Genomic DNA, 51,057 nt, shown 5'->3' on the forward strand with positions numbered 1-51,057 from the left:
TTACGACACCACGCCAGGATTGACCGGATTTAAGCTTTTCCCACATTTCTTTAAAAGCAGCACTGGGCATATCGGGGTGACGCACTACATTGTGGGGGGAACCCATCAGTTCTTGGGCGCTATAGCCAGAAATGCTAACAAAGCGGTCATTCACATAGGTGATGATACCGCGGGTATCAGTGGTGGAAATCAGTTCGTCTTGTGCGGTTAAGCAGATTTCTTGTTCTGCTCGTCCCATATGTGAGGGGCGATTTTCGATGAAGTTACTCTGGCTCATTGTGCAGTCTGTCCATTCAGGGCCGATATGATGATTTTGGGTAAAATCGAATATGCTAAATATGCGCAGCCTCTCATAGGGGGCGGCTTGTTATGTGATAAGACTATCATTTTTGTGTGGGTATAGGAGAATGATTTTTTACCTTATATCTATGATTATCAATCGTTCGTTGTATTTATAACTCACTGCAAAATATGGGTTTTTGTTATTTTACGGCAATCTGTAACCCGTGTTTATCCTGTTTATTCGCTAATTCCAGTATTTTATATAGGGTTAATTGGATCTGGGTTTAATTAATGTGGGAGTCTGCTGTTGTTGGCAGAGCTTGATAGCTTAAATACCTATAAAGAGATAAGACTCGGGCCATTGTGGGGGACTGTGAGTGTCTATGGGATTGTTCTGCCACCCTATACTTATTCGGCTATCCTTTAATGGGTTTGAGTTCTTGTGTGCAGCCTAACCTGTTACTCATCTCTACTCATGGGAATATGCATGCTTCAACTCACTAGGTTACAACGGAAATACCATTGCAAAAGGACCTTCCCATGGCAATAGCTCTGCGAAGTGATGTAACCAGTTCAAATAATGCGGTATGTCTGCCACATTGGCGGCGAGTGATTTTTAAACATTTATTTGGTTTTCTCGCCATTCTGTGCGTGCCTGTCTATATCACTAGCGTGTATCTCTGTGCTATTACGCATTTATGGGGCATGGTGATATTTGATACGTTCGCGTATTTGTTTTTGCTGGCGTTACTCCTGCTTCCTCACTTTTCCGATAAGACCCGTTTTAGTTGTGGTTGTTTGCTTGCCTATGCCATCGGGGTGGGATTTTTGATCGCGATAGGTCCCTCTGGTGCGGGATTTTTCTGGTTATTTATCTTCCCGCCATTAGTGAGTATTTTTTTGGGGCGCCGTGCCAGTTTTTATGCACAGTTTTTAAATGCATTCAGTTTGATATTGATTGGTGTCGTCTACCATTTTCAAGGACTGAGCTGGCCAATAACCCAAGACTATAGCGTAGGGATTTGGGCCGTAGTGGCGGTAAACTTTTTAGTCACTAATGCGATGGTGACCTTAACTATGGGTTATCTATTAGAAAAACTCAGTGTCGCCTTAGATTCCACTTTAGCCTCTAGGCAAGCAACCGTATTGGGTTTAGCCAAGTTGGCCGAATATCGAGATAACGAGACGGGGGCGCATTTATTACGGATGCGGCAGTATTCTAAAATGCTCGCTGCCCAGCGCATGTTGGCCGATAATCCCCCCGCAGAATTGGACGATGATTTTATTCAAGATATTAGTTTATCGGCCATTTTACACGATATAGGTAAAGTCGGTATCGCCGATGCCATTTTGCTTAAACCGGGTAAATTAACCCCCGAAGAGTTTGAGCAGATTAAGGCCCATCCTGTGATTGGGGGGCAAGTGTTACGCAGTTTGTTGGAATATGCACCCCAATGTACCTTTATTAAAATGGGACGGGATATTGCCTCCGGTCACCATGAAAAATGGGATGGCAGTGGCTATCCCTATGGCTTAAAAGGGGAAGATATCCCTCTATCGGCCAGAATTGTCGCCCTTGTCGATGTTTATGATGCGCTCACATCGCCCCGTTGCTATAAGCGTCCCTTCAGCCATCAAGAGGCGATTGATTTGATCCTTGAGGGAAAAGGCAAGCATTTCGATCCTATTTTAGTCGAGTGTTTTATGGCAATTCACGGGGAGTTTGAAGCCCTATCTAAGGCATCTTTAGATAACGAGGTACTGCTAACCATGATGCAACCTAAGGTTGTTTAATGGCGCAGTCCCGATACAAAAACGCCCAGGAGGCATGGCCCCTTGGGCGTTTTATCTAAAACTCGGTGGGTTAAATGGCGCGGGTGGCCTGTGTTAACCACTGGAGTTCATCGCCCGACATCAAGGGGGCGAGGGTATTAAATACTTTACTATGGTATTGATTAAGCCAGTCGATTTCCCCTTGGGTTAACAGGCTCTTATCGATAAGGCGTGTGTCCATAGGGATCATAGTCAACGCATCGAACTCATACATCTCACGCTCAGCCCCGTTAAGTGCTTCACAGTGTTGCACTACCACTAAGTTCTCTAAGCGAATACCAAAACTTTCAGCGCGGTAGTACCCAGGCTCGTTGGAGAGCACCATGCCTGGCATCAGCGCGACACCATTAACATTTTTACCTATGCGCTGCGGGCCTTCGTGCACACTTAAAAAGTGGCCCACGCCATGGCCTGTGCCGTGGTCGTAATCAAAACCCTGCTGCCATAAATATTGGCGGGCGAATGCATCGAGCTGCTGGCCAGAAGTGCCTTTGGGGAAGCGAGCCTGATCCAGCGCGATATGGCCTTTTAGCACTAGGGTGACCATTTTTTTATGCTCAGCGGTCACATCACCAATCGCAATGGTGCGGGTCACATCTGTGGTGCCATCGATATATTGCGCGCCAGAATCCACTAGATAGATGCTGTCCATGGTCATCATGGCTGGGGTGCCATTATTGTGATTGTAATGGCACATGGCGGCATTGGGACCGGCGGCTGAAATGGTATCGAAACTTGGCTCGCGGTAACGCTCATCTTCTAGGCGAAAGCTTTCTAATTTATCGGCAAGGGTGCCTTCATCGTGCATGCGATTGGCTGCCACTTCGGCATCGAGCCATGCAAGGAATCGACTCACGGCGACACCATCGCGGATATGGCAGGCGCGCATGCCGGCAAGTTCTGCTGGGTTTTTCTGCGCCTTAGGTAAAGAGGCGGGATCGATTCCGGCAATTAATTTCGCCCCGGCTTCACGGGCGAGGTTTTGTGCCCAAGCGTTAGCCGAATTGGGATCTGCCAGCAGCTTAACACCTTGTAAACTCGATAAAGTATCGGAAAAAGATGCCTCGCTCTTAAAGCTTACGCCAACGCCAACATGCTCATCAATGCCCTCTGGTAACTTGCTTAAGTCGGTAAAAAGCTGCATATCGCCATTGGCGTGGAGCAGCGCACTGCCGAGCACAACCGGTAGGCGCGGCACATCGTTACCGCGAATATTGAGCAACCAGCAAAAGGAGTCTAAGGCGGCGATTAAAGCGATATCGGCGCCGGCTTTTTTCACTAAGGTGCCAATTTCAATGCGTTTTTGCAGGCTAGTTTTGCCGGCACTCTCGTTACTGAATAAAGTGATAGGCGCGCTGGACGGTGCGGGTCTATTCTGCCAATGCAAATCGATGGGGTTTTGTTCAATCGCCACTAATTCGATTTGGGCTTTACTTAAGGTCGCCTTAGCATTTTCATGCCAAGCTAAGGTATGCAATCTTGCATCGAAGCCGACACGGGAGCCCGCTGGCAATGTGTCACACAACCACTCGATTTGTGGGGTGTCGGTCAGACTCTCATAACTGAATAGGTTGGCATCGACTTGCAGGCGAACTTGCACAGTATAGCGGCCGTCGGTAAAGATAGCGGCCTTATCTTTCAATACGATAGCCATGCCCGCCGAGCCGGTAAAATCCGTTGCCCAATATAAACGCTCATTGTGTTCTGGCACATATTCGCCTAAGTACTCGTCGGCGCGGGGAATAATAAAAGCATCTAAATGGGCAGCGGCCATTTCGCTACGAATAGCATCGAGACGCTGGGCTATCTTGTGTGACATAGGGGCTCCAATGGGTCTGCTTTGGTCGTGGGGTAAATTCCCACTGAATCCTGCATCTTCAGGTTATTTGGTATATTGCTGGCGGCGATTATCGCAAGCACTATGACAAAGTTGCAAGGGGATGGAATAAAGGATTTTGTATACAATTTTGTGAGTGTTGCAAAAATGCCTGCGAGTAAGGGCTGTATTTTGGTGTGATCTCCTGCAAAAATTCATTACCACCCGTTGTCTACCTCACTTGTTTTTTGGCACTACACCTTAAAAATTAGCAACTTAAGCATTATTCAATCGCTAATATACACCCCCTGTGCTAACATTCGCCATCTCCGCTCGGGGTCAGAGGGGAGCACATGTATCAGTGGAGTTGGCGATGCAAACATTAACAATAGACGTGGGCGGTACCAAAGCCCTATTCGAACTTCAGCTCGCGGGGCATACAGAACAATATAAAATCCCCACAGGTGAAGGCTTTAAAATTGAAGAGTTAAATCATCAAATCGCAGCCCTAGAACGGGATTACGATTTACAAGATTACCAATTAGCGATAGCCGTACCCGGACTCGTACAACATAATCGTTTGGTCTCCTGTAAGTCGTTACCCGGTCTCAATGGGTTAAGTTTTGACACAGTAAAAACCCAGGGCGAGCTTAAGCTTATCTGCAACGATATCGATGCCGGTATGCAGGCAACCTGCGATGCAAAATATGCCTGTGAGTTATTGGTGATGTGCGGCACAGGGATAGGTATGTCTATTGCCTTCAATGGCAAGGTATTTACCGGCGCATCCGGTGTGGCGGGGGAGCTTGGTCATTGCCGCGTGATGACAGAATCCGGCGAGTTTAGCTTAGAACAACTCGCCAGTGGCGATTCAGTGCGCAGCCGTAAAATCACGACTCAGGATGAGTTGTATCGTGCGGGTAGTTACCTTGGTATGGGACTGGCGTGGGCGGTGAATTTATTTAATCCCAATCGCATCTGGTTAGCGGGCGGCATGATGAACAGTGCGCCTTACTACAAGGGTTGCCTCGAAAGCTTAAAGCAAATGGCATTGAGTGCGCCCCTAGCCGAGATGAAAATCCATCGGGTCGATGATATGGAAACCTTAGTTTGCCGAGGGTTATCCGTGATCCTTGCGAGGGATTTTCCTCGCGTATAAGGATCATAGATGCTGTTAGCTTATGGTCTTATCCATGGGAGTTCAGCGGCTCAGTTTTAGCAGCATAAAGGGTGAAATATAAAACAGGACAGGTAATGCCTTTGGCTTATCGTGTCCTGTTTTTTTATGTTTAAAATAGTCAGTAAACCATTAATTGTACAAGTAAATGTTAGTGATGACTGAACTACATTTAATTCCTTTCTTATTAGACTACTAACTTAGCTGATAATATTTTGTTGCATTTTTATTGAGCTTACGTCTATGCTGAATATCGCAATGACAACGTTGTCATTGCGTGTAAAAGGCAAACCAGTTGAAAAACTGGGACGCAAAGCCTCCGGTCTAAGGGTTCGTCCGTACCTATGATAGCGGGGATACCACAGGTTTTTCTTCGTGCAATGATCAGTCATGTTGCATGGTCTTAAGAGAGTGTTGTTTCCTGTCTACGCTTTGTTTGCCTTATTGATGCATATAAAAATTCAATAGGGATATCTCATGTTCAAGACTCAAATTTCAACATCAGCCTTGCTGGTGGCCTCGGCGCTGGCATCTACCGTGAGTGCCAGTGCATTTGCCGCAGCGCCCGGCAAACCGACTATAGGTTGGGGCGAAACTAAGTTCGCCATTATCGAAGTGGATCAAGCGGCCACGGCTTATAACCAGTTAGTGACTGTTAAAGACGCCGCCGATGTGTCCGTTAGCTGGAATCTTTGGAGTGGTGATGTAGGCAATAAAGCCCAAGTACTGCTCAACGGCAATGTCGCTTGGGAAGGCCCCTCGGGCGCTTCTGGCACCGCTAATTTTAAGGTGAACAAAGGCGGCCGTTATCAGATGCAAGTACAACTGTGTAATAGCGACGGTTGTACGGCGAGTGATGCCAAAGAAATCCTTGTGGCCGATACCGATGGCAGCCATTTAGTGCCGCTCAATGCGCCCCTACAGGAAAACAATCGTCCATACGCTAACAAGTCGGGCAAAGTCGTGGGTAGTTACTTTGTCGAATGGGGCGTATACGGCCGTAAGTTCCCGGTCGATAAGATCCCTGCACAAAACTTAACTCATATTTTATATGGCTTTACCCCTATTTGTGGCGGTGATGGCATTAACGATAGTTTGAAAGAAATCGACGGCAGTTTCCAAGCGTTGCAACGTGCCTGTAGCGGCCGTGCCGATTTTAAAGTCGCTATCCACGATCCTTGGGCGGCGATCCAAATGCCGCAGGCGGGCGTGAGTGACTACTCAGATCCCTACAAAGGTAACTTTGGCCAATTGATGGCGCTTAAGCAGGCGCATCCCGATTTGAAGATTTTGCCTTCGGTCGGTGGCTGGACGCTATCCGATCCCTTCTTTTTCTTTGGTGATAAAACTAAGCGCGACACTTTTGTCGCATCGGTGAAGGAATTCCTGCAGACGTGGAAGTTCTTCGATGGTGTGGATATCGACTGGGAATTCCCCGGCGGCAGTGGTGCTAACCCCAATTTAGGTAATGCCAACGACGGCGAAACCTATGTCGCTTTGATGCGTGAACTGCGCGTTATGCTTGACGAGTTAAGTGCTGAGACGGGGCGTACCTATGAACTCACATCGGCAATCAGTGCGGGTGATGACAAGATAGCTAAAGTCGACTACCAAGCTGCTCAGCAGTATATGGATTACATCTTCTTGATGAGTTACGACTTCAATGGCGGTTGGACTAATACTGAACTGGGTCATCAAACCAATCTCTATGAGGCGAGTTGGGATCCCGATACCCGCTACACCACAGATAAAGGCGTAAAAGCCCTGTTAGGCCAAGGCGTCACTCCTGGGAAAATTGTGGTCGGTGCTGCTATGTACGGCCGTGGTTGGACGGGTGTTAATGGCTACAGTGGCAATAATCCATTCACGGGCACCGCCACGGGCAAAGTGAAAGGCACATGGGAAGCTGGTGTGGTGGATTATCGCCAAATTGCAAAGGATTATATGGGCGCAGGTTGGAGTTACAGCTATGACGAAACCGCCGAAGCACCTTCGGTATTTAATGCATCAACGGGGGATTTAATCACCTTCGATGATGCTCGCTCCGTTAAAGCCAAGGGCCAATATGTGCTCTCTAATCAGCTAGGTGGTTTATTTGCATGGGAAATTGATGCCGATAACGGCGATATCCTCAATGCGATGCATGAAGGTTTAGGCCATGGTGAAGGAACAACGCCACCGGTGAATAAAGCGCCGATTGCCAATGCGGGCGCGGATATAAATGTCACAGGCCCAAGCGATGTGGCGCTCAATGGTAGCGGATCTCGGGATCCTGAAAATGAAGCGCTGACATATCTTTGGACGCAAGTGTCTGGCCCAACGATTGCTATTGCGAACGCCGATATGGTGAATGCGACGATTCAACTGGGAGCAACATCTACCGATACCACCTATGGTTTTAGCCTTAAAGTCACTGATCCAGAAGGATTATCTGCTACAGATTCAGTGGCTGTGACCAATAAGGCGGATACACCCAATCAAGCACCTGTGGTGAGTGTGGCTACCACTGCGACGGTGGAAGCGGGGAAAACTGTCAGCATAGTGGCGAGCGCCTCCGATGCCGACGGTGATGCCTTAACCTACGCTTGGACCGTGCCCGCTGGCGTGTCGGCAACGGGACAAAATAGCGCCACTTTAGTGGTCACTGGGCCTAATGTCACCGAAGCGACCAGTTATGGGTTGAGTGTGCTGGTTTCGGATGGTGCCTTAGATGCGAGCGCATCGACTAACCTTACCGTGACGCCAAGCGTTGTCGGGGGCTGCGATGCAACCGATCCCAATGCCGGTAACTATCCTGCTTGGCAAACCAGTGTGGTGTACAACACCGGCGATACCGTGAGCCATAGTGAGTTGGTGTGGAAAGCGAAGTACTGGACGCAGGGCAATACACCATCTCGCACCGCAGACCAATGGCAGCTACTCAGTCAAGTGGATCTCGGTTGGGATGCGGGTGTCGCCTATACCGGCGGTCAAACCACCAGCTATAACGGTCGTCAATGGAAGGCGAGTTACTGGACTAAGGGTGATGTCCCCGGCGTTGCGGCGGTATGGGTGGATATTGGCGCGGCAAGTTGTCCTTAATCATCCAACATACTAATATTCTTTGAGTTATAGAGACAAAAAGCCCTGCGATAGTGCAGGGCTTTTTATTAGGTTGATGTTTTTAGACTCGCCCATTGAAGGCTGATTTAATCAATCTTAAGCAGTTCCACATCAAAAATGAGCACTGAACCCCCGCCAATCTTGCCCGTGCTGCGGTTGCCGTAGGCGAGATCACTCGGGATAAAGAAACGCACTTTATCGCCAACGACCATCAGTTGCACACCCTCGGTCCAGCCTTTAATCACGCGATTAAGCGGAAATGCGATGGGTTCGCCGCGATCAACCGAACTATCAAACACAGTACCGTCGATCAAAGTGCCATGGTAATGCACTGTCACTGTATCGCTGGCTTTAGGGTGAACTGTGCCATCGCCTTGAGTTAACACTTGATATTGCAAACCCGAAGCTGTGGTGATCACACCTTCTTTGGTTTTGTTTTGCGCTAAAAATTCATTGCCTAGGCGGATATTCTCCTGGGCGGCTTTTTGGCCGTTCATCGAGGTAAAGAAGTAAAAAATCACCCCAGCTATCACCACAATGGCAAGTAACATTTTCATATAAAAAGCACCTTAGTTAATTTTCGCCATATTATCAGTTTTTTAGCGTGTGAGGCTACCCATGGCAACTCAGCCTTTAATTGGATGGCTCGCGTTACATTTTCCTACAGTTAAAAACAGCTGCAAGACTTTATCCGGCATTAGAGATCGCTTAATCTGTGGACTTAAGACTCAATAAAAATTCAATAAAAACAGATAAGAACTAGGGCGTGTTGACGTTTCAGTTCAGATAATAAACAAGGAAAGTCTATGTTAAACAAAGCGGCAAAACCTCTGGTCAAGCTCGTCGACCGCTATCTACCCGATCCCTATATTTTCGTGCTCTTACTCACCTTAGTAGTGTTAATTGCGGCCGTGGTCGCCGAACACAAAACTCCGCTGGAAGTCATCAATTATTGGGGCGATGGCTTTTGGACCCTGTTGAGTTTTTCAATGCAGATGCTGTTAGTGCTGGTGGCGGGATTTATGTTGGCAAGCTCGCCACCGATAAAAAAGTTGCTCGATATGATTGCGGGGTTCGCTAAGTCTGCGCCCCAAGCCATTATTTTAGTGACCTTAGTATCCCTAGTTGCCAGTTGGATTAATTGGGGATTTGGGCTAGTGATTGGGGCCTTATTTGCCAAAGCCTTAGCCCGTCGAGTGAAAGTGGATTATCGACTGCTGGTCGCCAGCGCCTATGCGGGCTTTGTGGTTTGGCATGGCGGCCTTGCGGGGTCTATCCCATTAACCATAGCGACGGCGGGACATTTCACCGAATCACAAATTGGTATCATCCCCACCAGTGAAACCATTTTCGCGAGCTTTAACTTACTGTTAGTGGCGATTCTGTTTGTGGTTATGCCCTTAGTGAATCGTTTTATGTTGCCAGAGGAAAAAGACAGCATTTATGTAGATCCTAAGGTGCTTAATGAGCCAGACGCCGAAAATGCTCCCTCTATGTTGGATGCGGACAGTGGTAAGGATAACTCGAATCGTCCCGCGGATAAGTTAGAAAATAGCCGTTTACTCGGTTGGAGTGTCGGTGGCGCTGGGCTGGTATATTTAGGTTATTACTTTTGGATTCAAGGCGGCAGCTTAAACCTAAACTTAGTGAACTTCTTATTTCTGTTCCTCGCCATCCTTCTACATCAAACGCCACGCAGTTTACTCACCAGCTTAAATGAGGCCATCAAGGGCGGCGCAGGCATAGTGATCCAATTTCCCTTTTATGCGGGCATTATGGCGGTGATGGTGCAATCGGGTTTAGCCCAGAGTATTTCTGAGGGTTTTGTGGCCATCGCCAGCGCCGATAGCCTGCCATTTTGGAGCTTTATCAGTGCGGGAATTGTGAATATTTTTGTGCCATCGGGAGGTGGCCAATGGGCCGTGCAGGCGCCGATTATGTTACCCGCAGCGCAGGCCTTAGGCGCCGATGTGGCTCGTGTTGCCATGGCCGTAGCTTGGGGCGATGCCTGGACTAACCTTATTCAACCTTTCTGGGCACTGCCAGTGCTGGCAATCGCGGGTTTAAAAGCGCGGGATATTATGGGTTTTTGCTTAATGCAACTGATGATCACTGGTGTGATTATCAGCATCGCGTTGAGCTGGTTTTAAAGGTAATAAATAGTGTAAAACTAAACAGGGTAATTCTATGATTACCCTGTTTAGTTAAGGTTTCAATGATATTAATCGCTTGAACCATTTACTTTTTTTGTTGCTTCATCAGCGGTGATTTGACCAAATAGAGCTGACATCATATAGCTAATACGATTCGCAGCATTACCAAACTTACTCGGGTTTGCAGTATAGGGTACTTGAAACTTAACACTGCCAACCCTTTGGCCATTCTGAAATGCGTTAATTTCAGCGCTTTTTAAATATAATGCCAAGTCCCAAGCCCAATTACCTTCATATTCTAATGTGAGTTTATTTAAATCATGTTTAGAACCATCAGGTTGCACAGTGTAGGTGTAATTATTTGCTTTTAGCCATGACTCCATTGTTTCTTGGAAGCCGTCACGTGTTTCTTTATCTTTAATAATGACTATTTCTACATTGTTAATATCTGTTTCTATTGGTTTTGCTGTATAGCGAGGTGCGGCACAACCCGATAGTATTGCCAGACTTACAACTGCAATTAAAAATTTTTTCATAATTTTACCTTTTATTTTTATATAGGGATAAATTAAAGCGTTTTAGTGACGAGCTTTAGATTGTTATAGAATCTTACTTGCTAGATAAACAGATCCATAGCGCCTGTTTGTATGCCGTAACCCAGTACGGCTAAGTTGACGACAACGGTCAGCCAGAAGACGTTTCTAAATGAGGCTTTAACGGACTTATGCCTTAACAGGTTTTGGGCAAATAGGGCACCGGGCCAACCGCCCATCAGGGCAAGCAGATGCAAAGTGCTTTCTTTTGTGCGCCATTTACCGCCTTTGGCGGCGGACTTATCGATGGCATAGGCGATAAAGGTCAGCAGGCTCAGCGTCAGGTATATGCCCGCGATGCCGACAGGCAACATATGTTGCTGCGCCGCGCCGATTAAGCCAGCAAGAAAAATCACCACTAGTAACAGCGGCATAAGGCTCGAGCCTGACGCTGTGGCATTGGATTTTTGACTGCGGCGGTTCTGAACGCGGCGGTTTTGAGTGTGATTGTTTTGCGGGCGACTCTTTTGAGAACGATTGGTTTGAGGTGAAGCCTTGTTGCCCGTTTTGGCTGACTTTATGTTTGTCATTGTCTTGTCTCTATCTTGTGACCGTGTTTTAAGCTTGCTTGTGTTCCTGTGATGCCGCCTGTTTTTTAAACGCGAGGTGGCGCCAAAGTTTTTCTAGCGGTCCTTGCTCGAAATAGCGTAAGTACAGGCTAGCTAACAACAGTTGCACCACAGAATAAACGAGCGCCATCACCATATATTCCCCCCTATCTAGACTCACGATCCACTCGGGGGCGAGGTGCCTAAACACGAGTACGCCAACGATGGATTGCAGAATATAGAAGCTGAACGCGAGTTTGCCGACATTTTGCAATGCTATCAGCTTTTTTGGATTGTTTTGGCATAGTTTTACCATTATATGAATATAAATCAGCGCCATAGGAATGGCACTCAGCATGATCAATACATCTGAAAACACCGCTAGGGTGGGATTTGGTGTTAAACCTAATATGGTAGCGAGTAGCGATAGGGTCACGCTGGCGAGTACTAACTTTAGCAGTTCTGACTTGCTGAACCCTCGCTCAAACGTTCCCTGCTGATATAGCGCCATGCCCAGTAACATCAAGCCTGCGGTAAACCACATCAAGGTAAAAGGGATCACCAGCGCCATATAACCCACTTGCATCAAGTGCAACAGTAGCTGATCTGCATAGCTTGAGGTCCATGCCGTGTATTGCTGGGCAAATAGGCTCGATTCTCGAGTGAAGGGGTCATCACTGCCCGTAAGGCTAATCAGCGTGATAATCACTAGGGCGATAAAGATAAAGATATTGGCCTTACGTTTAAGGGCTTCAATACTTAACTCTTTGTAACACAAGGCTAAAAATCCACTTACCCCATAGGTGAATAAGATATCACCCGGCCAAATAATAATGCCGTGGATAAGGCCGAATACTATCAGCCAGCTTAAGCGTGAGCGTAGTAGAGAATAGGCGCTCAAGCCTTGCGCGTTAAAACGTTGATATTGGATGAAAAGCCCGACGCCAAACAAGATGGAAAACAGGCTGATAAAGCGCGCCTCGATGAAAAAATTACTGAACACTTTGATTATGTGATCCGACAGCGGCGGCGTCTCGTGGGGGGCATAGCCAAAAAAAGTAATGCCCATAAAATAGATATTCATAAAGAATATCCCCAATACGGCTAAGCCGCGAATGGCATCGAGATTGGCATTACGCTGTGCGAGGATAGCTTGAGTGTCTACTGTTCTCGTTAACTCAGAGGGCGTCGTCCATGGATCCTGGGGGGAGTTTTTGCTTGGCACGTTAGCCGAGTTCCTTTCGCTATAAAACACGTTGGCTGTTAATTTGAGGGTTAGGCTAGCAGGGGTTAACCCTCAATGAAATAGAGGAAATCACACAGTAAAAGACATATTACTCGCCGATATCTTCGTTCCAGAGTGTGGGATGATTGGCGATAAAGTCCTGCATCAGTTGTTTGCACTCGGCATTATCGACCACAGTGACATCCACGCCGCGGGATTTGACATAGGCTTCGGGCCCTTGAAAGGTGGTGTTTTCACCGACAATCACTTTAGGTATGCCGTAGAGCAATACCGCGCCGCTGCACATGTCGCAGGGGGATAGGGTGGAATACAGGGTCGCTCTTTGGTACTCGGCGGCGGTGAATCGTCCGGCATTTTCGAGGCAGTCCATTTCGGCATGCAATACTGAACTGCCTTTTTGTACCCGTTTATTGTGGCCGCGCCCGACGATTTTGCCATCGATAACCAGCACAGAACCAATGGGGATGCCGCCCTCGGCGAATCCCTGTTTGGCTTCTTCAATGGCCGCAGCTAAAAATTCATCCATCTTGATATTTCCCCTAGGTTGTGTGATTTTTAGCATAGCAGCAAGTGATTATTTAGCAAGTGACTGTTTAGCAAGTGACTTTAGAGGATATTGCCAGCGATTATTGTTGCGGTTTTTCTGAGATCCACAACTTGATATGGCCTTTCACCACTATCACTCCTTGAGTGTCATAGGCGGTGACGGGAACCAGCATATCGCCGGGTATCCATTGCTCTGGCGTGACTTCGGCGACACATAAAATATCGCTGCCCGCTTTAGCCGTGTAATCCAAACTCATGCCCTTAGGGATCCAACGTAAATGTTTGGGAATTGAGGCTTCGGCCATCACCCCCATGGCCATTTCGAGGCCATTACAAATCGCAATCACATGGACGGTTTTGATATGGTTATGCACGGCATGGCGCTTTTTAATTAAACAGGCACAGCGATTGAGGCGTAATTCGGTGATCAGTGGCTTGATAGTGCCAAAGTACGGCGCCATACGTGACACTATGATTGAAAAGATTTTTTGGCCAAAGGGATAACGACGAGTCCTCTGGTAGAGCGCTAACACTTTATTGGTTTTTTTTTCAGCAGTGTTAAAAGTATCTGTCTGGCTCATAGTCATCCTTAATCGGGGAAATGCTGCGCATTATATTGGGTGAGTGTTAAATTAGGTTTGCACTCGCTCTGGTCGGATGAGTGTAACATTAGGATAACAACAAATACCAGCCTAGTTAATTAAGCAAACTTCACTTCGCGCTTTAAAGCGTAACGCCGTATAATTGCGGCTAATTTGTCGTTTAACGACTGGAATTGGATTGAATAACAAGGACTCAGAGTGAAATACTTGCTGACGTATTTGAAGGGAATGGCCATGGGCGCCGCAGACGTTGTACCGGGCGTTTCGGGCGGTACTATCGCTTTTATTACTGGGATCCTCGATACCTTGCTCGACAGCGTAAAACGCATCAATCCGTCGCTTTGGGGGGTGATTAAGTCGCAGGGGATAAAAGGTGCCTTTGCCCATATTAATGGTGGCTTTTTAGTGAGTTTATTGGCGGGGATCCTGACCAGTATTTTTACCTTCGCTAAGTTAATATCTTGGCTGTTGGTGACGCATCCTATCCCCATCTGGTCGTTCTTTTTCGGCTTAATTATCATTTCCGTAGTGCATATGCTTAAGCAAGTGAGTGGTTTCACGGTTGCGCGTTTAGGTTTATTCGCCCTAGGTGTACTGGTGGCTTGGGCGATTACAGTGCTTAATCCTGTGTCGGTCGAAGCCAGTTACATAAATATCTTCTTCGGCGGCGCGATTGCGATTTGCGCCATGGTATTACCCGGAATTTCAGGCAGTTTTATTTTATTGTTGTTAGGCCTATATCCAGTGGTACTGGCGGCGGCTAAAAATATTCAATTGGATATTTTGGCCTGTTTCGCGTTAGGTGCCGTGATGGGCCTATTAACGTTTAGTCATTTATTGTCGGCGTTGCTGCGCAGATACCACGATGCGACCATCGTCTTTTTAACCGGCTTGATGCTCGGTACCTTAGGTAAAATTTGGCCGTGGAAGGAAACCTTAACCTGGCGGACCAACTCCCACGGTGAGCAAGTGCCGTTATTGGAGCAAAATATTTCACCCCTTAATTTTGAACAAGTGACCGGCCAACCTTCGCAGCTCGTCTTTGCGATTGTATGTATGTTGGCGGCGATTGCACTGGTTTGGGGATTAGAGAAAGTAGGGCAAAGGGATTAATCCTTAGCCTTTGCAGCGGTGTGCCCTTGGTTGAAGGTACCTGTATAAACTCAGTATGAGTTTGTCGTTACGATAAGGATGTTTTGTGAATAAGAATTCCGTTTCATGGGCGGGCGCTGCGCTCGCTTTCTTCGCGTTAACTCATGTGATTACCAATAGTATCAATAAGCAAGATGTCGGGCTCTCCCCTGTGCAACGCACGCAGATGGAAAACACCTTGCAGCAGTATGGGCCCAAGGGCAATGCATCTCAGTATGGCCAATATGCTCAAGCCGATGATACGGATCTCACTGACAACAGCCTTGAGAATGTCCGCCATATTTACACTAATAAGGGCGCTTTTGCGGCACTTCGGCAGGATGGCAGCGTGGTGACATGGGGCGATCGTCAGTGTGGTGGTGACCATAGCACCGTGGCGACTGAATTAGTCAATGTAAAAACCATTTTTGCTGCGGCAAATCGGTGTGGTTTTGCTGCATTAACCCAAGACCATCGACTGGTGATTTGGGATATGGGGGATGCACCAGCATTACTTAAAGATAAGCTTACGCAGGTGGCGGATTTTGTGATGCGTGATGATCTGTTTGCCGCCATAAAGCAAGATGGCAGTGTGATCAGTTGGTCTATCGTGGATGGGTCTTTGGATGAGTTAACTCAGGGAATTTATTCTGCGCCAGAGATGAAAGATGTGCTGAGTGTAAGCATTAATGATGCCGCATTTGCAGCCCTAAAACAGGATGGCTCTGTGGTGACTTGGGGCTCGGCATATCACGGTGGCGAGAGTCAGTACCTTGCTGAAAAACTTAAGGATGTTAAAGCTATTTATGCGGGGCCTAGTGCCTTTACTGCCGTGACTCAAAATGGAGAGTTAATTTCTTGGGGGAGCGTTAATGATGGGCAAGAAAGCCAAAAACAACTGGCTAAACTCAGTGAGTTTACTTCAGCCATCAAAGTGGTTAATACCGCGTTTGGCTTTGCAGCATTAATGGCCGATGGCCGAGTCTATGGGTGGGGCGAAGGTTTTTTGCCTGAGAGCCGAGTGCTTTTTCCGTTAGCCTTAGCGAACTTGCCAGCCAATAGTCAAGAAAAAGTCATTGAAATCATTGCTAATGATGGTGCTTATGCTGCGTTAAAAGCGAATGGCGATGTCGTTGTTTGGGGCCATATTCGCCATGGCGGCAATGCTTCGGCCCTGCAAAAAAAATTGCAACATGTACGTGCGCTCTATGCTACTGAGATGGGGTTTGTTGCGCTGCGTGAGGATGGTACTGCAATAGGTTGGCAAGGCATGGACGATTTAAGCGGCGAACCTATGATGCAAGAGGTTACCGATGTGATTCAGATAGTCACGTTAAGCCAGGGGTATGCAGCGTTGAGAGCGGATGGCACTGTAGTGGAGGATAGCGCGGGACCTAAGGTTGGAGTCTCTGAGGTTGTTGAACTTATCCCGAGTGTTATGGGATTTACGGCTAAGCGACGTGATGGGAGCCTTTCTGTTTGGCAATTTGGCGGGCTGAGTTGGCATGCTAAAAAACAAAATATTGATCTAACCGATGTCATCGAGGTGAGTGGCAATACATCAAACATGATCGCACTCACGCCTGAGGGTAAAGTATTGAGCTGGGATCTGCTAGGTAATGGCGGTGAAGCCGACCCTGATCGTCTTTATTAAAGTGCTTGAATCTTGAGATTTATTGCATCTCAGCCCCGTTTTAGCGCATTAGGCGATGGTATTGAGCGATGGTATTAACGGATGACATTAAGCTTGATTAGGCGTGGTTGGCTTTAATTTCCCGTAGGTAACGGTAAATTGAATGTACTGAAATCCCTAAGCGCGTCGCGGCCACTTGGGCGCTGTCTTTGAGTTCAAAAATGCCTAACTCATGGAGCTGGTTGACAATTTCACGGCTCTTCTGCGAAGTGGAAATCGCCGGATTCGAGCGAACTTCATTATTTATGCTATCGATAGTGCTGTGGAGTGCTTCATCGATATTACGGGCAAAGACCTCGGGTGAACTCGTGAGTTCGCTGCTAAATAGATGATCTGGCATCATAGTGCGCAGCACGGATTGCAGCGGGGCATCCATATCGGTGTTAATGCATAACAGCCCAATAGGCAGATTTTTACTGTTGCGGATCACAGTCGTAATCGATCTTAGCGTCTTACCATTGGCGCATTTCGTAAGGTAAGAGTTAGAGATATCTTGCCCTGTCTTTAGCTTCAGCAGGGCAAGATTGGTGATCGGCGCACCTACTTCACGCCCAGTGACATGACCATTAGCAATTTTAACCACAGAGGGATGTTTGGCATCTAGGCTATGCAATACCACTTCCGTGTGCTCGCCGTACATGGCGGCAATGCCATCAACGATATTTTCGATGGATTTGAGCACACTTAGATCACTTTGCGTTAAATCTTGCAGCTTCACAATTTCAACCTTTCTTTATCAATCCGCCAATCGCAGCGGATTAAAGCCATTATGCCGACATGATATCGATTATGGTGACATCGGTGGATGACATGCCATTGAGGACCATTTTGCCTATGTTTTTAATGGTTTTTTCAACATCGGTGGCAATAATACCTTGGCCAGAAACATTGTGACTACTTAACGCCATCAGAAATGAGCGCACGGCCGCACTGGACGAAGTGCTGACCTTCATGGCACAGGAGGCTTTGGCGCCGTCACATACCATGCCTGAACTGTCGCTGATCACGTTTTGGATTGCGAAACAGGATTGCTCGAATGATCCCCCCGCCAAATACACCATGGCCATAGAGGCGGCAGCACTGGTCACCGTATTGCCACAAAATGCCGACAGTGGCGGGTAATGTGACTTGATATAAATTGCCCCTAGATGGCTCATGATCAAGGCGCGGGCCAGTTTTTCTTCGCTGGCGTTATAGCATTGTGCGGTTAATACCACGGGGATAGTGGCCGCAATGCCTTGGTTACCGCTACCAAGATTGCTCATGGCGGGCAGATTGGCGCCGCCCATACGGGCATCGGAGGCCGCGGCGGTGAGCATCACAATTTTATTCAGTAAGTCTTCACCAATGATCCCGGCTGCAATGCCGCTTTTCATGGTGCGACCCACTTCGAGTCCATAGGGGTTCGCCATGCCTTCATCGGACAATTTGCTATTCAATTCAGAGGCTTTAAGGATGAATTTAATCTCCTCAAAGGGGACTTCCTGGGCGAACTTATAGATAGATTCGATACTGATCTCAACCCCATCACAGATTGAGCCCGTGGCTACCGCTTGGGTGCTATCAGAGGTGTAAACTGGCTCGCCATTGAGACGCTTTTCGGCGATCAGGGTGTGACCGCCGCAGATTTTCACTTGGGCTTCTTGCTCGCCAGCCTTGAGAGTGACACAGCAATAGATAAATTCTGCCGTTTCGGTACGTTCTACTTTCACTTGGCCGGCATCGATGAGGCGTTGTGCCTGATCGACCTGTTCGGGAGTGATAGCGGCAAGTACTTCTAAGCCCGCATCTGCGTTACCCGCAATAGCCCCCGCCGCGGCTGCAATTGCAAGGCCGATTTTGCCTGTGCCTGGAACATACACACCCATGGAGTTTTTATAAAGATTATCAGATACCTGCACGGCAATTGAGTCGGGCTCTGCATTGAGCAGTGCACGCGCCACGGCCGATGCATAGGCCGCGGCTATGGGTTCGGTGCAACCTAATGCGGGTTTGACGACTTGGTTGATGATCTGAATATACTGCTGCCATTGGGGGATCATGGGGTTACAACCTTACAATGCTTAAATGTGAACGTGGGCTATGGCTTCAATTGCTATTTTTAGGCATCATTGCAATTATTTTTTAATCAAATTCCCGATTAATAGTGATTGTTACGCGATTTGTCGTGCGTTGAGCCGAGTTGCATGTATTGATGCTTTGCTCAACAAAAGTTGAGTATTTTGATGGTTGAGTTTATTGGTTTAATTCCCTTTGTACAAAAAGACTGATAAAACAAAGCTGAAGCAAATATAAATTTGTGCACTTACTGCGCTCTGGCGTCGGTTTTTGAATGTTTAGGCCGTCGCGTTATTGTGCTCGATGTAGGACGCCCTATAATGCCGAGCATTACTCTAGTTCTCTCTTCTTTTTCTAGCGCTAATCAATGGTAAGGAATGTACCCCATGCAAAGACGTGATTTTCTAAAAACGGCGGCGCTGTTGTCGACCGCTGCGGCTATCACTCCGGTATTAGCTTCGGCTAAATCGAGTGTCATTGAGCTTCCTTCTACAGGGGGGCGCCGTCGTTTTTCCCTGATTAACGCCTATCATTTACAAGCGCCCTTTGGCTCAGAGGGCGTCGTTAACTTGTGGATCCCGCTACCGGAAGACACCGCATTTCAGCAGGTTCGCAAACTTGATTTTAATGGCACATACCAAGATGCCTACATCAGCACCAATAATGCCTATGGGGCGAAAACCTTGTTTGCCACTTGGCCCGATGCCAAAGGCAAGATGACAATAACGGTCGAATTAGTGATAGAAACCCAAGATTGGGAGCCCGTAAAAGCAGGGGAATTGACCCACTACCGGACACCAACGAAACTCCACTATCCCGCCGATGTTGCACTCTACCTACAGCCGACTAAACATATGCCCATCGACGGTATTGTGAAACAAACCGCAGATAAAATTGTGGGCAAGGAGACGGAACCGCTCAAGCAAGCGCGACTCATTTATAACTGGGTCAGCGCCAATATGTTCCGCGATAACAATGTGATTGGTTGCGGCACTGGTGATGTGGCGACAATCCTTGAGAGTGGCAAACTTGGCGGGAAATGTACCGATATCAACTCGGTGTTTGTCGCACTGATGCGCGCTGTGGGGATCCCTGCCCGTGAGATGTTTGGTATTCGTTTAGGACAAGCCATTAAAATGGGCCAGTACTCTAAAAAAGCCTTTGGCAGCGCCGACGATAAAGGCATTGCCGATGTCACCGGCGGCCAACATTGCCGTGCCATGTTCTACCTTGCCGGTTATGGCTGGTTACCCGCCGATCCCGCCGACGTCACCAAAATGCGCCTTACCGAGAATAAGGAGCATAGCGATCCGGCTGTCCAAGCGGTAAATGACTACCTGTTTGGTAACTGGGAAATGAATTGGGTCGGCTTTAACTATGGCCGCGACTTTGACTTATTCCCCGTAGCGGAGCAGACTCCGCTGAATAATTTTGGCTATCCCTATGCTGAAGTGGATGGCGATCCTGTGAATTACTATGAGCCAAAAGTCTTTGCCTATGATTACAAGTCAAGCGAACAGCGCTAAGCAGCTGTTCGCCACCATGGTCGCCGCAGTCATTGCAGCGATTGCCTCCAGCCTTTGCTGTATCGCGCCCTTAATCTATTTAGTGTTTGGCGTATCTGCGGCTGGATTGTCGGGGTTATCGAGCTTAGCTTGGTTGCAAGTGCCCATGTTGCTACTGTCAACTGGACTGATTTTGCTTGGGTTTTGGCGTTTATACTTTGCCAAAAAACCACTTTGTACTGGCACCTTTAGCCGAGGGCAAATGCTGCTTATCTATTGGCTCACAGTGCCAATTGTGCTCGCTTTTCAGCTCTATCCCTTTGTTTTACCTTGGCTGCTTGAGGTGTTCGAATGAAGCCACTATCACGTATCACACGCTCCATCACGCGATTTACCCTATTAGTCATCACCTTAGTGAGCTTTACGCCATTCACTTGGGCAGAGAGTCTGTTGGTCACACTCGATGTGAAGGGCATGACCTGCCCACTGTGCGTCACAGTCGTTAATCAGGCGCTTCGCAAAACCGATGGCGTGATCAAAGCCAAGGCAAACCTGAAAACCGAGCAAGCCGTGGTCACAGTCGCAGAAGATGTTAACCTCGATAATCTGCTTAAAGCCGTCGATGCCACCGGATATAAAGGCAGCATTAACAAGGTCGAAAAGCAGAGTTGAGTAGGGATGGAGCAAACTGAGTCTTCACACACTCCGTAATGCTAAAGTGAGTGGGTTTAGACAGAGAACGTCGGCTTTATTCTGATGGGAAGTTCACAACCAACAGCAACCTATGAGAGTCACACTAAACTTTAAGATGAAGCCTGGGGGTGACTTCTTATCTGACTAAAATTAGCCTGACACAGAATTATGAACAGCCTCCATCATTGTTAGACAATCAGCAGCACAAGCCATTTACGCCACGAAAACCAGCGCGACAGAGAAACCACGACACGAAAACCGCACTCTTCCTCACCCTCCTGCGCGGTTTGTATGTTAATTTTTTTCAGTTTTGGTTTATTGCAGTTCATAGGCTCAGCCAGCGCCATTTCTAGGGGGTTTAAAGGATCGAAGATCTGAAATGATCGCGATTTATTTCACTGTTTTACAGTTAAATACAGCGCGTTTGGTGATGAGTAGAAACATCTAAGTATTGATTTAATTAGTTTTTACGTGGATTACGTGGGGTTTTTCTGAATGAGTGAAAAATATGGGAAAAGATCTAAGCATTAATAATCAACAACTTAAGACGATCATAAACTGAAATAATTTTTATAACTTAGTTGGTTGAATTTATCAGAGGGGAAAGGAGATAAAACAGCAAGTCTCGGTTTTCGCTGCCGCCATTTTGTCGCCACTGAAAAGAAAAAGGGCTTAACCTTGCGGTTAAGCCCTTCTGGTAAAATTGGTGGGGCGGCGTCACTTGAATCTGCGTTGTAAGTTTTTGTATTTAATTTATTTTCATTGGTTTGGTTTTTTATTGGAATACCTTTTGGAATACCAAAATATGATGTTTTTGACTCTTAACTGATTGGGTTGCCATCTAGCGAGTGTGTCATAGTAAATATTTGTCACATGAAGCAATGCTTGATCATGAATTTTGAGGAGTTTTGTCATAAAACGTTAAAATAGACTTGTTTGTTGCTCATTCTGTTTGCTAACTAAGCTATGTAGTTTTGAGATTCCGTCAGCAAGTTCTTTTTTTTGATTTAATTGCTCTGTAAGTACGTCACATGGGAATTGAAGGCTACATGTACAAGGAGACATCATTGTTTTTTTTGATTCTTGAACAGCGATTTGCTTTTTTAGACGCTCCTCCTTTTGTTCTGCTTTCTGTTTTGCTAATTCACGTTTTTCAGCTAAGTAACTTTGGTAGTTGTTAGATATGAGCTTAGATATGATGTCAGATTTGTTTTCGCCTTTGCTCATTTGCGCTAGCAGTTCAGCAATAGAGGGCTTGAGACTGATAGATATTGAAACCGTCTTTCCATTTTTACGGGAATTATGTGTGCGCCACGCATTTCTCATTCTTTGAGCAAGCTCTTTTGCTTTTTGCGTGTTATAGCCTTGGCGCACCAGTTCTGTTCCCAACCAAGCGATCAGGCTAAAGCTATCTTTAAATGGCTCTGCGACATTAAGCTTTATGTCATTTTTCCTTAGATATTTAATTTCCCACTCGAGGCTTCTTGGTGTTTTAGATTTCAAAAATGCAAATAGTTCAGTTGCAGCTCTTGCATGAAGGTCATTCACTGGTCATCCCTCTTGGTTAAAATCTATGTTTAAAGTTATAGATACTTTGTGTTTGATTTTGTGTTGTGTGCCGCTGCAGGTGTAACATTGTCCTTAAGCTATTTGCAATAGGTGTTGGAATTACATGTGACGCTACATGTGTATTATGGTGCTGGGGGGCTTGAAGATTTTGCTGTTTTATGAGCATAAATCGTATTTTTGATGGAGATTAAATTGGAATTACTGCACTCAATGACAGGAGCTACACCTGAAGAGCGGTTGTTATTGCTCCAGTGGGCACTTGTAATCGAAATGATGAAAAACACAAATGTCTTGGAACCTTTGCTCGTTCCCACAGAGCCTAAGCAACTCGCACGAACTTTCAAGTCCACTGAAAGGCGAGTTAGGCTCTCTCTGGAGTATCTAGTTCAGGAAGGATATGTGGATAAATACTCGAACACTTATTTGAGGCTAAAAGGAGTGAAAGGACCAAAATTTGAGTATTTTTTAGCTGCCACAACTTGGCGGCTGTGGGGACAGTTATACAGTCAATGCTTATTGAAAGAAGAGTTTTACCAAGCTCTTCTTGGCATGGATACTAATTTTCCGCGCCGTCAAATAAGATTGCTATGGGCTATTTTAGCTTGTTCTGCTGATAAATTTGGATACATCACTTCACAACGCATGAGTGAAATGAAACACCTTTTAGGTGGCATTTCAGATAATGAAATTAGGCTTAGTCTTCAAGTCTTAAAGCGTTTAGGTTGTGCTTCCATGCTTGCTAGAGAGGTTGGTTACACGGCGTTTCTGGGTTACTTACCAGCCATATTTCGACTTCATCCTAAGGCTGGCAATCTACAGTTAGTTCGGTTAGGCGTTTCGTTGCCTTCATATCTCTTCAGACAGACTGATCTGTTAATTCAGCTAGTTAGACATCGACCAAGGGCCAATATGAAGCGAAATTACACAGATAAGTTACTTGCTCAACGTTATCCCTTAACCGATGAGCAATACTATGCTCATTTATCCAAACATTTTTTTAATAAAAAACTTAGTTTATATATACATAACCTATGTATGTTGACCATTTTTTCATTATCTCAAGAGATTATCGAATCATCCAAAGAACGAGATTTATCTGATTTACTTAATTCTCATGAGTTGAAACAAAAGGCGATTACCAAGCTATGTGATGTCTTGATACCATCGTTATCTGGCTCAGTTCTACCATTAGAAACAACCCTACCAAGAGAGCAAAAATACAATGTTGAAGACTTTAACTCTTTGCTTAAGGAGTTTTTATTGACAAAGTTGGCTACAGAAGTTGCTTCAAAAGTTATCGAAGTTGTTCAACAAGTTGATATCTTTGCAAAAACGTATGAATTTTCTATACGGCAAATTAGCTATGCGCCTAAGGAGTCGATAATTCTTACAAAGTCTGAACTTGATTTGATTGCTAAGTCGGTAACTGCTCCGGAATCGTCTATTGAACAAAATGATTCATCTGAACAGCAAACGGTTGATATAAGTTTTTTAGTCTTAATGCTGAATCTGACCTGCTCACAAGATATTAAAGATAGTGTTGTATTTGGTAAAAAAGTGGTGACTACGGGGCCTAAACCCAGGGCTAAGGTTAAGGCTGAAGATGTTAATTCTCGTTTCGTTCAGATCAATACTATTCATGTTGTATCAATGGGAAAGCGTCCCAAGAATCAGTCGAAAGACAACAAGCAACATAATTTGTAATCATTTAATCTTCGAGTTGCATCGACCGCAAAATACTTGGAACTTACCGTAGTTGAGAACACATTTCCCTTAATGCGATCAAGTATTCCAGCGTGGTGCCATGTCTGTTTGTTATTACTATCTTATTCCATTCCTCTTAGACAGTTGTTAGTTGCACTATGTTGGGCTCAAGATTAGCTTTGATTCCAAGTATCTAAATCACAAAACCATTGTAGGACAAGTGCAACAGAAGCCAATTGACCTTGTATTACCCCAATTCATCCTTGGATATTGTTTAATGAGTACTAGGAGCATCAGATCATAAATGAGCATAAGTTTAAGATTACATTGACCATTTAGGTTATGAAAAATAACCAATATGGAATCGTAACATGTCAACTTCTAACACTTATCCCATAATCAGTAATGGCCAGTATCAAGACTTTAAGGTTATCTCTAGGCCTTTAAGTAGTGCGTACTTAGAAATAATATTGAAGACGATGCAGACAGCTATTATTGACCATCCAAGAACCTTCATGGTGAGGTTTGATTTACATTTACCACAGCTCAATTTTTGTGATTCACCAGTAGTTTATGATTCAACGGTGATAACCAAGTTCTTTAAGTCTCTTACTGCAAAAATTCGATATGATAGATTTATCAAAGGTCGCAAAGCTAAACGTGTTCATCCTTGCACTTTGCGCTATATATGGGCAAAGGAGCGAGCAGATGCAGACACAGATCACTACCACGTAGTGATCTTTCTTAATAAGGATGCCTATAGTCATCTCGGAAATTACAATCGAAATGGCCAAAACTTGAGTACTAAGATTGTTGAAGCCTGGGCTAGTGCTTTGGGGTTAGATGATTACAGTACAAGGCATTTAGTGCATTTTCCTGAGGATACGCCGGTTTATTACATCAATCGTAATGCTCAAAAGTATTCTCAGACCTTCGGTAAAGCCTTCTATCGTTTAAGCTATTTTGCTAAGTTAGAGACCAAACATTATGGCGATAGAACACGTTCATTTGGCTATAGCCGAGTGTAGGATTCTCATTAAATCTGCCTGCTGGTGGGATTAACTATTGAGTTTTTAAACGTTTTAATCTGATAGAGCAAAACGCCCAATTAAAACATTGGGCGTTTTTAATTCTAACATTGTTTATTTTTTTGAGTTTTGCATGACAGAGAGGTATTCATCAGCTTGCTAAGTTTTTTTCAGAGGGGTGTTGATATCGTTCGTTGGACCGGATAATAAATTACGTTTAGTGGTTGCCTTTATGTTTTTGTTTGGTTGCTAAGTTGTTTTGTTGTGTAACCATTTATTTGTTTGTTAATTGCTCACCCTGCATTTTATAAGGGTTTTATTTGTTATTAGGATTTGCTTAATTGTTAATCAGCGTTGCATTGGGTTTTCATAGGGGTTACAACGCGTTATTGCTGTTTCAAATGGAGCTTGATGATGTATACCAATCCCTTCAAAACCCTATTAGTCTTTTTCCTCACTTTCACCACGTCTTTCTCTGTTTTCGCAGATACCGAAACAGTGGCATTAACAGGTGCTTTTCGTGTTAATGAAATGGGGGCGGCAACCTATTCTTTGCCGATAGATGCGGCGCCAGGAAGAGGGGGCATGAAGCCTTCAGTAGCAATAGCGTATTCGTCGTCCGGTTCGGATGGTTATTTAGGTTTGGGTTGGGGTATACAGGCTGCGTCAGCGATAAATCGCTGTCCTAAGACCATTGAACAGGATGGTTTTTTACAAGGTGTCCAATTAACGGATACCGATAGTTTTTGTTTGGATGGCCAGCGATTGATCCTTGTGAGCGGTCAAAATGGTACTGATGGTGCGGAATATCGTAAAGAGATTGATGATGCGTCGTTGATTACCGTACTTGGACGAGCTAACGGCGGTGGTCCTGGGGCATTCAAAGTAGAAACTAAAGCGGGTGAAACTTTTTACTACGGTGATGTATATACCCAAGCGGGTAAAAATTTTGTAACAACATCAAACTCTAATAACCAAAGTGACTCGTATCAAACTGCATTGAAAAATGGCAATGAAGTTATTCATGCTTGGAGTTTAAAGGCGATAGAGGATGTGGTGGGTAACTACATTAGTTACCATTACTTTAAAACTAACGATGAACAGTATTTATCCAGCATTGATTACTCAGGACATAATAACGGCGCATTGCCCTATAAAAAAATTAGTTTTGATTACGGCGCTCGTCCATATCCTAAAAAGGGCATTGTTTATGGTTCAGCAGTATCACAGACAAAGTTACTCAATAAAATTGTTCTATCAACAGATAATCAAATTGAGCAAACGTATTACCTAACCTATAAACTAGCGACGTCATTGGCTGAGTTTAACTATCTCGATAGCATTCAGGCTTGTGTCGGGACGAATAACACGGATTGCACCAGTGCAATTCAGTTTGATTGGGAACGGAGCGGTGCGCCACAATCGCCGACCTATAGACCTTACACAGGCATTCTTCCTGCAAAAAATCTAAACATTCCTTCCGGTGAAAACCTCACCGCCAATATTTTTGATATGGACGGTGATGGGTTGGCGGATATCGTCTATGTTAGAAATGGCACTTGGTATAAGCGATCTATTGCGTCAGGTGTCGAAACGCAAATGACAAGCATAGGTGCATCTCAACATGCTTATGCTCAAACTATCGATTTTGACGGCGACGGGCAACGTGATTTGCTTATTGCTGCAAACAACACTTCTCCTTGGCAAGTGCTCTCTTTTAAACCATCACAAGAAAATACCCACGATTGTGAGCCTGATGGTAATGGCGGTCAACTTTGTACTGATAGCACTCGCACGGTGCAATACACCCAAACATCCTTAGGGCAGACAGCGGTTGGTTTGAACGGTAGTGCGATGGTCGCTGATGTGAATGGCGATGCTTTAGAGGACATAGTGTTTCTCGATGCAGGCCAGATTAAGTGGTACAAAAACTTAGGCGGAGGGAGTTTTGCTGCAGCGGCGAGTTTGTTTACGTTCCCTACGGGGAGTGATGCAAGCCCAGGCATTCCACGCATTAATCATTCGGCAAAAGGCTTTGAGTCGAGTGCGCTTTTGGATGTCAATGGTGATGGATTGACTGACTTATTGCTGAAAGTCAAAAAGACAGTTAACTATTGCTCTACGGGCTCGGGGATTATTTACGATATCACCCAGTCTGAATGTATTGGCGATTTTAATGGTCGCTGGGGACAAAATATCACTGACAACTGGATACTTTATGTATCAACCGGTAGTGGTTATAAAGAGCAGCAAATTATTACCATCGTATCGGGAATGGATACCTTACGGGCAGCTGATTTTAATGGTGATGGACTAACCGATATTGCCTATGTAAAAAGCAATCAATGGTACATCCAGTTATCAGACAGTAATGGTTTTTTAGCACCGATTGCGACAGGGATTGCGACAGACAACGATAAAAAGTTAAACACCTATTTTGTTGATATTTCGGGTAATGGACGTGCTGATATACTTGCTAAATCAGAGTCGCTTCAATCGACTATTTACATGTCAGAGCCAAGTTCAGTCAATGGCGCCTCATCTTGGAAAGCGTCCGGCATAATAGACCATGTCTCTAACCTGCGGCTGTTTTTTGCAGATATTGATGGTATTGGTAAATTGGACATTATCGCTAATGCCAGCGGCTGGTTTCGTTATGCCCCTCTTTCACCCAAATACAACAACACCATCAAAGCAATTACTGATGGTTTTGGTGTGACCACTATGATCAACTATGCCTACTTAACTGAGCAAGTTAATGGTCAAAGCCGGGTATATAAAACGCAAACCTCCAGTAATGTTGACCACTCAAAAAACTTCTCCATTATCGCGCCACTGCAAGTCGTTGCTGAAGTAAGCACACAGGCAAGTAGTACCGGTAGTGTCAGTGTTGCTTACGAATATGGTGGATTACTGGTTAACCGTTTAGGGCGAGGTGTTGCAGGTTTTGAATTACTGAGAACCATTGACAACCAATCTAAGGTTGTTACTGAAACCATGTATGACCAGATATTTCCACGTATTGGGTTACCGATTGCTTCCAAGCAAAGTTACCAATCACAAGCATTATCAGAGGCAAGAACCAGCGTGGATTTTGTCCGCGATAGCTATGGGGTGTATCGACAAACCAGCATGAGCAGTACCGATATTACTCGTCAGTACGGAACGGATAATGTGGTTCGGGAACTTACGCAAGTTGATACTCAAAATACTTATGATGATGCGGGGAATATTCTCAGTAGTGAGGTAGTGACTCGTGACTTACAAACTAACACTGTAGTCTCTACTGTTTCTATCATCAACGAATACAACGGTGCCGGAGGTGGCGCGAGTAAGGGGCGGCTAAGTCATTCTGTCGTGACAAAGTCTCGAGCAGGTCAACGAGACAATGTCCCTGATATCACCAATGAGAGCAGTTTTACTTACTTTGATAACGGCTTAATCAAAGACTCTATCGTATCGCCCAATGACAATCGTTACAAAGTCACTACCTCTGTCACCTATGATGTTTATGGCAATAAAACTTCAGAATCGATAACGGCAGGCACGAAGGCTGATGGTTCTGAACCCCAAACACGTAGCAATTACAGCACCTACGATGCGAGAGGACGCTATTTAAAAACCTCTATCAATCCCCTTGGTGATACGGCAACCTATGGTTATAACGGCACAACGGCCGATAGTGTTACGGGATTGATAACTAAAGTGACCTTAACGGATGCGAATGGCCGAAAGTTAACTAAAACCTCAGACCGCTGGGGGCGGCCAATTAGCGAGTTAACGCCTGATGGTGTTGCTACGCAATTAAGCTATCAACGCTGCAGTAGTGTGGGATGCCCGCAGTTTTACGACGGCTATTTGCTGACCACAAAATCAAAAACAGGAACACCAACAGAAAGTGTTGTCAGTGATAAATATGGCCGAACCGTGGGGAGTTTACTTATTGGTTTTGATGGGACTGTGATTGTTGGTGGGAGAAAAGAATATGATGGATGGGGCCGTCCAGTTAGAGACTACGAGCCACGTTATGGTTCTGTGTCCACCTATTTCACTGAGCTTAGGTATGACGGTTTTGGCCGAGTTGTTGCACAAGTTAATCCCAATAGAGGGGAGACATTAGTTGATTTTTTAGGTTTTGAGACACTCACCATTGACCCGTTAGGAAATCAAACATCCGTGGTCGTGGATGCGCTAGGGCTGCAGTCTGTGGTAACTGACGCTTTAAATAACCAGTTGCATTTTGTTTATGATGCATCGGGAAATTTACTCAAGTCTTATGTGTCGGGTAATGGCACTGAGATTGTCAGGACACAGTTGGTTTATGATGATTATGGTCGTAAAACCACCTCAATTGATGTTGATAAGGGAACGTGGCGATATACCTATAATGCGTTTGGGGAACTACTTTCTCAGACGAATGGCAATAATCAGTCCACCTTCTTCTACTACGACACGCTCGGGCGGCAAGTGCGCCAAACTGAGCCTGAAGGCGCCTCTTGCTGGGTGTATGGTACCAAAGCGGCTAAAAATGCGGGCTTATTGGTTGCTGAAAAACGTTATGACACCATCGTAAGTGATTGCAGCGCGGCAGGAGCTGTACATCAAAAGACCACGAACTATGATGAATTGGGGAGATTAAAATCCACCACTACCACGATAGGTGCGTCGAGTTATACCTCAATTGTCAACTACGATACCCTTGGACGAGTATCTGAACAAATCTACCCTGAAAATTTGCTGACGGTTGTTAACCACTACAATACATCTGGCTACTTGTATAAGCGTACCGACAAGGCGACGGGTAAAGCCTATCAAACCATCGAGAAAATGAACGCTAAAGGTGGCGTTGAAAAGGTTATCTATGGCAATGGTACAGAGGAGTTAACAGCTTATGATGAAGCGTTGGGGTGGGTGAGTAATATTCAGTTAAAAAATGCTGGGGGGATGTTGCATGATTTAGAATACGTCTTTGATGGTGTTGGTAATCTGACTTATCGCAAACATCAATTATCTTCAGCATCAACGACCTTTGCAGAAACCTATACTTATGACGACCTGTATCGACTGTACGACAGAACAATCAATATCACCTCTGGTGGCGTCTCTTTGCCGAACGGCTTTAAACTCACTCAAAGCACCCGTTATGATGATTTTGGGAATATCACCTCAAAAACAGGTGTAGGAACATATCGTTATGATGCGACGAATCCTTATCGATTATTAGATATTTGTGGTGAAGAAGGCTGCGGTACACTTGAAACAACACCTGCAAGTAAATCCTGCCCAACGGGTTATGCGCTCAATGCGGCTGGTACAACCTGCCAAAAAAGTGAAAGCCAGTCTGCATCACTAAGCTACAACTATAGCTGTCCAAGTGGTTATAGTCTTTCAGGTACCACTTGTTCTAAAACAGAAACCAAAGTTGCGCAGATTAAAACCGAACAAACTTGCCCTAAAGGCGGATACTTAAACGCATCAACGGGGACATGCTCTCGAGATTTCACAATCGTTTCAGCAACTAAACCTTCTGGGGCCGGAGTTGTATGCGGTGGTGGTGAACCAATGGGAGGCGGTCGCCGTCTGTGGGAGTGTACTGAAACCTATAAAGCAACATCCTCACAAGTCTATAGCTGTGATGCGGGCTGGACGGTAAGTGGTACTAACTGTACGCGGACATTATCGCAAGCGGCGACTCAGATACCTGTTTATTCTTGTCCCGCTGGTTGGTCTGTTTCAGGGGCCGCTTGCAATCGTACACTCACTGCCTCAATAACCTATAGCTGTCCAGTAGGTTGGACGCAAAATGGCGCTCAGTGCAGTCGTGCACGTCAAGCCAGTTACGCGATGGTTTATGATAAGAACGGCAATATTACCAATGATGGTACTAGAACGCTGACTTATAGTTCCTACGATTTGGTCACCAATATTGCCAAAGGCAACGAATCCAGCCGTTTTAAATACGATGCCTCAAGACAGCGTTATGAACGTTATGATGTCAAACTGGAAGACGGGGTTTTAGCCTACTACACCACCTACTATATCGATGGCGCCTATGAAAAAGTGGTGCGAACTGGCGGCGGTAAAGCAGCACTCACCGAGCAAAAACTGTATGTGGGTAATTTGGTCATTACTAAACGCAGTAACAATAGTACGGATAGTTTCTTGTATTTGCATAAAGACCATCAGGGCTCTACGACCACCATCACAGATGGAGATGGGAAGAGTCTTCAGCAGTTTGTTTATGACCCTTGGGGTAAACAAACCGCAGTATTTGATACTGGGTTATTGGCCAACTATACCACGCCAGCCACCACTAAAGGTTATACCGGTCATGAGCACATCAGCCATTTGGATTTAATCCATATGAATGGTCGTATCTATGACGCGACTATCGGGCGCTTTATGCAAGCAGACCCGTTTATTCAAGCGCCAAGCGATACGCAAAGTTATAACCGTTATAGCTATGTGAAAAATAACCCGATGAGCTATACCGACCCCAGTGGTTTTTTCTTAGATAAGCTCTGGAAAGGGATTAAGAAATATTGGCGTGTCGCAGTAGCAATTGTTGCCACTGTGTATTTAGGCCCATTAGCGGCCCAACTTTGGGGGCCTGTAATTGGGGGGGCAGCAACGGGATTTGTGGCCGGAGGCATTGCGACGGGTTCCTTAAAAGGAGCACTGGTTGGTGCCGCAACAGGAGCGATGTTCGGCGCCATTGGAGATTATTTTCAAAATACACAAGGATTTAGTGTTGGAAAAATCGCTTCGCATGGCGTTGCTGGGGGAATTTCTTCTGAGCTCAGTGGCGGTAAATTTGGTCATGGATTCGCCAGTGCTGGATTTACTCAGTTAGCTGGTCAGATGGGGGTTTTACCTGATATTGGTGCAAACAGTGCACAAAACCGCTTTGATAACGCCATTGCCGCGGCTGTTGTGGGAGGGACTGCCTCGGTATTAAGTGGTGGCAAATTTGCAAACGGCGCCGTGACTGGTATGTTTTCTCGAATGCTGAATGATAGTTTGCACGCAAAGCCTAACATCGGTCAAAAAAATAAGTTAAGTACTTGGTATCGTAGAGGGGAAAAATATGCGAGTGAAGGAGACATGGCTGATAGCTTGGGAGTTGAGGGCAAAACCGTGATTGTTTTTGGGAAAAGGGGATTGGATAATTTCTTTATGGGGGTGGAGGGGCCTGTTTCAGACTTCCTAAATCATGAAGCGATCCATGAACATGCTTTTGCCATTCAAGATAACAGGGTTACAAACTTAGGTTTCTCAAGAAATGGATTAGGTCCAGATAATAATATTAATTTTACAGGTTTTGGTTATAGTTCTTATGCTTTCACTGACTATTATATTTTACCTGGAAACGTTGATATCAGAGCCTTGTTAAATAACGTTCCAGGTAATTGGATGCCTTATGATTATGTAATTGCTGGCCCTACAGTGAATAACTGTCAAAGTTATGCCGATAGTTTAAGGCGACAGATTGAGGTGACCTATGGTCCTAAAAAATAGTCTTTTATCATTTTTATTATTGGGAGTAAGCTTTATGGCTTCAGCAATGCCTACACAGGTCATCATTTCTAATACGCTAGACCATGCTATTGGTAGAATCCATATTACTGATATAAAAACTCTCACCACCATAAAAGAATATCATGTGAATGCTGGTAACGGTCCTATTATGCGAGTTTATGGCGATAAGTTATCCATTTCCAATGGTGTTTTAAATCCTGGTGAGTATATTCTTAATCTTCAGGACTCTTCTGTCGAGTATTACCCTGAGCGCCGAGGTACTGTTTTTTTTACTGAAGACTCATATATGTATTTTTCAGAAAAAAATAATGCAGGAGAAATTGTTTTTGTTAAAAATGAGCAAATAATTACTGCGTTAAAGAGAACCGATGCAAGTTTTCGCCCCCCCAATGTTTATCAATATCTCTCTGGTTACGTAAGCTTTTATTTTTCAAATGGTGACTTCTACCTTGTCAATGGGAACGATTTATCCTTTAGTAAGTTTTCATTAAAAGGTTATGCAGATGTGATCTATTTAAATGAAGATAAGGGATTAGCTGTTCACGGTAGAACACTCTATTGGTTGCGACTTTCCGATGGGCAAGTGCTGAAAACTAAAAAATTATCCTTTTCGGGCAATTTTAATTTTGTAAGCAAAAGCGATGATGGCAGATTTATTACACTTGAAACCTTGAGCATGTCTTTGGTTCCTTGGTCAGATACTTTTATGCATGAACGTATCGATTTATATGTATTCGACCTGCAGAATGAGACGTTAGAAAAGCTAGCTAGCAGTGTGGCAGGGAATGGGGTGGGCCTTACCGTTAGGTAAAACGAAGTGAAGAGGTTAGTAGGGTGGCTGACGAGTTAATGTAAGTCTGCTTGCTGGTGGAATGAAGCTAAAAATTAAAGCAAGATGAGCTTAGGAACCGACCAATTATACTCTGTAAGGCTAAAAACGATAGCGGCGATAAGTGCCGCTTCGTTTGTCATAGTCAGCCTGGTGTTATGCGTAGCTTAGCGAGGGCTTAATACCGGCTAAATACACTATGACCTTAGCCAATGCCATGCATCGGCTATCAGCTCAGCGCCAGCTTTTACGCCATTGATGCCCACTTCTGCTGTAGTCAAAACCGTGTTTAAGCCGGTTTCTACACTGCCGGTGATGAGTTTGATCCCCGCATCGGCTATCTCACCTTGGCTTAAGCAAGCATAACTCTCACCTAGAGTTTGGGTGGTGCCTTTTAGTAGGCATTCGGCAGGCTTGGCAACAAGATCTCCTGGAGTGCCTAGCAGCGTGTTAACGTTATCGGGTAGCCCAAGGTATTCACCGGTCATTTTGATGGCGGTAGAGGCTAACACGACGTTTGCGACAGTCCCCGTGGCCAGCTTTGACGCAGTACTTCCCAGCAAGCCTGCTCTGGCTGAGCCTTGCAGCGCAATGTGGGTGAGATTACTCACTTGATTAGAGGTGCTGGTTCTTTCTAAGCATTCGTTGACGAACTGCTCACAATTGTTCGTAGCAACGCCGTATGAGGTATAACCCAGTTGACTGCGTGCAAGCTCAATAGCTTGATGGGGAAACAGGCTGGACTTTTTCACTCTGATCTTATGGCCACCAGCAAATTGCTGCAGATCGATTTCTTCGATGATGCCCTGTTTAGATAAGTGAATGACATTGCCATGGCCAACATACAGGCCATGGTGTTCGGTTAAGCCAAGCGGATCGATATTGGTGACGAGGTGATCACCAGGTTGTAGTACTTGCATGAATATTTTCCTTAGCCAAGGTTCTATCATTGCGACGTGCTATTTCGCCATGCAGCCTTGGTAAGTCTGTACGTGTTCGCGTTGATAGTCAGTTGGCTGTGTGAGGATTTAAAATGAGACGCTATCCAGTACTGATAAGCGCGGGTTAGATTTCTAACTCGACAAAGTCTTTATCGATATCGTCTTGCTCAATACCGATATACCGCAGAGTGGTTTCTTCGGCGCTGTGCCTGAGCATCTTCATTACTCGGCCAATGTCTTTGGTTTGTTGATATAGCAGATAGCCTCGCGTCTTACGCATTGAGTGGGTGCCTAAGGCGATTTTGAGCTCTTCACCAATCATCGCTAGGGCGCGGCAAATATAGCGGCGCGATAAAGGCGCGGGTTTAATGTGCTTTGCCCGTTGATTACGGTAGGACTGAAACAGGTAGATATGGTTAGGATGCTCGCGCGCAATACGCTGTATCCGTTCCAGTGTTTTTGAGTTGAGCTTGATATTGGCGATTTTGCCGGTTTTGGATTCCTTAATGATGAGTCTGTCGCCGTGGATATCACTGAACTTAATAGAGAGTAAGTCAGAGATCCTCAGGGCGAGATTAAGGCCGATATTCCACACATCGGCCAGTTGCTGGCTAAACTGTCTTTCCAGCAGATAGCTGATAAGCTTAACGGTATCTTGATCTTTAACGGCTTGAACTTCAGGCATGGCCATGTTCCTCTTTTTTGCTATAGCGTATTTTTGGGCACTTGCGTTGTTGAAAGCCTTACGGGGCAAGGGGTTGAGTGTTCCCGTTTTATGGTTACGGGAACTTGGCTCGAACAAGGCTTAACCCAGCTTGATATGGACGCGGTAAACATCCATCTCGTAGTAAGTTGCAAAGTTTTGGCTAAACAACGTAATCAAGGCTCTGGATTCATTTTCCCCAATCCAGCCACTAAACAAGCTATAGATCTGCTTGCTGTTAAAGCAGATATCGATGTCTTTAACCAGTTCGGGTTCGGGATAACCCCGAAAGGCAAACTCAGTGACATACACTAAGCGCCAATGCTTTTGTTGACGCTCCAATCGAACTTCTACAGTATGAAATCCGCCATTTTCAGCGCTGTAATCTGGATCGCGAAAATTAAGGGTTATCGAATTAGCATCTTTGAGTTCGACGTCAGCCAGTTCCTTTTCAATCACTTGGTAAAAACGATCGGGCATCGCTGGCTGTTGGTTACGCTTGATGGTTAATGTCATGGGATATTCCTTGTTTGATTTACGTGCATACGCAAGAGCCAAGGCGCAGTCACGCCTTGGCTCTTGTTGTTTATGCGGTTTGGTTTATGAATCGGGTGTAGGCAAAGCGCTGCTTGCTTGGGGACTTACTCGAGGCAAGATGCTTACGGTTAGGGGATAGGTGCAGGCTTACGAACTCGAACAAGTTATCGAGTGAGGGCTAGGTTGCTGGTGGTCAGTGGCTTAGCTTTGGTTTAGCTTCGGTTTGATAAATCGCAATATACAAATAGCCGTGGCTGCCTAAGGTATCGGCCTCACAGGTAAAGCCGGCGTATTCAATGCTCAAGCAGTGCTGCTCTGTAGCATCAATCTCGCCGGTGGCCACCAGCCGTTCAAGCTGTTTAACCATAGCGGGAAAGGCCTCGACAAATTGTTGTTTAATTGCTGGTGGAAATTCACCAACAAAGCTTGAACGGTCATGGAGATAATCCAAGTGCAGACCGCGTAAAATTAGCCTTGCACCAAAGCGGGGGGACACTTTACGGGGCAAGCCCCAGGCGTGCTCAATATCGAAAAGTTTTAGCGTTGTCATAGTGACCTCAATGGTTGAAGGATGAAACTAAGGGAGTGTTATGCTTGTTAGCGGACTAGCGGGAGCGGTGATAAATGTCTAGTCGAGTGCAAGTAGTGAATACAGCTGGCGAGCGAACTGGATATCGATCAGGTAAAGGTCTTTAAGTATGCACACTCCAATTGGGCTGTTCATTACTGCCATGGTTAAAGTACACGCCGTTGATCACCCGCTGCCATTCACCTATTGGCACACCATAGCTGTCACAGGGGCAAACATAGCGGCAAAAGGCAATTTCCTTGGGTAAGTGTTCAACCACATCACGGTGAAACACACTCAATACGGTTTTATGTAGCTTTGGATTCGGTGCCACAATCGGTTTGCCAATCACTTGGCCCATGGCATTAAGTGGCCGCACAAACATCGGCAAAATGAGTTCAACCGCTAAACGGTTACGCAGTTCAGGAAACGCGGCGCAGGCTTCGGCGACACAGGCCTGTGAAAAGCTATCAGTAAATTCAATCATGATGGACTCCTTGATTTGGCGTTATAGGTTTAAACACTGGCTAGAGTAAGCCGCGCTCAGCAAAGGACACTGGTGTGCGGCCAACCACGATATGGTCAAGTACGCGCACATCGATAAGCGCTAATGCATCGGTTAACCGTTGAGTGATGTGCTTATCTGCAGCCGAAGGTTCAGACTCACCTGAAGGATGGTTATGGGCAAAAATCACCGCCGCCGCATTGACGGCCAACACTGCCTTAACCACTTCCCGTGGATAAACACTGGCAGCATCTAAAGTGCCAAAGAACAACTCTTTAAACTCGAGTAATTGATGCTGATTATCGAGCAGCATCACCGCAAAAACCTCCCGCTCATAACCACCGAGTTTGTAAGTTAAAAAATCCTTTGTGGCCTTTGGATTGGTATAGGCGTCCTTCTTCACATAGCGCTCGGCAATGATATTGGCGGCAGAGGCGAGGATGACGTCATCCGAGGGCGGCCATAGCGTCACAGGTCGAATGGTTGTTCTGGTGTGCATAGGTTTTGTTGACATATCAGGCTCCTTGAAAGCGTTAATGGGCTTATGCACTGGAGTGATATATAGCTAAAAAATGTTCGAAACAGACATAAAAGCCAAGGTGCTTGTTGGCACCTTGGCTTGGTGAGGACATGAGTAAACTAGGCTACATACCTTTGTTTTTCGCCCAGTCGTAACCAGCAATCACGCCGAGAATAAATAACTCAGCCATTGGCCTATTAATGAGCAGGCTAAACATAGTCCTTCTCCTTTAAGCTGCGGTAAATTCCAACGCCAAGCATAAAGCCGGCGATAAATGCGATAGGCATAAAGCCTCCTTAGTTTAAATAGATAGATTGGCCACTGGTTGCAGTCGCTTCAGTGGCGGGATGTGTCAGTAATGGGTTACTGCATCTTAGTGATATAGATGTGAAAAAGGTTGGAGACTGCCAAATTTCACAGTTAAAGATAACCGCCACTCCTCATGGTTTGAACTAAACCAGAGGATTTAAAAAATGAGATTAATCAGACTAAAAGAAGTTATCGACTGCACAGGTCTTGCCCGCTCCACTATCTATAAATACATCGATGAAGGCATTTTCCCTAAGTCGGTCTCGCTAGGCGATAGAGCCGTTGCATGGGTTGAAAGTGAAGTACAGGAGTGGATATTAGAAAGGATCGCACAGAGGGATGGTGCGGTGACAGAATGCCTTTAATAAACGGCATAAAATGGTGAAGGCTTACACTAGCCTTCACCTCATCAAGTTAATTAAATTTATTTGTCAGATTTTGCTAGATAGCAAAGGCGGAAGCCCGTTTTCATGCCTTTATAGCGCATAGTTGAGGTCGCCAGACATAGATTTCTTTCTATTGCCCCCAATTTAATGAGGCCCTGTCAGGGCGTTTGTGGTTTCAATGAAATCCCGAAGTACAAAGACTGTGCTATCTCACTGGATTCGATGGATCTTTTCTGACACAATCCTAAAAATTATCTGCATCAATCTAAATGGTCTAATCGTTTAATAAATCTGCTTTAAACATGATATTTGAAAGCTTTTAGGTGATTACCGTTGCTGTTTTTGCCACAAGAATAATAAGAGGTGAGGCACAGGGATGGTCGATACAATTCCAAGCTATGAAGAGATGATGCCAGCGGTGCTAAGCTCACCTTTAAATATTAGGACTTCAAATGGACATTGACGGTTTAAAACCAGAAACCCAGGCTCGTTTATCAATTGATGAGCAGCTTAGGCTTGCTGGTTGGAAAGTACAAACCTGGCCAGCAGCTAATCTAGGTGAAGGCTTAGGTGTCGCAATCCGCGAATACCCTACCGATTCTGGCCCTGCCGACTATATTCTGTTTGTTAATCGCAAAGCCGTTGGCGTGATTGAAGCCAAAAAAGATGACAGCATATTATCGCAAGTTGAAGATCAAACCCTTCGTTATGCGAGTAGCAAAATTAAGTTTCAAAATAATCAAGAACCGCTGTCATTTTTGTTTGAAGCCACTAGCCAAGTTATTCAGTTTACCGACCTTCGAGATCCTACCCCTCGATCTCGGGAAATCTTCCATTTTTTTAAGCCTGAAACGCTGCAAGACTGGATAAAGCAAGAAAGTTCATTGCGTCACAACTTGAAAAACAACATGCCTGAGTTGCCCAAAGCGAATCTGCGGGAATGCCAAGTTGGCGCAATTACTGGGCTTGAGAAATCATTAGCAGCAAACCACCCACGCTCACTCATTCACATGGCTACGGGTGCTGGTAAAACCTTTACTGCGATTAATGCTGTTTACCGTTTGCTAAATCATGGCGGCGCAAAACGTATTTTATTTTTGGTTGATACCCGCAACTTAGGTAAACAGGCACAGCAAGAATTTCATGCCTTTAAACCGCAAGGCAAGCAAACGTTTTTCCATGAAAACCATATAGTTCAGCGTTTAACTAGCAGCACAATTGATAGTGCTGCCGAGGTATGCATTTGTACCATTCAGCGTATGTATTCGATTTTAAGCGGTAAGCCAATTGATGAAAGCGCCGAGGACATTTCACTACACGAAATCAAGCAAAATCAGCAGCAAGCCAAGTTGGTAAAATACAACCCAGCCGTGCCTGTTGAAACCTTTGATTTTATTATTGTGGATGAATGCCACCGCTCTATTTACAACTTGTGGAAGCAAGTGCTCGACTACTTTGATGCCTTCATCATTGGCTTAACCGCCACGCCTGATAAACGTACTTTCGGCTTTTTTAAGGAAAATATCGTTGCCGAATACAGCTATGAAGACTCAGTGCTTGATGGCGTCAACGTCGGTTACGACGTCTATGAAATTGAAACCGAAATCGGCAATAAAGGCGCAGAGTTAAAAGCCAAAGAATGGCTTGATCACCGCGACAAACTGACTCGCAAAAAACGTTGGGCACAGGCAGAAGAAGACAACAGCTACACTAGCAAAGATCTAGACCGTTCAGTCGTTAACGTCAGCCAAATTCGCCAAGTCATTAAGGCGATGAAAAAGGCTGTTGAAACCCAGATTTATCCAGATCGTAAAGAAGTGCCCAAAACACTGATTTTCGCTAAAACCGACAGCCACGCCGACGACATCATTCAAATTGTGCGTGAAGTGTACGGCCAAGGTAATGAGTTTTGTAAAAAAGTCACTTATAGCGCCAAAGATCCTGATGGCATTTTGAATGATTTTCGTAACGACTTTAATCCGCGCATTACCGTAACGGTGGATATGATTGCCACAGGTACAGACGTTAAACCGCTCGAAATATTGCTCTTTATGCGTGATGTGCGCAGTAAAGGCTATTACGAACAAATGAAAGGCCGTGGAGTTCGGAGTTTAAGTTATGAAGACCTACACAACGTCAGCAAAAGTGCTACCAGCGATAAAGATCGCTTTGTGCTCATTGATGCCGTTGGTGTAGAAAAGTCACTCAAAACCGAAAGCCGCCCATTGGAGCGTAATCCCAATCTATCACTGAAAGATTTATTGCAAGGTGTGGCAATGGGCCATCGCGATGACGACACCATTCAAAGCCTTGCTAATCGTTTAACCCGTTTAAGTAAACAGCTGGATAAGCGCGGGCTAGCCGAGGTTGAAAAGCTAACCGGTAAACCGCTGCCACAAGTGGCCAGAGACTTACTCACTGCGCTCGACCCTGATGCTATTAATCAGAGAGCCCTCGCGAATGCGAAAGCTGCAGGCATTACGCGAAATGAAGAGTCTTTAACCGATAGCGAACGTCAAAGTGCTAAAGAGCAGCTGATTGACCAAGCTTGTCAAACCTTTGATAATCCGGCCACGCGTGAAGGCATAGAATCGGCCCGCAGGCAGCGTGAGCAGCTTATCGACCATATCAACTTAGATACGGTGACTTATTCAGGTTACAGCAGCCAAGCTGCCGACAATGCCGAAAAAGTCATTCAAAGCTTTAAAGATTTTATCGAGCAGTATAAAGATGATATTCAAGCCTTAAGCTTTTTTTACCAGCAGCCGTATCAGCGCAGGGGCTTAACCTTTGCCATGTTAGAAGAACTGCACCAAGCGTTAAGTAAGCCACCTTTGCTGCTGACCACCGAAAAGCTGTGGAGTGCTTATGAGCGGCTCAATCAAGGCAATAACCAAGCAGCGGCTAAAAAAAACAACAGCAACAAGGGCAAAAAAGTGAACAGCCAAAGGCAGCTGACTGATATCATCTCGCTTATCCGGTTTGCTTTAGGGTTAGACGCCGACCTCAAATCCTTTGCCGAACAAGTTGATGCCAAGTTTAAAAAGTGGATTTTCCGTCATAATGCCCAGCGTTCAACAGCATTTACGGAGCAGCAGACTCAGTGGTTACGTTTGATAAAAGATCATATTGCCGCCAGCTGCGCCATCGAGCGCGATGACTTTGACTACAGCCCCTTTTCCGACCACGGTGGTTTACAAAAAGCCTGGGGCCTATTTGCCGTTAACAACCCAAACAGCAACGGCCAAAATAACGAATTAGATAGCCTATTGGCTGAAATGAATCAGGAATTAATTGCATAGTATGGCATTTTCTAAAGATATAAATGAATTAGTTACAGAAGACACAACTGGGTTGCTAAACAAACATGAATCGTGGGAAAGAGTAACGCTTCAAGATGTGGTGGAAGTCGTCAATGGCTATGCATTCTCATCAAGTGGTTTTAACACCGGAAAAGGTTTACCTCTCATCAGAATCAGAGATATCGTTTCAGGTAAAACCGATACAACGTATGAAGGTGATTACTCTAAAGACTACATTGTTGAGAATGGTGATTTATTAGTTGGAATGGATGGTGATTTCCACTCCGCATTTTGGCGAAGCGGCATTGCACTTTTAAATCAACGAGTTTGCAAATTGACTGCAAATGAAAATTTTTATAATCAAAAATTTTTAGCATACCTATTACCCGGTTATTTAGATGCTATAAATCAAAATACATCTGCCGTGACAGTAAAGCATCTTTCATCAAAAACGATTCAGAGTATCCCATTACCGCTACCAACAAGAAAAGAACAAGATAGATTGGTAGAAAAGCTTGAGGAGCTATTTTCCGAGTTTGACAACGGAATTGAAGAACTCAAAGCCGCACAAACCAAACTTAGCCGATACCGCCAATCGCTATTAAAAAGTGCGGTTGAAGGTTCATTGACTCAGCAATGGCGCGCTGAAAATAGCGACCGAGTGCAAGAAACAGGTGAGCAACTGTTAGCACGCATTTTAAAACAGCGCCGTGAACAGTGGCTGCAACAAAAACTCGCCGAGTTTGCCGAAAAAGGCAAAACACCATCGAAAAACTGGCAAGATGCATATCCTGAACCCGTTCAACCCGATACCACCGACTTGCCTGAACTGCCTAAAGGTTGGGTATGGGCAACAATTGATCAGCTTGCTTCTGTAGGCACGGGGGTTACACCATTAAAATCAAGAAATGATTATTATGATAATGGTGATATACCTTGGGTAACTAGCGGTGCGGTTAATGAAGAAAGTGTCTATAGAGCTAACACTTTTATAACTCGAACGGCTGTAGATGAATGTCGATTAAAAATTTATCCTGCAGGTACTTTGCTTGTAGCAATGTATGGTGAAGGAAAAACAAGAGGAATGAGTGCAGAGCTAAAAATCCCTGCAACCATCAATCAAGCTTTGGCAGCGCTTATTCTAGAAGGTGAGGCCTCAGTTCTAAAAGAGTTTCTAAAAATATATTTGCTTGATAGCTACCAGAAAATGAGAAGCAAAGCTTCTGGTGGTGTGCAACCAAATTTAAATTTACTGATTGTAAGATCGATGTGTGTACCTATACCCTGTGTTCGTGAACAACAAGAAATACACCAACTTTATAAGTTTCAAGCAGAAGAAATTGAGACTCAAGTAAAGTCGATAAAATTCAGTTTAGTGGCCTCAGATGCCCAGCGTAAAAATATCTTAAAGTCGGCTTTTTCCGGCCAACTAGTGTCGCAAGATCCTAATGACGAACCCGCTTCAGTATTGCTTGAAAAAATCAAAAAAGAGCGTGAAGCTTTGGCAAAAAAGCCTAAAACTAAACAAATAAAGACAAAATCAGCCATGAAAAAAATAACGGTCGAAGAGCTTACCAAGTGGGTGAGTGATTATGAAGGAAGCAGCTTTACGTTTGAAGAATTGCAAAAAATATTTCAAGGTGACTACGACCAGTTAAAAGACTGCGTATTTGAAATGCTAAGTGCTAATAAGCCACTCTTTAAACAAGTATTCGACCAGAAGTTGAATGCGATAACGTTTATCAAGGAAGATAAATGAAACTTATCCGATTAAACATAATTGATGCTGATACTTGTGGCGGTTTACTGAACGGCGTGATAATCAATTTTCGTAATGGTCTGGTTGACACCGACATTTTTTCACCATTATGTTTAATTGGGCCAAATGGCACCGGTAAGTCACAAGTTTTACAAATTATTGCCGAAATATTTCAAGCCGTATTTGAAAAATATTTGCCAGATGAAGAGCAAGGTACGCCCAATAGTCAAATTCAATTTGAGCTAGAGTACTCGTTGGTATCTGAGGAGGAAGTAAAGAAGGTCAAGCTTTATCGCCGAAAAATGGCGAACAAAAAAATGGATATTGCCATTGAAACATTTGTAGGTGACGATTGGAATTTGGTGACTGACCTAAGTGAAATTAAAAATCTATTACCATCAAAGGTAATAGGTTATACGTCTGGTGATAATGAAACGCTAAGCATTCCCTTTTTTGTCAGTCGCGCAGGTTATGCTAAACAGGTCAGCCAAAATGCGTTAGATAAAGATAAATCAGCCTTGCCTATTTTAGACTCACGAATGCTGCTAATTGATTACAGTACTAATCTAGAAGTGTTAATTGCGAACTTATTATTGAACCCCAAAAATGTGCGTGAACATTTAATACATGAACCGAACCTTAAAAAGCTGCGATCTTTTCGCTGTGTTGTGCAACTAAAATATGGCTCGTCTACAAAGAGCAAAGTTCAACTGACAAAAGAGCTTCAACAGTATGTTGAGTATTTAAAACGTTCAGCTACTAGCTTTGATTACGATGCTAAAAGCCTAACCTACACTTTTGATTTTCTCGTTCAAGATGCGACCTATCAAGCCTTTGAATACTATTGGCAGTCAGGTGCTTTAGAACTATATTCTTGCTTCCATAAGCTCGCAATGCTTAATGACCTCATTATTCCCAAACAAGATAGAGAGGCCTTCAAAAAAGGGGTTGAGCAACGACGGTTTGCATCCCGATTACCAGAACCTATGGAACGGCAGAAAGTATTTCGTTTTGAGCGTGTTGAGTTTATTTCACAAAAAAGTGAAGAGCCTGTTGATTACGTATCGTTATCAGATGGGGAGCATCAATTAACGCAATTGTTAGGTACTATTTGCATGGCATCATTTCCTAACGTTTTATTTTTACTTGATGAACCTGAAAGCCACTTTAACCCTAAATGGCGAGTGGAATTTATTTCCAAGATCATGAATCTGCCTACAACGAGTAAATCGGAATGTGAGAACGAGGGGAAACGCTCAGAAAAATCACTAGCTGCAATACAAGACTGCTTAATCACAACTCACTCACCATTTGTTCCTTCTGATATGGACAGGAATAATGTACTTATTTTCAGTAAAAATGAAAAAGGTGAGATTGAATCAAGAAATCCAAGAATCCAGACTTATGGTAGTAAATTTGATGCCATTCTTGCAGAATGTTTTGATATTTCACCACAAATATCAGGATTACCAAGAGATCAGATTAAAGAATTAATGGCGAATGGTACAAAGAGTCAGCTCCAAGATGCTATAGCGAACTTAGGTGAATCAACAGAACGAATGAAATTGGCTGCCAAGTTAGCATTAATTTCGAGCGAGGATAATTAATGTTCGTTAATTATCCTATTGATGCTGCGCAAAATAATAATTTTGTTCATGAGAGTATCTATGAAGCTATAACACTGATCTTTAATAATCTTAATAATGGAGTTGCAGTACCTCTTTGGCCGTACGTGTTACCACAAAGGCATAGAACTAAATTAAGCAATCGCAGGAAAATACGTGATTTATTAGTTGAGCTTGAAAATATAGCAACCCCGCTTTCGATAGCGCAACGAAGCAAAGCATTAGCTTTTATTGATGATCAAAATGATATCAATGGATTATTAGATGGGACAACAGATCTAACCGTCGTAGATGCCGAGATAGGATTATTTATAGATTGTTTTGAACGAATATTTGTTGAAGGTTTTAAGCTATTAACCGGAACGAAATCACGAGATAGCCATTATAATGATATTTACAATTCATTAACAAGTAAGACTTGTCCGTTTTGTGGCTATGAACCTTTTGAAGCTCCTGGTTTAAAAAGAGAAGATGAAGACCATTATTTATTAAAAGATCAATATATAGCGTCTGCTGCAAATTTATTTAATTTGGTTCCTATGGGAAGTAAGTGTAATAAGAGCTATAAATTCCAACAGGATTTGCTGTTCAAAAATAACATAAGAAGAAAAGCACTAAATCCCTATGGAAATATCAAAGCGGAAATTAGTTTACTTAATACAAGCCCAATAACACTGTTAGATGATAAACCAAATTGGAATATAACTATTTCACCTGATATTGAAGAGACAAGAACGTGGAATGAAGTTTTCTCAATTGAAAAACGCCTTAAAGAGACTGTGCTTTCACCGAACTATGAAGCAGTATTAAGAGAGGTTGGTGATTTTTTACAGAACTTAGATTTAGATCGCAATAGTTCCGATGTTCAAGTGCTAGAAGGGCTAGTGAAATTTGAAAATTACAAAAAAAGAAATCCGGAGCAGGGTCTTGGATATCTTAAAGATAAGGTAGTTGGGATGTTAAGATTTCATTTTGAATCTGATAACGCTCTAGTTGTTGCTTTAATTAGAGATGCTCTACCACAAAGAAAGGCTGCTTAATGTATATTTACTAAGGAGCAGGCTCCGATTAACGGCAGCTAAACCCACATAAGTAACGCGTAAATTATGCAAGGGTTAGGGCAAGTTCAACGTCGTTTACATAGTGCCGCAGAATGAGTAGTTGTCTGAGCAACGGAATTTGCATTTACTGAGTATAACATTCAGTCTGTTCTGTGTTTATGCAGCCGAACAGCGAAAAGAGACAATCAATTCTGCCAAAAATCGGTATAATCTTGCCTCTTCAGATGGCAGTAACCTCAAGAGCTGTCAGTTAGTCGCTTTGGATAGTCGAAATGAACGCTCCTGCATTAGTACAAAAAGTTTGGAATTATTGTCATACCTTACGAGATGATGGTGTTGGCTATGGTGATTACTTAGAGCAGTTAACTTTCTTGCTGTTCCTAAAAATGGCGCATGAATACTCACAGCCTCCTTATTCACGTGATACCAAAGTACCTAGTAACTACAACTGGGATTCATTAACAGGCCTGACCGGAGAAGCGCTGGAAGATCAATACCGTAGAGTATTAAAAAAACTTGCAGTCGCCCCTGGCATGTTGGGCGCGATTTTTTATAAGTCTGAAAACAAAATCCCCGACCCAGCTAAGTTGTCGCGCATTGTTAAAATGATTGATGAAGAGAGCTGGATCAGCCTGGATGCCGATGCCAAAGGCGACTTATACGAAGGCTTGCTGCAAAAGAACGCCGAAGATACTAAAAGTGGAGCAGGTCAGTATTTTACTCCACGTCCATTAATTGATGCCATGCTGGCGTGTGTGCGCCCTGAGCCTAAGAAAACGATTTTAGATCCTGCCTGTGGTACGGGCGGCTTCTTTTTGAGTGCCAGTGATTGGATCACTTATGGTGATAGTCAGTGGATTGAAAAAGGTATGAGCCACTGGAACCCCGCTAAAGATAACGCCAGCACGATTGCTAAATCCAAGCTCAATAAAGACCAAGTGAAGTTTTTACGTGATGACACCTTCTTTGGTAATGAGATTGTGCCTTCAACTCGCCGCATGTGTTTAATGAATTTGTTTTTACACAACATCGGTAGCATTGATGGTGAGCCGAAAGTGGAACGCGCGGATGCCTTATTGACGGCAATCAAAGGCGAAGATAAGGTTGATTACGTTTTAGCTAACCCACCTTTTGGTAAAAAAAGCAGCATGACAATTACCAATGCTGAAGGTGGTGAAGACAAAGAAGCCTTAACCTATGAGCGCCAAGACTTTTGGGCGACCACGACCAACAAACAGCTTAATTTTTTACAGCATATTGTCTCGAGTCTCAAAGATACTGGTAAAGCCGCCGTTGTATTACCTGATAACGTTTTGTTTGAAGGTGGCGCAGGTGAACGTATTCGCCGTAAATGGCTAAATAACTGTGATGTCCACACTATTTTACGTCTACCGACAGGGATCTTTTATGCCAATGGTGTTAAAGCGAACGTAGTGTTCTTTGATAACGCTCCACGTGATGAAAAAGTGCACACTAAAGGTATTTGGTTTTATGATTTAAGAACTAATATGCATTTCACGCTGAAACAACGCCCGATGGTGTTGAGCGATCTTAAGGATTTTATTCAGTGCTACAATCCTGACAATCGCTTTGAACGCAAAGAAACCGAGCGATTTAAATATTACAGTTATGATCAGTTAATAAATCGAGATAAAGCCAGCCTTGATGTGTTTTGGCTTAAAGATGACAGCTTGGATAATCTCGACAATCTGCCAGCCCCAGCAATATTGCAACAAGAGATAATTGATCATTTAGAAGCTGCGTTAGCAGCGTTCAAAGATGTTGCAGCTGGATTAAGTGACAAAAAGTAAGGCTTTTTAAGGTCTTGTAACATATTAGTAGTTTCTTAGCCTTCGCATATGCGGAGGCTTTTTGTACTAAATATTTTTAAATCAGGGAGTGATGATGGCGATAGGTATTAGTGAATTTTTAAGTGGTTTACAATTTGCTGAAAAGATTGCTTATTACGTCAAAAAGCTCTTAAAGCAGCCTGAACCAGAGACTTCTGCCAGCCGATTTCTTGCGTTATTCAATGCCCACGGTGTCAAGCCAAGTCAAATTCCCGATGTATTTGGCCATGGTCTAAGCATTGCCGATTGTCACTGTGCAGAATCACTTACGAAGGTCTTAACTTCTGATCTGATGGAAAAAGCGGCGCAGCTTTTTGGTATCAATAGAGATTGGTTGGATTGTGCCAGTGATGTGGTTTACGAACCGCATTCCTTTTATAAAAATTCTCAAGGATTTGATGCCTATTTAAAAAGTATTGCACTTGAATCGCATCTGCCTTTGCGGGCGACTTTGTATATGCCCACCAGCAATAGCTTATTTTATCCTGATGACTCTGGGGTGTTGGTGATATCTATTCCCGTGGGAGAGGTTAATCAACGCACGATATATGTCCATTACAGTTGCGTTTGTTATTGGCATTGTAGAGGTTATTTGGCCGCAAATTTGGCTTCTATGCTGAGAAGGTATGCGATTGTTTATGGTTCATACGTAGCAGCAAAAGTGCTTGAGCCTGTTGCACAAGGGCAAAAATTGCCAGTTTACGATTATGGGTCACAAGACGCTTTCCGGTTGAAGGTAAAAGGTCGTGTTTCAATTGAAGAGCTGATTTCACACCCTGATAAATATTTGGAAGGGGTCGATCCTGAAACTGATAAATTTGGGTACCGTGCCGCTATCGATCTATGGCTGAATATGGCAGACCAAATGCGTACTCGAAGTCACGCGGAGCATTCTCGTATAGTGTTGAAATTCGAAGAGGCACTTAAGTCTTTAGCATAGAGGATTACAGCGCTATTGTTAGAAATATTTATTATAAGCGCATGAAAATTATTGTTTTTAATATATTAGGTTTATTTGGTGACGCTTGTAAAGTGATTAGGGGCGGTATTTAATCCAGTAATAAAGACCCACTAATAGGAAGTGCCTACATGTCCAATTAGTGGGTAATGAGATATCAAAACGTAACAGACCAATCGCCATCATCGGTAAGAACATCGACTTGTTTTACATCACAATCACCATTGGCTATCACTGAAATCGATTCTCCAAATTTAAGTAATTTAGGGAGTGCAGATATTATCGTGCCACCACAATTTCCCCTGTTTATGATAACTTGTTTTATCGTAATAGTATCGCTAATGGCTTTAACGTTGATACTTGGGTACGTATAGCCAAATGTTGTTTGATATTCGTAAGTAATTTCAATGTTAGGCTGCGAGTTCCCACAGCCAAAAATCATCAAAGTAAAAGCTAAAATAACCAATGTTTTATTCATATAAACCACACTTTTTACAATAGATCAGGGTACAGTTGGACTTTATCAACCTGTTTTAAACCAAGTTGATTTTCAATCTCTTAGACCCACGCCCTTTGCTTTTTCAAAGGGTGTAGATGAATCATTACAAGGCACTATTAGTGAGCTTTTTGGTTTGGACGAAAACGGTGATTGAGTATCCAATCCCGTATAACGCTGAAAATATCCCCCATCCGGCAGAAGCTTCTAAATCAACTTCTGCAAATGCAGAAGCAAGAATGAGACATAAAGGGAAAAACACCATTCCTATGATTGACATGGTTTTTACGACAGACATGTATAACTCCTTTTAAAAATCGTGTTGAACGACATCACTGGTCTTGAAATAAGATGCTTACTTGCAATAGAAGCATGTTTAGACCTTAAATATCAAAATGACAACTATACAGGTCTAAATGTATTCTTTATGGCGTGGTTTGTCTATAGGTAGTACTTGAGAATTATCCAGTATTCAATGCCCTGGAGTTCTCAAGTGAATGATGATGAAGTATTAAAAATGGGGATGGCCTTCGGCCGAGCGGTTAAGTTACGTCGTGTTGAGGTGGGGTTTAACCAAGAGGAACTAGCGGATAAAGCTGAACTTGCCAGATCATTTGTATCGAGTGTTGAACGCGGTGTGGCTAAGGCATCTATCGCTTCAGTGTGGAAACTGGCCCAAGCGCTAAATTGCAATCCATCGGATTTATGGATAACGGCAGAGAGGCTTTATGATGTGCGTTAAGTCGATATAAGCCTTGAGGAGCATGCTTTGTAACGCAACAACATGCTTTAAAATAGTTGTTATCATCAACCCAATTAACGATTAATTGGCTTAACCAGGACGCAATCTGTCACTTGTAATTCAATGTTTAGTCAGAGCTGGCAGATTGCTGATACCACCTAATACACTAAAACAAAAATGCCCCAAAGCAAGATGGCTGAGCTACGCGTATTGCGCATTAATTGTCATTGCTTCCCCAGTGACTCGCCGCCCCTTTATTAAATAAAGAGTATCCCTATAGGCTCGACGGCGACATCCTTGTCGCCAACGGTCACTGGTGCAACAATGCCAATCTTAACTAACACTTCTGCTGTTCGTTTAGCTAAAAAGCTATTGCCCCAAAACGAGTTATCTGAACTATTTAGCCTTTCGGCGAACATGAGCATGTTGACCAAATTTAAGTAATGCTTCAAAGTGATCAGAGTAATCAGATTAACAGTGGCGATTCACTGCAAAAATAGTCTGACTGGTTTGCGAGGAGTTGCTTAAATCAGGTTATCACATCAACTTAGAGGAGCAGCTTGAAAAAAAAACGCCTGTTTTTTAAACAGTTTTTATAATTTGAAAATAAATTCACTTTTTTGAAATAACTTTCATAATGCAAAATTATTTTTTATTTCACTGTCTAAATCATCATTTTTTTAAAGTTGAGCATCACAAAGAAAATAATCTACCAAAGTATAATCACTTAAGAACGTTCCTAAATAAAGTGAAAACTAAGGTAAATTTATATGAATAAAAAGCTTATTTCCTCGTTATTTATTGCAAGTATAATTGCCATAAGTAGTGGTGTTTTTTATACACCAACCGTCTACGCAAACGTTAAGTCATTTGAAACATCAGCACCAGGAAAACATGGCGATGTGAGAGTGCTGGTGACGTTTGATAAAGGCGAAATAACGTCGGTGAAAGTGTTAGACCACAAAGAAACACCTGGAATTTCCGACGGTGCTATAGTCAAAATTCCAGGGCGAATTATTGATACTCAATCGACGAATATCGATGCCGTTTCAGGGGCGACGTTTACCTCAAATGCGATTATCAATGCGGTCAAAAAAGCAATCGTAGAGGCGGGCCTAGACACCAGTAAGTACACTAAAAAATATATA

At 44.2% G+C, this 51,057-nt stretch carries 41 protein-coding genes and 1 riboswitch (1 of these 42 running past the window's edge); of the genes, 22 read left to right on the forward strand and 19 right to left on the reverse strand.

Annotation, left to right across the window (positions count from 1 at the left end; translation table 11 throughout):
- Nucleotides 1-277, reverse strand: partial view of a methyl-accepting chemotaxis protein gene (locus COW15_RS17385; RefSeq protein ID WP_293634435.1) — the 5' portion only. Its footprint begins 1,292 nt before the window's first position; only the first 277 of its 1,569 coding nucleotides appear in the window; it begins with the start codon at nucleotides 275-277; its stop codon lies beyond the left edge, outside the window.
- A 545-nt stretch (nucleotides 278-822) separates the two neighbouring features.
- On the opposite strand from COW15_RS17385, the gene COW15_RS17390 reads away from it, so the two are divergent.
- Nucleotides 823-2,076 (forward strand): HD domain-containing phosphohydrolase, encoded by a 1,254-nt coding sequence (locus tag COW15_RS17390; protein ID WP_293634437.1) that lies wholly within the window; start codon nucleotides 823-825, stop codon nucleotides 2,074-2,076.
- Nucleotides 2,077-2,146: 70 nt separating this feature from the next.
- On the opposite strand, the gene COW15_RS17395 is transcribed toward COW15_RS17390, so the two are convergent.
- A complete protein-coding gene (locus COW15_RS17395) occupies nucleotides 2,147-3,934 on the reverse strand; it encodes an aminopeptidase P family protein (RefSeq protein WP_293634439.1) in 1,788 nt (595 codons plus the stop codon).
- 370 nt (nucleotides 3,935-4,304) lie between these two features.
- Here COW15_RS17395 and COW15_RS17400 point away from each other — a divergent pair, with 370 nt between their 5' ends.
- Together COW15_RS17400 and COW15_RS17405 are read left to right on the forward strand one after the other, a co-directional pair.
- Nucleotides 4,305-5,090 carry an ROK family protein gene (locus COW15_RS17400; protein WP_293634441.1) on the forward strand — a complete coding sequence of 262 codons (786 nt, stop codon included), beginning with the start codon at nucleotides 4,305-4,307 and terminating at the stop codon, nucleotides 5,088-5,090.
- A 293-nt stretch (nucleotides 5,091-5,383) separates the two neighbouring features.
- Nucleotides 5,384-5,472: riboswitch (cyclic di-GMP riboswitch) on the forward strand.
- Between the two features lie 113 nt (nucleotides 5,473-5,585).
- On the forward strand, nucleotides 5,586-8,189 hold the full coding sequence (locus COW15_RS17405; protein WP_293634443.1) for a glycosyl hydrolase family 18 protein: 2,604 nt from the start codon (nucleotides 5,586-5,588) through the stop codon (nucleotides 8,187-8,189).
- A 107-nt stretch (nucleotides 8,190-8,296) separates the two neighbouring features.
- On the opposite strand, the gene COW15_RS17410 is transcribed toward COW15_RS17405, so the two are convergent.
- Nucleotides 8,297-8,767 carry an FKBP-type peptidyl-prolyl cis-trans isomerase gene (locus COW15_RS17410; protein ID WP_293634445.1) on the reverse strand — a complete coding sequence of 157 codons (471 nt, stop codon included), beginning with the start codon at nucleotides 8,765-8,767 and terminating at the stop codon, nucleotides 8,297-8,299.
- Between the two features lie 249 nt (nucleotides 8,768-9,016).
- Between COW15_RS17410 and COW15_RS17415 the strand changes: the two genes are divergently transcribed.
- Nucleotides 9,017-10,360: a short-chain fatty acid transporter gene (locus COW15_RS17415; protein ID WP_293634447.1), complete on the forward strand. Its 1,344-nt coding sequence runs from the start codon at nucleotides 9,017-9,019 to the stop codon at nucleotides 10,358-10,360.
- Nucleotides 10,361-10,431: 71 nt separating this feature from the next.
- Here COW15_RS17415 and COW15_RS17420 read toward each other — a convergent pair whose 3' ends face one another.
- From COW15_RS17420 to COW15_RS17440, 5 genes are all read right to left on the reverse strand, one after another.
- Nucleotides 10,432-10,899: an Sbal_3080 family lipoprotein gene (locus COW15_RS17420; protein WP_293634449.1), complete on the reverse strand. Its 468-nt coding sequence runs from the start codon at nucleotides 10,897-10,899 to the stop codon at nucleotides 10,432-10,434.
- 80 nt (nucleotides 10,900-10,979) lie between these two features.
- A complete protein-coding gene (locus COW15_RS17425; protein ID WP_293634450.1) occupies nucleotides 10,980-11,486 on the reverse strand; it encodes a DUF1294 domain-containing protein in 507 nt (168 codons plus the stop codon).
- A gap of 28 nt (nucleotides 11,487-11,514) precedes the next feature.
- Nucleotides 11,515-12,729 carry a DUF418 domain-containing protein gene (locus tag COW15_RS17430; RefSeq protein WP_293634451.1) on the reverse strand — a complete coding sequence of 405 codons (1,215 nt, stop codon included), beginning with the start codon at nucleotides 12,727-12,729 and terminating at the stop codon, nucleotides 11,515-11,517.
- A gap of 109 nt (nucleotides 12,730-12,838) precedes the next feature.
- Nucleotides 12,839-13,276 (reverse strand): nucleoside deaminase, encoded by a 438-nt coding sequence (locus tag COW15_RS17435; RefSeq protein ID WP_293634453.1) that lies wholly within the window; start codon nucleotides 13,274-13,276, stop codon nucleotides 12,839-12,841.
- Between the two features lie 100 nt (nucleotides 13,277-13,376).
- Nucleotides 13,377-13,877 carry a hotdog fold domain-containing protein gene (locus COW15_RS17440; protein ID WP_293634455.1) on the reverse strand — a complete coding sequence of 167 codons (501 nt, stop codon included), beginning with the start codon at nucleotides 13,875-13,877 and terminating at the stop codon, nucleotides 13,377-13,379.
- Nucleotides 13,878-14,096: 219 nt separating this feature from the next.
- Here COW15_RS17440 and COW15_RS17445 point away from each other — a divergent pair, with 219 nt between their 5' ends.
- Together COW15_RS17445 and COW15_RS17450 are read left to right on the forward strand one after the other, a co-directional pair.
- Nucleotides 14,097-15,011 (forward strand): DUF368 domain-containing protein, encoded by a 915-nt coding sequence (locus tag COW15_RS17445; RefSeq protein WP_293634457.1) that lies wholly within the window; start codon nucleotides 14,097-14,099, stop codon nucleotides 15,009-15,011.
- A gap of 85 nt (nucleotides 15,012-15,096) precedes the next feature.
- Entirely contained in the window at nucleotides 15,097-16,683 is a 1,587-nt protein-coding gene (locus tag COW15_RS17450) for a hypothetical protein (protein WP_293634459.1), read from the forward strand.
- Nucleotides 16,684-16,780: 97 nt separating this feature from the next.
- On the opposite strand, the gene COW15_RS17455 is transcribed toward COW15_RS17450, so the two are convergent.
- Together COW15_RS17455 and COW15_RS17460 are read right to left on the reverse strand one after the other, a co-directional pair.
- Nucleotides 16,781-17,440 carry a PAS domain-containing protein gene (locus tag COW15_RS17455; protein ID WP_293634461.1) on the reverse strand — a complete coding sequence of 220 codons (660 nt, stop codon included), beginning with the start codon at nucleotides 17,438-17,440 and terminating at the stop codon, nucleotides 16,781-16,783.
- A 49-nt stretch (nucleotides 17,441-17,489) separates the two neighbouring features.
- On the reverse strand, nucleotides 17,490-18,764 hold the full coding sequence (locus COW15_RS17460) for an L-serine ammonia-lyase, iron-sulfur-dependent, subunit alpha (protein ID WP_293634463.1): 1,275 nt from the start codon (nucleotides 18,762-18,764) through the stop codon (nucleotides 17,490-17,492).
- A 402-nt stretch (nucleotides 18,765-19,166) separates the two neighbouring features.
- Between COW15_RS17460 and COW15_RS17465 the strand changes: the two genes are divergently transcribed.
- From COW15_RS17465 to COW15_RS17475, 3 genes are read left to right on the forward strand one after another with little or no spacing between them, the layout of a single operon-like run.
- A complete protein-coding gene (locus tag COW15_RS17465; RefSeq protein WP_293634465.1) occupies nucleotides 19,167-20,306 on the forward strand; it encodes a transglutaminase family protein in 1,140 nt (379 codons plus the stop codon).
- Between the two features lie 16 nt (nucleotides 20,307-20,322).
- Complete coding sequence (locus COW15_RS17470; protein WP_363700661.1) at nucleotides 20,323-20,640, forward strand: hypothetical protein; 318 nt, start codon at nucleotides 20,323-20,325, stop codon at nucleotides 20,638-20,640.
- On the forward strand, nucleotides 20,637-20,957 hold the full coding sequence (locus COW15_RS17475) for a heavy metal-associated domain-containing protein (protein WP_293634467.1): 321 nt from the start codon (nucleotides 20,637-20,639) through the stop codon (nucleotides 20,955-20,957). The genes COW15_RS17470 and COW15_RS17475 overlap by 4 nt, the downstream gene beginning before the upstream one ends.
- 942 nt (nucleotides 20,958-21,899) lie before the next feature.
- Here the strand turns inward: COW15_RS17475 and COW15_RS17480 are convergent.
- Entirely contained in the window at nucleotides 21,900-22,526 is a 627-nt protein-coding gene (locus COW15_RS17480; protein WP_293634468.1) for a hypothetical protein, read from the reverse strand.
- A 213-nt stretch (nucleotides 22,527-22,739) separates the two neighbouring features.
- On the opposite strand from COW15_RS17480, the gene COW15_RS17485 reads away from it, so the two are divergent.
- From COW15_RS17485 to COW15_RS17500, 4 genes are all read left to right on the forward strand, one after another.
- Nucleotides 22,740-24,251, forward strand: coding sequence for a hypothetical protein (locus COW15_RS17485; RefSeq protein WP_293634469.1), 1,512 nt, complete (start codon nucleotides 22,740-22,742; stop codon nucleotides 24,249-24,251).
- A 371-nt stretch (nucleotides 24,252-24,622) separates the two neighbouring features.
- Nucleotides 24,623-25,279 carry an inovirus Gp2 family protein gene (locus COW15_RS17490; RefSeq protein ID WP_293634470.1) on the forward strand — a complete coding sequence of 219 codons (657 nt, stop codon included), beginning with the start codon at nucleotides 24,623-24,625 and terminating at the stop codon, nucleotides 25,277-25,279.
- Nucleotides 25,280-25,693: 414 nt separating this feature from the next.
- The gene (locus tag COW15_RS17495; RefSeq protein ID WP_293634471.1) at nucleotides 25,694-32,797 is read left to right on the forward strand and encodes an FG-GAP-like repeat-containing protein; all 7,104 of its coding nucleotides are present in this window, start codon (nucleotides 25,694-25,696) and stop codon (nucleotides 32,795-32,797) included.
- A gap of 34 nt (nucleotides 32,798-32,831) precedes the next feature.
- A complete protein-coding gene (locus tag COW15_RS17500) occupies nucleotides 32,832-33,629 on the forward strand; it encodes a hypothetical protein (RefSeq protein ID WP_293634472.1) in 798 nt (265 codons plus the stop codon).
- Between the two features lie 215 nt (nucleotides 33,630-33,844).
- Here COW15_RS17500 and COW15_RS17505 read toward each other — a convergent pair whose 3' ends face one another.
- From COW15_RS17505 to radC, 6 genes are all read right to left on the reverse strand, one after another.
- A complete protein-coding gene (locus tag COW15_RS17505; protein ID WP_293634473.1) occupies nucleotides 33,845-34,567 on the reverse strand; it encodes a lecithin retinol acyltransferase family protein in 723 nt (240 codons plus the stop codon).
- 145 nt (nucleotides 34,568-34,712) lie between these two features.
- Nucleotides 34,713-35,273: a tyrosine-type recombinase/integrase gene (locus COW15_RS17510; RefSeq protein ID WP_293634475.1), complete on the reverse strand. Its 561-nt coding sequence runs from the start codon at nucleotides 35,271-35,273 to the stop codon at nucleotides 34,713-34,715.
- Between the two features lie 120 nt (nucleotides 35,274-35,393).
- Nucleotides 35,394-35,807, reverse strand: a complete 414-nt coding sequence (locus COW15_RS17515; protein WP_293634477.1) for a DUF2787 domain-containing protein — start codon at nucleotides 35,805-35,807, stop codon at nucleotides 35,394-35,396.
- A 214-nt stretch (nucleotides 35,808-36,021) separates the two neighbouring features.
- A complete protein-coding gene (locus COW15_RS17520) occupies nucleotides 36,022-36,378 on the reverse strand; it encodes a type IV toxin-antitoxin system YeeU family antitoxin (RefSeq protein ID WP_293634479.1) in 357 nt (118 codons plus the stop codon).
- A gap of 142 nt (nucleotides 36,379-36,520) precedes the next feature.
- Entirely contained in the window at nucleotides 36,521-36,883 is a 363-nt protein-coding gene (locus COW15_RS17525; protein ID WP_011920075.1) for a hypothetical protein, read from the reverse strand.
- 40 nt (nucleotides 36,884-36,923) lie between these two features.
- Entirely contained in the window at nucleotides 36,924-37,415 is a 492-nt protein-coding gene (gene radC, locus COW15_RS17530) for a DNA repair protein RadC (protein ID WP_363700622.1), read from the reverse strand.
- 479 nt (nucleotides 37,416-37,894) lie between these two features.
- On the opposite strand from radC, the gene COW15_RS17535 reads away from it, so the two are divergent.
- From COW15_RS17535 to COW15_RS17565, 7 genes are all read left to right on the forward strand, one after another.
- Nucleotides 37,895-38,095 (forward strand): AlpA family transcriptional regulator, encoded by a 201-nt coding sequence (locus COW15_RS17535; protein ID WP_089067312.1) that lies wholly within the window; start codon nucleotides 37,895-37,897, stop codon nucleotides 38,093-38,095.
- A 473-nt stretch (nucleotides 38,096-38,568) separates the two neighbouring features.
- Nucleotides 38,569-41,418, forward strand: coding sequence for a type I restriction-modification enzyme R subunit C-terminal domain-containing protein (locus COW15_RS17540; protein WP_293634484.1), 2,850 nt, complete (start codon nucleotides 38,569-38,571; stop codon nucleotides 41,416-41,418).
- Between the two features lies 1 nt (nucleotide 41,419).
- Nucleotides 41,420-43,177 (forward strand): restriction endonuclease subunit S, encoded by a 1,758-nt coding sequence (locus tag COW15_RS17545; protein WP_293634485.1) that lies wholly within the window; start codon nucleotides 41,420-41,422, stop codon nucleotides 43,175-43,177.
- Nucleotides 43,174-44,784, forward strand: a complete 1,611-nt coding sequence (locus COW15_RS17550) for a restriction system-associated AAA family ATPase (RefSeq protein ID WP_293634486.1) — start codon at nucleotides 43,174-43,176, stop codon at nucleotides 44,782-44,784. Before COW15_RS17545 ends, COW15_RS17550 begins: the two co-directional genes overlap by 4 nt.
- Nucleotides 44,784-45,842, forward strand: coding sequence for a hypothetical protein (locus COW15_RS17555; RefSeq protein WP_293634488.1), 1,059 nt, complete (start codon nucleotides 44,784-44,786; stop codon nucleotides 45,840-45,842). Before COW15_RS17550 ends, COW15_RS17555 begins: the two co-directional genes overlap by 1 nt.
- Nucleotides 45,843-46,135: 293 nt before the next feature.
- Entirely contained in the window at nucleotides 46,136-47,674 is a 1,539-nt protein-coding gene (locus tag COW15_RS17560) for a class I SAM-dependent DNA methyltransferase (protein ID WP_293634490.1), read from the forward strand.
- A gap of 94 nt (nucleotides 47,675-47,768) precedes the next feature.
- Nucleotides 47,769-48,653, forward strand: a complete 885-nt coding sequence (locus COW15_RS17565; RefSeq protein WP_293634492.1) for a hypothetical protein — start codon at nucleotides 47,769-47,771, stop codon at nucleotides 48,651-48,653.
- A gap of 175 nt (nucleotides 48,654-48,828) precedes the next feature.
- Here the strand turns inward: COW15_RS17565 and COW15_RS17570 are convergent, their stop codons facing one another.
- Both COW15_RS17570 and COW15_RS17575 read right to left on the reverse strand, forming a co-directional pair.
- Entirely contained in the window at nucleotides 48,829-49,149 is a 321-nt protein-coding gene (locus tag COW15_RS17570) for a hypothetical protein (protein ID WP_293634494.1), read from the reverse strand.
- A 124-nt stretch (nucleotides 49,150-49,273) separates the two neighbouring features.
- Complete coding sequence (locus COW15_RS17575) at nucleotides 49,274-49,465, reverse strand: hypothetical protein (protein WP_105249802.1); 192 nt, start codon at nucleotides 49,463-49,465, stop codon at nucleotides 49,274-49,276.
- 195 nt (nucleotides 49,466-49,660) lie between these two features.
- Here COW15_RS17575 and COW15_RS17580 point away from each other — a divergent pair, with 195 nt between their 5' ends.
- Together COW15_RS17580 and COW15_RS17585 are read left to right on the forward strand one after the other, a co-directional pair.
- Complete coding sequence (locus COW15_RS17580; protein ID WP_293634501.1) at nucleotides 49,661-49,909, forward strand: helix-turn-helix transcriptional regulator; 249 nt, start codon at nucleotides 49,661-49,663, stop codon at nucleotides 49,907-49,909.
- Nucleotides 49,910-50,679: 770 nt separating this feature from the next.
- On the forward strand, nucleotides 50,680-51,057 hold a 378-nt coding region (locus COW15_RS17585), incomplete at its 3' end, for an FMN-binding protein (protein ID WP_293634502.1).

Origin of the sequence: Shewanella sp. CG12_big_fil_rev_8_21_14_0_65_47_15 (assembly GCF_002783505.1) — a bacterium.
In the GTDB taxonomy this organism is placed as follows: Bacteria; Pseudomonadota; Gammaproteobacteria; order Enterobacterales; family Shewanellaceae; genus Shewanella.

Bases quoted from the DNA above. Each gene is read 5' to 3' on its own strand.
- COW15_RS17570 (WP_293634494.1), bottom strand. From the start codon at position 49,149: ATGAATAAAACATTGGTTATTTTAGCTTTTACTTTGATGATTTTTGGC.
- COW15_RS17550 (WP_293634486.1), top strand. From the start codon at position 43,174: ATGAAACTTATCCGATTAAACATAATTGATGCTGATACTTGTGGCGGT.
- COW15_RS17500 (WP_293634472.1), top strand. From the start codon at position 32,832: ATGGCTTCAGCAATGCCTACACAGGTCATCATTTCTAATACGCTAGAC.
- COW15_RS17540 (WP_293634484.1), top strand. From the start codon at position 38,569: ATGGACATTGACGGTTTAAAACCAGAAACCCAGGCTCGTTTATCAATT.
- COW15_RS17415 (WP_293634447.1), top strand. From the start codon at position 9,017: ATGTTAAACAAAGCGGCAAAACCTCTGGTCAAGCTCGTCGACCGCTAT.
- radC (WP_363700622.1), bottom strand. From the start codon at position 37,415: ATGTCAACAAAACCTATGCACACCAGAACAACCATTCGACCTGTGACG.
- COW15_RS17545 (WP_293634485.1), top strand. From the start codon at position 41,420: ATGGCATTTTCTAAAGATATAAATGAATTAGTTACAGAAGACACAACT.
- COW15_RS17525 (WP_011920075.1), bottom strand. From the start codon at position 36,883: ATGATTGAATTTACTGATAGCTTTTCACAGGCCTGTGTCGCCGAAGCC.
- COW15_RS17435 (WP_293634453.1), bottom strand. From the start codon at position 13,276: ATGGATGAATTTTTAGCTGCGGCCATTGAAGAAGCCAAACAGGGATTC.
- COW15_RS17390 (WP_293634437.1), top strand. From the start codon at position 823: ATGGCAATAGCTCTGCGAAGTGATGTAACCAGTTCAAATAATGCGGTA.
- COW15_RS17535 (WP_089067312.1), top strand. From the start codon at position 37,895: ATGAGATTAATCAGACTAAAAGAAGTTATCGACTGCACAGGTCTTGCC.
- COW15_RS17555 (WP_293634488.1), top strand. From the start codon at position 44,784: ATGTTCGTTAATTATCCTATTGATGCTGCGCAAAATAATAATTTTGTT.
- COW15_RS17495 (WP_293634471.1), top strand. From the start codon at position 25,694: ATGTATACCAATCCCTTCAAAACCCTATTAGTCTTTTTCCTCACTTTC.
- COW15_RS17405 (WP_293634443.1), top strand. From the start codon at position 5,586: ATGTTCAAGACTCAAATTTCAACATCAGCCTTGCTGGTGGCCTCGGCG.
- COW15_RS17505 (WP_293634473.1), bottom strand. From the start codon at position 34,567: ATGCAAGTACTACAACCTGGTGATCACCTCGTCACCAATATCGATCCG.
- COW15_RS17520 (WP_293634479.1), bottom strand. From the start codon at position 36,378: ATGACAACGCTAAAACTTTTCGATATTGAGCACGCCTGGGGCTTGCCC.
- COW15_RS17440 (WP_293634455.1), bottom strand. From the start codon at position 13,877: ATGAGCCAGACAGATACTTTTAACACTGCTGAAAAAAAAACCAATAAA.
- COW15_RS17515 (WP_293634477.1), bottom strand. From the start codon at position 35,807: ATGACATTAACCATCAAGCGTAACCAACAGCCAGCGATGCCCGATCGT.
- COW15_RS17560 (WP_293634490.1), top strand. From the start codon at position 46,136: ATGAACGCTCCTGCATTAGTACAAAAAGTTTGGAATTATTGTCATACC.
- COW15_RS17470 (WP_363700661.1), top strand. From the start codon at position 20,323: ATGGTCGCCGCAGTCATTGCAGCGATTGCCTCCAGCCTTTGCTGTATC.
- COW15_RS17460 (WP_293634463.1), bottom strand. From the start codon at position 18,764: ATGATCCCCCAATGGCAGCAGTATATTCAGATCATCAACCAAGTCGTC.
- COW15_RS17420 (WP_293634449.1), bottom strand. From the start codon at position 10,899: ATGAAAAAATTTTTAATTGCAGTTGTAAGTCTGGCAATACTATCGGGT.
- COW15_RS17575 (WP_105249802.1), bottom strand. From the start codon at position 49,465: ATGTCTGTCGTAAAAACCATGTCAATCATAGGAATGGTGTTTTTCCCT.
- COW15_RS17425 (WP_293634450.1), bottom strand. From the start codon at position 11,486: ATGACAAACATAAAGTCAGCCAAAACGGGCAACAAGGCTTCACCTCAA.
- COW15_RS17410 (WP_293634445.1), bottom strand. From the start codon at position 8,767: ATGAAAATGTTACTTGCCATTGTGGTGATAGCTGGGGTGATTTTTTAC.
- COW15_RS17400 (WP_293634441.1), top strand. From the start codon at position 4,305: ATGCAAACATTAACAATAGACGTGGGCGGTACCAAAGCCCTATTCGAA.
- COW15_RS17490 (WP_293634470.1), top strand. From the start codon at position 24,623: ATGTCAACTTCTAACACTTATCCCATAATCAGTAATGGCCAGTATCAA.
- COW15_RS17395 (WP_293634439.1), bottom strand. From the start codon at position 3,934: ATGTCACACAAGATAGCCCAGCGTCTCGATGCTATTCGTAGCGAAATG.
- COW15_RS17565 (WP_293634492.1), top strand. From the start codon at position 47,769: ATGGCGATAGGTATTAGTGAATTTTTAAGTGGTTTACAATTTGCTGAA.
- COW15_RS17510 (WP_293634475.1), bottom strand. From the start codon at position 35,273: ATGCCTGAAGTTCAAGCCGTTAAAGATCAAGATACCGTTAAGCTTATC.
- COW15_RS17465 (WP_293634465.1), top strand. From the start codon at position 19,167: ATGCAAAGACGTGATTTTCTAAAAACGGCGGCGCTGTTGTCGACCGCT.
- COW15_RS17475 (WP_293634467.1), top strand. From the start codon at position 20,637: ATGAAGCCACTATCACGTATCACACGCTCCATCACGCGATTTACCCTA.